Source organism: Helcobacillus sp. ACRRO, assembly GCF_022347125.1.
In the GTDB taxonomy this organism is placed as follows: domain Bacteria; phylum Actinomycetota; class Actinomycetes; order Actinomycetales; family Dermabacteraceae; genus Helcobacillus; species Helcobacillus massiliensis.
In genome coordinates this window covers 1-41,257 of the sequence record NZ_JAKRNG010000023.1, presented here as the reverse complement: position 1 = coordinate 41,257, position 41,257 = coordinate 1, and the positions used below count along the sequence as shown (strand labels likewise).

Here is a 41,257-nt window from a genome sequence, read left to right as displayed (position 1 = left end):
CCCACCCGCCGAGCCCCTCCTCCGCTCGGCTGAGCCGCGCCGGGCGCAATGGTCCTTCGGCATGACGCGCGCGCCCGACCCCGCCGCTAGCGTGGACACATGATCACCGCTCTGCGCTTTCAGCTCATCCGAGCCGGCCACGACCTCGTGTTCGTGTCCGGCGGCATGCTGATCTCCGCCGCCCTCACCATCGCCACGTTCGGCGTGCTCACCCTCCTCGGTGTGGTCGGCCCGCTGGTGATCGCGGCGATGGTGCTGCTGCTGCCGCCCACTCTGCTGCTGTGCGGGTGGGCGGCGCAGCTGACCCGCTCCCGCGTCAACTTCTGGGCGCAGGACGACGGGTGGCGGATCCCCGATGCGGGGTACGAGCCGATCACGTCGATGGAGACCCTCGGCCGGGCGTTCGCGGATGTGCGGCGCTGGCTGGACGTGCTGTTCGAAGCGGTGGTCGCGCCGATCATGCGCGGATGCTGGGCGGTGATGCTGGTCGGGTGGGCGGCTCTCGCACTGTTCTCCACGGTCAGCGCGGTGGCGGCGCTCGGGTCGCTGGGGGTCGCCGGCACAGAGCCCGCGACTCTGCAGGTGGTGCGGATGCTGATGGGCATGGACCCGTCGGTCCAGGAGGCCGGCGGCGGCTGGATGGTCGCTGACCTGGTCGTCTTCACCACGATGGCGGTCGCGTTCATCGTCACGGCCCCGCTGCTGCTGCGGGTGATGGCGCTGATCGAAGCGCGGGTGACGCTGGCGGCGCTGGGGGACCGTCGGGGTGCGGTGCCGCTGGAAGGGTGGGAGGAGGCCGACGGGACCCGCGATCGTCTCGGCTTCTCCCTGCACGGCTGGGTGGTGGTGCAGGCACTGCTGGGGGCCACCGCCCTCGTGCCGATCCTGCTGCTGATGTTCGCGGTGGTCTCCTCGTGGTCGAGCGCGGATTCCGGGGCCGGGACGGAGGTGTTCGGGCCGGTTGCGCTGACCTCGATCGCGCTGCTGGTGGCGGGGCCGGCGCTGATGTGCGCGTCGGTGGCGGCGGCCGGATGGTGGCCGCGCATCACCTCGGCGACGATCCTGTTCAGCGCGGTCCTCCTGCTGAGCATCCGCTTCATCTCGGGCGATGCCCTGGTGGCTCTGCCCACCACGCTGGCGGCGACCCTCGCGGTCAGCGTCTTCGTGTACCTGCAGCTGTTCGCCGGCCGGCAGGTCCTCGGCCTGACGGTCGCCTCGGCCCTGCTCGGCGCCATCATCGTCTCCGAAGCGGCGGGGGTCCTCCTGCACACCTCGCTCGGCTGGGCAGTGACGATCGTGCTGCCGATCCTCGCCGCGAGCACCCTCGCGACAGCGGGGGTCGCCGGGTACCTGCTGAACCAGTTCCTGGAGAACCGGCAGGCGCTGGCGGCGGAGCGGCGCGAGTCGCTGCGGGTGGTGCAGGAGCGCGACCGGTCGGAGCAGGCGCGCACCGACCTGGAGGAGCGCACCCGGATCGCGCGCGAGCTGCATGATGTGGTGGCGCATTCGATGTCGGTGATCAGCGTGCAGGCGTCAACAGCGCAGTACCGCCTCCCGGGGGAGATGGCACCGGAGGTGGTGGAGGAGTTCGACCAGATCGCGGCGACGTCCCGGCAGGCGCTGACGGAGATGCGGTCCCTGCTCGCGATCCTCCGAGCGAATCCGGATCCGGCCGCGGCAGGCGCCGCGGGCGCCGGTGCTGTGGGAACAGCCGCACCCGGTGCGGCCGATGATCCCCGCGGGGGATCCGAGACGGGCGGCGGGGGAGCAGGCGCGGTCGACGGGTCCGCTCTCACCGCGCCCCAGCCCGACCTCACGGACCTGCCCCAGGTGATCGACGGCACCCGTCGGGCCGGGGTCAGCGTCACCGAGCACTGGCACGGTGACTGGGAGCAGGCGCCGCTGGAGCTGCCGCCCACCCTGCAGCTCGCGGTGTGCCGCACCGTGCAGGAGGGACTGTCCAACGCGATGCGCCACGCGCCCGGCGCGGCGGTGGACGTCGACCTGGAGCGGAGCGCGGACGCGGTGACGGTGCGGATCCGGTCCGGGAAGGCGGTCGATGAGAACGCCGTCGCCGCCCCCGGTGCGGGTCTCGGAATCCGGGGAGTGCGCGAACGCGTCGGCGCTCTCGGCGGGGAGGTCACCGCGGAGCCCACGGAGGACGGCGGCTTCGTCCTCGCCGTGACCGTGCCGGCGAACGGTCCGACGGCTGGACGCATGCCGAGCCGGTGACCGGTGCCGCAGCGGGGGACTTCCGCCCTGCTGGACGGCCAGGTGCCCTGTGGGAGGATGGAAGCGTTCTGTTCGACAGCCCCATGAAGGAGATCAGGGATGGCCATCGCAACCCCAGAGAAGTACGCCGAGATGATCGACCGCGCGAAGAAGGGCAAGTTCGCCTACCCCGCGATCAACGTGTCCTCCTCGCAGACCGCGACCGCCGCCATCCGCGGCTTCGCAGAGGCGGAGTCCGACGGCATCCTCCAGGTGTCGTTCGGCGGCGCTGAGTACTTCTCCGGCTCCACCGTCAAGGACCGCGTCAAGGGCTCCCTCGCGTTCGCCGAGTACGTCCACGTGATCGCTGACAGCTACGACGTCACCGTTGCACTGCACACCGACCACTGCCCGAAGGACATCCTCCCCACCTGGGTGGACCCGCTGATCGACTGGGACCTCGAGAACCGGGTGAAGAAGGGCCTGAACCCCCTCTTCCAGTCGCACATGTGGGACGGCTCCGCTGTGCCGGTCGAGGAGAACCTCGAGATCGCCAAGCGCCTGCTGGAGAAGTCGCAGGAGGCGAAGAAGATCCTCGAGATCGAGGTCGGCGTTGTGGGCGGCGAGGAGGACGGCATCGCCGCGGACACCTCTGACAAGACCAAGCTGTTCTCCACCGTTGAGGACGGCATGGCGATCGTGGAGGCCCTCGGGCTCGGCGAGAACGGCCGCTACCTCACCGCCCTCACCTTCGGCAACGTGCACGGCGTGTACAAGCCGGGAGGCGTGAAGCTCACCCCGTCGATCCTCAAGGAGATCCAGGACGCTGTGGGCGAGAAGTACGGCAAGGACGCGCCGTTCGACCTCGTGATGCACGGCGGCTCCGGCTCCTCCCACGAGGACATCATGGAGGCCGTGGACAACGGCGTCATCAAGATGAACGTCGACACCGACACCCAGTACGCCTTCACCCGTCCCGTCGCCGAGCACATGCTCCGCAACTACGACGGTGTCCTCAAGGTGGACGGCCAGGTCGGCAACAAGAAGATGTACGACCCGCGCGCCTGGGGCAAGGCCGCTGAGGCCGGCATGGCCGCCCGCGTGGTCGAGGCGGCGGAGAACCTCCGCTCCGCCGGCACCAAGATGAAGTGATGCGGCCCGGGACCGCCACGGTCCCGCACTGCCGAATCGACGCGGGTCCAGCCCGCTGACGTGAACGACCGTCCCCGCAGACCCGGGGGCGGTCGTTCGCTGTGTACGCTGAAACCGCTGGCCGGCCTCGGCCCGCACGAGCCCCGGGCATTCGCCCGCACACCAGGAGGAGCGCATGACCGATCTCGCCGACCTGATCCCCGCCGGAGCGGTTCGTATCCGAGCCGAGGTCGCCGACTGGCGCAGCGCCGTCGTCGCGGCGGGTGCCCTGTTGGAGGAGGCAGGGGTTGCGGACTCCGCCTACACCGACGCGATGGTCGCGAGCGTGGAGGAGCACGGCCCGTACATCGTGATCGCCCCCGGGTTCGCGCTGCCGCATGCGCGCCCGTCGGACTCCGTGACCCGCACGGGGATGTCGGTGCTGCGGCTCGCCCACCCGGTCGAGTTCGGGCACGAGAGCAACGACCCGGTGGAGATGGTGGTGGCGCTCGCCGCTGCGGACTCCGACCAGCATCAGCAGGCGCTCGCGCAGCTCGCCGGCGTGCTCGCGGATGCGGAGCAGCGGCGGCGCCTGTTCGCGGCCCGCAGTGAGCAGTCGGTCCGACGGGTGCTGCGCACCCGCGATGCCGGGGCGGCGCCCGCCGGGCCGCCGCCCGCGACGGACCCGCCTTCTCGTGGTGATGATGAGGGGCCGACGGGTGCCGACCGCGCCGCCGGCACCGGCACTGAGACGCACCTGGCGCTGACCGTGTGCGGCAACGGACTGGGCACCAGTCTGTTCCTGAAGAACACGCTCGAGCAGGTGCTGGAGGACTGGGGCTGGACCCGCTACGTGAATGCGGAGGCGACGGACACGATCTCCGCGAAGGGCCGTGCGAAGGAGGCGGCGTTCATCCTCACCTCCGGCGAGATCGCGAAGACCCTCGGCGATGTGGGGGTGCCGATGGAAGTGATCGGCGACTTCACCTCGAAGCAGGAGATCGACCAGGCGCTGCGCCGCATCTACGACGTCTGATCAGTCCCGCGCGAACAGTTCCACGAACGCCCGCAGCAGACGGTTCGCCTCCGGGGTGCGCGCCTGCGCCACCCGGCCCAGCAGCTCGTCCATCTCCTCGGGCGCGAAGTATCCCTCGTGGCGGTAGATGCGGATGCGCTCCGCCAGGCCCTGCTGGTCCAGTTCCGGATGGAACTGGGTTGCGTACTGCCGGGTCCCCACGCGGAACATCTGAACCGGTGCGGCCTCACCGGTGGCGAGCACCACGGCATGCTCCGGCAGGGATGCCACTCCCTCCTTGTGCCCCACGAACGCGGGGAACCTGCCCGGCAGGTCAGCCTGCCGGATCAGCGGGTCGGCGGCGCCGTCGGCCGTGAGCGTGATCGGCGTGGGGCCCACCTCCTCCCCGTATTCGGTGCTCAGCACCGCGCCCTGGTGGACGCCGAGCGTGCCCACGCCGTAGCAGGCGCCGAAGAAGGGGATGTCGCGGTCGATGACCTGGTCCAGCAGCGTCGACAGCTCCGCCTCCGCCGCGACCTGCTCCGCAGACTTCGCATGGGGCGGATCTGAGGTGGTGTAGGGCGAGCCGCCCACGATGATGCCGGAGATGTCGTCGAGGTCGATGTCGGAGGGGAAGGGCCCTGCTTCGAGGCGGACACGGCGCAGCTGAGACGGCTGCAGGCCCGAGAACCGCAGGACCGCTTCGTACTCGGGGTCGGCGGCGGCGTCGGCTCGGGTGGCGATCACAATGAACGGCTTCATGGCGGGAATCGTAGCGGCCGACGGGGTCTCCCCGCCCGGTAGTCTGACGTCATGGACATCCTGGTCAGCATCGCCGCGTTCATCGTCAACGAGATCCTTGCGGTCCCCGCCTTCCTCATCGGCCTGATCACCGCAGTCGGCCTGCTCGCGCTGCGGCGCTCCACCGGCCAGGTGATCGGGGGCGCCGTCAAAGCCACCCTCGGGTTCCTCCTCATCGGCGCCGGCGCCGGCCTCGTCGTCGCTTCGCTCGCGCCGCTGGGCACCATGATCGAGGACGCGCTCGGCGCGCAGGGTGTGGTGCCCACGAATGAGGCGATCGTCGGCATCGCCCAGCAGGACTTCGGCGCGCAGGTGTCGTGGCTGATGATCGCCGGGTTCCTCGTCGCGATCCTGCTGGCGCGCATCACTCCGCTGCGGTACGTGTTCCTCACCGGGCACCACCTGCTGTTCATGGCCACCCTGCTGACGATCGTGCTGGCGTCCGCGGGGATGCCGTCCGTGCTGGTGGTGCTGATCGGCGCCGTTCTGCTCGGCATCATCATGGTCGCGACCCCCGCACTCGGGCACGTCTGGACCCGCAAGGTCACCGGGAACGATGCGATCGCGATCGGCCACTTCGGCACCGCCGGGTACATCGCCGCGGGCGCTGTGGGCCGCCTCGTGGACCCGAAGGGCCGCTCCCGCTCCACCGAGGACATCAGGGTGCCGGAGTCGCTGCGGTTCCTGCGCGACTCGATGGTCGCGACCGCGCTGTCGATGGTGATCATGTACGTGATCGTGGCGCTGGTGGCGCTGGCCCGGGTCGGCCAGGAGAAGGCGTTCGCGGCGTTCGCCGCCGGGCCGGGGGAGGCGGGCGCATCAAGCGTCGGCAACTTCATCATGCTGGCGGTGACGCAGGGCCTCCAGTTCGGCATCGCCGTGGCGGTGATCCTGTTCGGTGTGCGCACCATCCTCGGTGAGCTCGTGCCCGCGTTCCAGGGCATTGCGAAGAAGGTGGTGCCGGGCGCGATCCCCGCGCTGGACTGCCCGATCGTGTTCCCGTACGCGCAGAACGCCGTGCTGATCGGATTCCTGTCCTCGTTCACCGGCGGTCTGATCGGCCTGCTGCTGCTCGGCACCGTGTTCGGGCCGGCGTTCGGCCTCGCGCTGATCCTGCCGGGCCTGGTGCCGCACTTCTTCACCGGCGGCGCAGCGGGCGTGTTCGGCAACGCGACCGGTGGCCGGCGCGGAGCCATCGTCGGCGCGTTCGTCAACGGCCTGCTGGTGACGTTCCTGCCCGCCCTGCTGATGGGGGTGCTCGGCTCGTTCGGTTCCGCGAACACCACGTTCGGCGACACGGACTTCGCCGTGGTCGGCATCCTGCTCGGGTGGGGAGCGTCGGCGGGCACCGTGCTCGGCGCGGTCCTGCTGCTCGTGTTCGGCGCCCTCCTGCTCGGGGCGGCGATCCTGGTGCAGCGCCGCCTCGTGGACGGCCACTGGGATCCGGCGCCCGCCCGCCGCACCGTCACCGCGGGGACCCCGGGTGTTGACGGATCCGCTGGCGCCGCGGGCGCTGCAGGGGCCGACGGAGCCACCGCCCCCACCGGTTCCGCTGCCGCAGTCTCGGCCGTCAGCGGCCGCTACCCGAAGATCCAGCCGCCCGCCGGCGCCCCGACCCCTCCGGCCGCGCTCTGACCCTGCCGCCTGCTCACCGACTACTCCGGCTCCGCTCTGGCCCGGCCGTCTGCTCCCTGACCCGCCCCGCCGGGACGGGCATGGGCGTCTAGCGGCAGGGCAGCCGCTCTATCGCAACAGCCAGCCGATAGACGCCCGTGCCTGCTCTCAGGCGCCTGCGGCCGCGCCGACGCTGGTGACCGTGCCGGTGTCTGCGGCCGCGCCGGCGCTCGCGTGCGCGGCGGTGGGCTGGGGGACATTCGCGTGCGCAGTGGCGGGCCGGGCGGCAACGGGCTGCGCGACGCGCTTCTTCTGAGATCGGCATCCGTCGGCCATCCACGACGGCTGCTGCACCGGGAAGCTGTGCTGGGGCGACATGCGGCCGAGAGCGTGGAACACCCAGCCGGCGGCGCGCCACGCGGCCGGATCGAGGACGTTGCGGGCGTCGATGATGGACGCGCCCGGGTGCACGAGCCGCATCGTCACCGTCGGCGACAGTTCCCTGAAGCGCGCCCACTCGGTGCCGAGGATGACCAGTTCCGCATCGATCATCGCCTCCTCACAGTTCTCCACATACGTGAGCTCCGGGAAGCGCCTGCGGGCATTGGGGATCGCCTGCGGGTCCGTCACCGTCACCTTCGCGCCCTCCCGATGCAGCATGTGGGCCACGTCGAGAGCGGGGGAGTCGCGGGTGTCGTCACTGTTCGGCTTGAACGCGGCGCCGAGCACGGTGACGCGCTTACCGGCGAGATCCCCCTGCAGTTCGAGGCGGGCGAGGTTGAGGACGCGCTCACGCCGGCGGATGTTGATCGCGTCGATCTCGCGGAGGAAACCGACCGCCTCACCGACGTTCAGCTCCTCCGCGCGGGCCATGAACGCCCGGATGTCCTTCGGGAGGCAGCCGCCGCCGAAGCCGAGACCGGCGCGCAGGAACTTCGACCCGATGCGCTCATCCGCCCCGATCGCCTCCGCCACCTGGGTGACGTCACCGCCGGTGGCTTCGCACACCTCGGCGATCGCGTTGATGAAGGAGATCTTCGTGGCGAGGAACGCGTTGGCGCTGACCTTCACCAGTTCGGAGGTCTCCAGGCCGTAGACGAAGCGGGGCACACCGGTGTCGATGATGGCCCGGTACACCTCGTCGAGGATCGCGACTTCGGGTGCGGTCTCGTCGTCGGCGGCGACGCCGTACACGAGGCGGTCCGGGGTGAGGGTGTCCTGGACGGCGAAGCCTTCGCGGAGGAACTCGGGGTTCCACATGAGGTCAGCATGGTCGGCCACCTGGTCGCGCAGCTTGCGGGCAGTGCCGACGGGAACGGTCGACTTCCCGACGATCAGCGGGCGGGACCCGTCGCCCCCGCCGGAGGCACCGGCGGCAGCGAGGGCGCCGGTCAGGGAGGCCAGCGCCGACTGGATGTAGGACAGGTCCGCGTTGTTCGAATCCGGCTTCTGCGGTGTGCCGAGCGCGAGGAAGTGCACCCGGCAGTCGGTGAGGTCCGCCCAGTCGGTGGTGAAGCGCAGTGTGCCGCTGCTGATCCCGTCGGACAGCAGCTCATCGAATCCCGGTTCGAAGAAGGGGGAGCGGCCCTCGTTGAGAGCGGCGACTCGGTCGGCATCGATGTCGATGCCGACCACGTCATGCCCCAGCTTCGCCATCGACGCGGCATGAACCGCACCGAGGTAGCCGACTCCGATCACTGACATCTTCATGGACGGGCTCCTTCCAGGATTCGGTCATCGTGAGGGCCCCGCGGCGCAGCGTCCGGATGGGCCGGTCACGATGCCCACCTTGGTGCGGCCCGGCAACACGATGGGGAACACAGGATGATCGACCGGTGAGGGACAGATGAGCGTCCAGGCAACCTCGCCGAGCCTCGGCTGGTGGGCTCGCCTGAGGTCCCGGGCCGTCGCGGCTAGAGTGAGGCCATGAGGATCACCACCACACCGGAGTTCATCGACGCGATCGGCCGCATCGTCGAGACCGTCCCCGCCGAGGCCCCGACTCGGGATCAGCGCCGCGTCGCTGCGCTCTCCTACGCTGACGACTTCGCCGCCATCGCCGAGGCCTTCTCCCGCGGTGACGACACCTGGTTCGACGACTTCCGCGCCGCCGCCGAAACCCGCGCCCTCGCCGACCCTGATGCTCTGCGGATGATCGGCGACGCCCGAGACCGGGTGGGCGCCCAGCAGGTGGACTCCGCCTTCGCCCAGCTGTTCGCCGCCGGCACCGGCTCCAGCGCTCTCGACTCCATGGTCCCCGCGCTGCGGGCCTACGACTCCGACCTCACCGCCGAAGCCGTCATGGGCATCGGCGCCGCGGTCCTCTTCGGACTCGCGCCGTGGGAGTACGTGCCGTACCACGACGCATCCGCCAGCTCATTTCTGCGCCGACTCGGCACCGAGCCGTGGCCGATCGACGAGCCGTCCGACCGCTACGAGCAGGTCATCGGGGCGCTCGCGATCCTGCTGCGGGTATCGCGACAGGCCGACGGGCCCCTGCGCGACCTGGTGGATGCGCAGATCGCCGTGGATCAGCTGATGAGGTGATCACCGGAAGTTAAGGTAACTTAACTTTCATGTCTGCTCGGTCTCGCCTCATCGTCCTGCTCGGTCCCGCGTTCGTCGCCGCTGTCGCCTACGTGGACCCCGGCAACGTCGCTGCCAACCTCACCGCCGGCGCCGACTACGGCTACGGCCTGCTGTGGGTGCTGGTGCTCGCCAACCTCATGGCGGTGCTCGTCCAGTACCTCTCCGCAAAGGTCGGGATCACCTCCGGCCGTTCCCTGCCGCAGCTGGTGGGGGAGCGCCTCGGCCGGCGCAGCCGCCTCACGTACTGGGCGCAGGCGGAACTCGTCGCCGCCGCCACCGACCTCGCCGAAGTGGTGGGCGGCGCCATCGCGCTGCACATCCTCTTCGACCTCCCCCTCCTGGTGGGCGGCCTCATCACGGCCGTCGTCTCCCTCGGCATCCTCGCCCTGCAGACCCGCCACCGCTCCCGCACCTTCGAGATCGTCATCCTCGGACTGCTGCTCATCATCACCGGCGGGTTCCTCGCCGGGCTCGTCATCGCCCCGGTCAGCGCCACCGGCATCGCCGGCGGCCTGGTGCCTCGGTTCGCCGACACGAACGCGGTGCTGATCGCCGCCAGCATGCTCGGCGCCACCGTGATGCCGCACGTCATCTACCTGCACTCCAGCCTGGGGCGGGATCACGCCGAGCGCACCGGCGCCACCCGAACCAGCGCCGCCCGTACCGGCACCGGCCGCTCCGGCGCCACCACCCGGGCCCGCCTGCTGCACGCCACCCGCATCGACGTGGTCCTCTCCCTCCTCCTCGCCGGCTCGGTCAACATCGGCATGCTCGTGCTCGCCGCCGCGGCCCTCCCAGGGGCCGACGGGACCGACACGATCGACGGCGCCCACGCGCAGATCGCCGCTCAGGTCGGCCCCGTCGTCGGGGGACTGTTCGCGGTGGGCCTGCTCGCCTCCGCCCTCGCCTCCACAAGCGTGGGGGCGTTCGCGGGGTCGGAGATCATGGCGGGCCTGCTGCACCGTCGGATCCCCCTGCTGGCCCGCCGCGCCGTCACCGTTCTGCCGGCCCTCCTCATCCTCGCGATCGGCGCCGACCCCACCGAGGCGCTCGTCCTCAGCCAGGTGGTGCTGAGCCTCGGCATCCCGTTCGCGCTCGTGCCCCTGGTGCGGTTCGCCTCCGACCGCACCCTCATGGGCGAGCACCCCACGTCCCGCTGGCTCATCGTCGCCGCGTGGACGACGGCCGTCGCGATCATCGCACTCAACCTGCTGCTGGTCGCACTATGGTGGGGGCCGTGGACATCGACGATCTGACCCCGGTGGCGCAGGACTATGTGAAGGCGATCTGGGCCGCGGCCGAATGGGACTCCCAGCCCCCGTCGGCCGCCCAGCTCGCTGAACGGTTCGGCACCTCCCGCGCCGCCGTCACCGACACGGTCCGCCGTCTCACCGCGCAGGGCCTGCTGACGCACGAGCCGTACCGGCCGGTTGAGCTCACCGACCTCGGCCGGCGCCTCGCCCTGCAGATGGTGCGCCGCCACCGCCTCATCGAGACGTACCTCGTGGAGGCCGTGGGCTACGCGTGGGATGAAGTGCATGATGAGGCCGAACGGCTGGAGCACGCGGTCAGCGACCTGTTCCTGGGCCGCATCGACCGCCTGCTCGAGCATCCGCAGCAGGACCCGCATGGGGATCCGATCCCGTCGGCCGACGGCGTCCTGCCGCCGCTGAGCACCTCGCAGCCGGCGGTGCTCGCGGAGGCGGAGGCGGGGTCCTCGGTGACGGTGGTGCGGGTGTCCGACGCGGACCCTGCCGTCCTCGGCCGGGCGCGTGAGCACGGCCTGCTGCCGGGGGCGCGCGTCACTGTGGGTGCGGACGCTCTGGCCGATGAGGACCTCGCCGCCGCCGTTCTCGTGCGGCCGACGGATGCCGCTGCCGACTAGCCGATCCGTCGTCCCCGCGGTCAGACGTCCCGGGTCCAGAGGAACAGGCCGGCGCCGAAGAAGATCGCCGTCACCACGGTGGACACGATGACCGGGGCGGACGCCAGGGCGCTCCCGGTGAAGATGAAGAAGATGCCGGCCAGACCGGCGATCGCCGCGATGACGATGAGTGCGAACGCGATCTGGAGGCGCCGCTCCCCAGCGGGGTCGGCGCGCAGATCATTGCGGCTCTGCGGTGCGCGGCGCTGCGGTGCGCGGTTCACCGGCCGGTCACCCGCTTCAGGTTCGGCAGCATGTCCGCGAGGAACACGCCGGCCACGCACACCGCCGCCATGGACAGCAGGAAGAGCCGGCCGCCGGACAGGAAGCTGAGCACGCCGACGGCGAGCGCGCCTCCAGTCAGCGCCACCCAGAAGCCCTTCGGGCGCCGGAAGGTCGCGTTGTAGGCGTCATTGCTGAAGCGGACTGCGTTGATGAACGCCCACACCTCCACACCGAGGGTGAGGATGAGCAGGACGAACTGGATCCACGAAGCAATGACGAAGGCGAACACGCAGCCATCCTATGTCAGACGCCGCGGGTGATTGCGGTCCGGGTCGGTACGGTCGGTGATGAGCAGCTCCAGCGCCTCGGTCGTGGCCGGCGGCTCCACGGCCTGCAGCTCCATCGTGAGGGGGCGCGGCCCGATCGCGTTGCCGTCGGACGCGACGATCAGCGACGGCAGGAACCTGCGCGCCTCCGCCGCCTCCAGGCCCGTCGCCTCCAGCAGGTCGATCGCGAGCGACCGCAGCTGGATAACGAGGGTGATGCCCTGGAAGTGAGCGGCACGGCCCAGCGGATCCTCGCCGCGAGGACGCAGCAGGTCCTCCGGCGTGAGGTACGCGGTGAACTCCTTGAGCTTGCGGCGCGCCTCGGTGAACTCCGCGTCCTCACCCACCGAGAGGCGGATCGCCTGCACAGCGTCCACGCCTGCCACATAGGCAGCGGCGAGGGTGGGGAATTCGCGCCCGGGCGAGGCCGACATGAACTCGACCTGGCGGCGCGCGATCACTCGGACGTTGCGCATGGCGCGGTCGGAGCCCACCAGCAGATGATGCACCTTCTGAACATGCCGGGCGTGCCGGTGCGCGGTGGGGGAGTAGGTGGTGATCTCCTCCGCCGCATCATTGGCGAGCTGCCAGGCGTCCGTGTGGCGCTGGGAGCTGCGGCGCAGACTCCGCAGCGCGGCCCGCGCCACGTCCTGTGTGCCGGTGCGGGCACTGAGCGCGAGGGAGTTGAGGGCATCCTCCAGCTCGAGGAAGAAGCTGTTCGCGGCGCGGGACTGGGCGCGGCGCGGATCCCCGGTGAACAGGAACGACGCGATCGCGCCGAGGATGATCCCGGTGAGGGCGTCGACGATGCGACTGGTCGGCTCCATCACCGGCGTCACCGGCATCACCATCACCAGCAGGGACTGGATGCCCGCCTGGATGGAGAACACGATGCCGTCGTTGAGGAACCGGGAGATCGTGACCGCCACCGTGATCGTCACGAAGATCTGCCATACGCCGGAGCCGATCGTGAGCCGGGCGGTCTCCCCGAGCAGCACGCCGAGCAGAACCCCGAAGGAGAACCCCAGCACCTTGTTCACCTTCGTCTCCAGGGTGAATCCGATGATGATGAAGGCGGTGATGGACGCGAAGAAAGGGTACTGGTGGCCCCACAGGGTCAGGCAGATCAGGTACGCGACCGCGGCGGTGCCCGCCGCGAGGAGGATCTGGGGCAGGCTCAGCTTCACGCGTGTGAAGCCGCCCCCGGCCCAGCCGCCGACGGCCATGCGCACACGGTCCGAGACCGGCGGAGCCACGTCAGCGCCTCGTCAGGCTGGACGTCGTCGGCCGGGCGGCATGCTCGCGTTCGCGCACGATCGGCTCCTGAGCGGCGTCGACCGCGACTTCGTCCTCACCCACCGTGAACTGCACGGTCAGCGGCTGGTCGAGGGGGACGGCGCGGCGCACCAGGGCGAGGCCGACGGGCCCCGCATCGGCGTGGACCACCGATGTCGTCACGGTGCCGACGCTCTTCTTCCCGAACTTCACCTCGGCGCCCACCGGCACGAGCAGGTCCTGGGAGCCGTCGAAGTGCAGCAGGACGAGCCGGCGCGGCGGCTGCCCAAGGTTCAGCACCTTCGCGACCGTCTCCTGGCCCCGGTAGCAGCCCTTCGCGGTGTGCACGGCGGTGCGCAGCAGGTCCAGTTCGTGAGGGATGGAGCGGTCGTCGACGTCGCGGGCGAAACGGGGCCGGTGGTTGAGCACGCGGATCGCTTCAGCGGCGGCCAGCCCGGCCATCTGCTCGGCCTTCAGGCGGCCCTCCGCCACGGCGGTCCGCAGCGCGGACTCCTCGAACAGGCCGATGAACCACGGCTCCACCAGATCCGGGCCGGTGCTGTAGGCGACACCCCCGGGCGCCACCTCAGGCCATGACTCCTCGAACTCGGCGACGGGCTCGGCGCCGTCGATGAACCCGCGCAGGGAGCACGTGGCGCCGAGGGCGCGCAGATCGTCGCGGTCGGTGAGCTCGATCCGGTTCGCGAACGTCATCAGCTCCAGGTAGCCGCGCAGGCCTGCCCGAGCTCCGGTATCCAGGATCATGAGCACGGAATCAGGGGTGCCGATGACCTGCGCCCAGTGCTCCACGCGGCCCTGCGGGGACAGCACCGTCAGTTCGGCGCTGTCACCGTCGGCGAGGGCCGAGAGGTCCTGCGAGGTGATGGTGGTCAGCCAGGTGAGGCGGTCCGGACCGGAGACTTCGATGATCTCCAGGTGCGGCAGGTCCACCACGGCGCGGCCGTCCTCGAGGCGGCGCTGCTCGCGCAGCAGTTCGCCGTAGTGCCAGGCGGCAGCGGCGTCGGGCCCGTCGCCGGGAACGGCGCCCCGGGTGATGAGGGTGTTCAGCGCGCTCATGAGCGATCCAGCTCCACCGACAGGGTGGGGGACAGGTTCGTGGGGGAGTCCCCAGCTTCCTGCAGCCACATGATGCGGGGGCCGATCATGCCGAACATGCGGGTGAAGAAGCGCCCGTCGGCCTGCGCTCCCACATGGAGGCGCGGTCCGCGGACCTCACCGTTCCAGGTCTCTCCGCCGTCCACGGTGAAGCGGACACCGTGGGAGAGGTAGGACTCGGGGGAGCCGGCGGGGGCGGCAGCGGCGGCCTCTTCGTTCTGGCCGGGCAGCAGACCGGTGGTGGTCCAGGTGCCGCGCTCCTTCATGAGGAGTTCGCGTTCGGGGCCGTCGTCGTCGGTGCGCAGCAGCCAGGTCTGCATCGACCAGGCGAGCTCGGGGGTGCCGCTGTGGGACACGGTGACGCGCTGTTCGATGCGGCGGCCGTGCTCTTCGCCGTCGTCACCGGTGAGCTGAGCGGCGCCGGTGCCGCTCCATTCACCGACGAGCCACGCGAGGGGGCGGATGTCGGGGTGGAGGGTGTCGTCGAGCGGGATCGCCATGTCAGCCGCGGTTGAACAGGCGGGAGACCACGACGTACGCGAAGCCGGCTGTGCCCACGCCCACCAGGCCGGAGAGGATGAGGAAGATGACAGACAGTGCTTGTTCCATGCCCGCCATCCTACGTCGTTGCTGCGCGCACCGCGATCAGCGCCGTCACCGCAGCGGACGCGTCGGACACGGCGGTGGGAGCATCGGCTGGGCAGGTGGGAAGGGCGCTCAGCCGAGGCCGAGCCACTGTATGCCGGCGCGCATGAACAGCAGCACCGCCACCCCGGCCACCGCCACGGGGGCGGCGCCGACGGCTGCGTACCCGGCGTTGTCGTACGCGGCGATGACGCGCACCATCAGATAGTGGGTGGACACGGCAACGCCCGCCACCACGGCCCCCATCGCCCCGCACAGCAGGATCGTGAGGATCGGGGAGGTGAACACGGTCGCCATCAGGGAGCACATCACGGCACCGGCGATGATTGAGCCCGGCACCCGCGCCTTCCCGCTGCCCGGCAGCGCCAGCACGGCGAGGCTGGCGCACAGCCCCAGGGTGAGGGAGGCAAACAGGGCGTCGGCGCGCCAAGGCGACGCCTGCGCCAGGGAGAACGCCTGCAGCCAGGTCACGCACAGCAGGCTGAACAGGCAGCCCACCACCGTGCCGGACAGCGACAGGGTGAGGCGGTGACGGGAGGGCCGCAGCATTTCCCGCATGATGCACAGGAAGAACACGATCGCCATCACCACGGAGATCGGCACTTCGAGGCTCAGCTCCGTGTTCAGCAGCCAGCCCACCCCGAGGGCGGACAGGCCGGACGCTGCGATCAGAAAGGTCGCCGAACGGGGCGCCGGCAGCTCCAGCAGGCGCGGCCACCCCCAGGCGAGCAGGCCGATCGTCACGACGATCCCCGCGATCAGCAGTTCGCGCGCGAACAGCGTGGACAGCGTGGACAGGGAGAGGAGCAGCGCCAGGGCGCTCCCGAGGGGAGCCCGCACCTGCTGGACCATCGACGACCGCCGTTCTGCTCAGACAACTCGTTACAGTTGAGTGTAGTTCCGATGAGGAGGACCGATGACATCCGACGCCCTGGTCACCGAACTCGCGCCCGCCGAGGTGGACGCTGTGCGGGACCTTCTGCGGACAGCCGAGCAGGCCGACGGGGACGCCGCCCTCGACGAAGCGGCCCGCCTCGCCCTCACTCGTCCTGGCACCGCCCGCCACGGCCTCATCACCGGGGACGGCGGTGCTGCGCTCGGGTACGTCAGCCTGCTGGCCGACGGAACCGTGCAGGGCATGGTCCACCCCGATCACCGCCGGACGGGCCTCGGCTCCCGACTGCTCACCGCCGCCACCGCCCAGGCCGCGGCCGACGGCACCACCCCCGCCGTCTGGGTGCACGGCGGATCCGGCGATTCCCTCACCTTCCTGCGCAGCCGCGGATTCACCGCGGTGCGTGAGCTGCTGCAGATGCGCCGCGAGGCCGCACCGATCGAAGTCGTGGACCCGTCGGCCGCGGACATCGCCTTCGCCCCCTACGCCGGTGAGTGCGACCTCGACGACCTCGTCGCCGTCAACGCCCGCGCCTTCGCCGACCACCCCGAACAGGGGCGGCTCACCCGTGAGGACCTGCAGGTGCGCATGGCCGAGCCGTGGTTCAGAGCGGAGGACCTGCTGCTGGCCCGCAGCGCGAACGGGGACCTGCTCGGCTTCTCCTGGCTGAAGCGGGAGGACGGCGGGGTCGAGGTGTACGTGGTGGGTGTGGACCCGTCGGCCCAGGGGCAGAAGCTCGGCGCCGCCCTCACCACCCGCGGCATCGCCGCAGCCGACGGCGCCGCGGTGGACCTCTTCGCCGACGGCGACAACGCGCCTGCGGTGACCATGTATGAGAAGCTCGGCTTCGCCGTGACGGGCCGGCACCTCCAGCTGATCCCTCACAGCAGCCGTTCCTGACAGTCAGATCGGCAGTCCGCAGGGGGAACATGGGCGCCGACATCACCAGCAAGCGAAAGCGAATCCGTGCCCTCCAAGATCGTTCTGGCCGCCGGTGCGCTCGTCTGGCGCGAGCACAACGGGTCCATCGAAGTTCTGCTCATCCATCGCCCCAGCTACAACGATTGGTCGATCCCCAAGGGCAAGTTGGACAAGCGCGAATCCTTCCCCGCCGCGGCCGTCCGCGAAGTGGAGGAGGAGACCGGCTATGCGATCCGCCTCCACCGGCCGCTGCCGTCCACCCAGTACAAGGTGGGCCGGAACACGAAGTTCGTCGCCTACTGGGTCGGCACGGTGCGTGCGCGCCGTCGCCCGGGACCGGTGAACCGCGGTGAAGTGGACCAGGTTCAGTGGATGAGCCTCGACGAAGCGCTCGCCCGCGCCACCGGCGAGCACGATCAGGAGCTGATCCGCACGTTCGCGAAGTCCGTCAGGAAGAACCAGCACCGGACGGCCGCGGTCATCGTGCAGCGCCACGCCTCTGCCCTGCCCCGCTCGAAGTGGCCCAGTGGTGAGGAGGCGAGTCGGCCGCTCACCAAGAAGGGTCGCAAACAGGCATCCGCGCTGCCGAATCTGATCTCCGCCTTCGACCCCTCCAGCGTCATCAGCTCCCCGTGGCAGCGCTGTCTGGACACGGTCATCCCGTACGCGGAGAGCGCCGGGCAGGACGTGGTGGTCAAGACCCAGCTCACCGAGGACAACCATTCCCGCCGGCCCTCCCAGGTGGCGGCGCTGGTGGCGCGCTCCCTGGAGCAGAGCGAGGCGACCCTCATCTGCACCCACCGCCCCGTGCTGCCGACCGTGTTCACCACGCTGCGCAACTCTGCGAAGAAGAAGGTGGCCGCGTCGTTCCCCGACGGGGACCCGTATCTGCTCTCAGGGGAGATGCTGGTTGCTCATGTGACCAGTGAGGGCAAGGTCATAGCGACCGAGAAACATATGCCTGACCTGGGCTGATTCCTCCAGGTTCCCTGAGTTCACCCAGTGTTCACCAACCGGAGCGCTGGAGGACACCTCGTCTCCGTACGTTGGGTCCGTCCCATTCGGGACCCCTGACCCCGTGCCGGACACCGCGTCCGGAAAGGAACGAGAAGTGAACGTTTTCTCCCGTAAGACCATTGCTGCGCTGGGTGCAGTCAGCGTCCTTGCTCTGTCCGCATGCGGCTCCGACGGCGGCAAGCCGGTCGACGGCGGCAAGGCCGACACCGGCAAGTCCGACTCCAAGCCGGTCTCCGGCAAGCTCGTGGGCTCCGGCGCCTCCTCCCAGGGCGGCGCACAGGACGCGTGGCTCGCCGGCTTCACCGCGCAGAACCCCGAAGCACAGGTCACCTACGACGCCACCGGCTCCGGCAAGGGCCGCGAGGCATTCCTCTCCAAGGCCTCCGACTTCGCCGGCACCGACGACTTCCTCGACGAGGAGGAGATGACCAAGGCGAAGGACCGCTGTGAGGGCGGCACCGCGATGAACATCCCGGTGTACATCTCCCCGATCGCCGTGGTCTACAACCTCGAGGGCGTGGACGACCTGCAGCTCTCCCCGGAGACCCTCGCCGGCATCTTCGCGGGCACCATCACCAAGTGGGACGACCCGAAGATCAAGGCTGACAACCCGGACGCCGAGCTCCCCTCCAAGCCGATCGTTCCGGTGCACCGCTCCGACAAGTCCGGCACCACCGGCAACTTCACCGACTACCTCTCCAAGGCTGCTCCGAACGAGTGGACCCACGGTGCGATCGAAGAGTGGTACGAGTCGGGCGGCCAGTCCGGTGACAAGACCGCCGGCATGATGTCCACCGTCAAGGGCGGCGACGGCACCATCGGCTACGCCGACGCCTCGCAGGCCAAGGACGTGGGCGTCGCCAAGATCAAGGTCGGCGAGAAGTTCGTCGAGCTGTCCGCTGAGGGCGCCGGCAAGACCGTCGACGACTCCAAGCCGGTCAAGGACGGCGACCTCGCCCTCGAGCTGAACCGCACCACCACCGCTGACGGCGCCTACCCGCTGGTCCTCGTCTCCTACATGGCTGTCTGCGACACCTACGACAGCCAGGAGAAGGCAGACCTCGTGAAGGCCTACGCCTCCTTCGTCATCTCCGAGCAGGGCCAGAAGGACGCCGAGAGCTCCTCCGGCAGCGCCCCGCTCCCCGCCGAGATGAGCAAGAAGGCGCAGGAGAACGTCGACAAGATCAAGGCTAAGTGACCCTGTGACCACCACCTCCCCTCAGAAGACGAACAGGACTCCGGTCCGCCTCGGCGACAGGATCTTCACCTCGCTGAGCGTGGGCTCGGGCCTGCTCATCTTCGCCGCGCTCCTGGCCGTCTTCCTGTTCCTGCTCGCGCAGAGCTGGGATGCGATCCGGGCCTCCACTGAAGTCATGGGCCAGTCCGGTGAGTTCTCCCTCGCGGAGTTCGTCGGCCCGCTGGTCTTCGGCACGGTGCTGGCGGCCGGACTCGCCCTTGTGATGGCAGTGCCCGTTGCCGTGGGCATCGCACTGTTCATCTCCCACTTCGCGCCGCGCAAGCTGGCGACGCCCATCGGATACGTGGTCGACCTGCTCGCAGCGGTCCCCTCCGTTGTGTTCGGTCTGTGGGGAGGTGTGTGGCTGGTCCCGAAGCTCGAGCCGGCGTTCCGATTCCTGCACGAGTCGCTGTTCACCCGCTGGTTCCCGATGTTCCAGGGCAGTGACCAGGAGGTCACCAGCCCCATGCGCAACGTCCTCGCCGCGGCGGTGGTGCTCGCCGTGATGATCCTGCCGATCATCACCGCCGTGTCGCGGGAGGTCTTCCTCCAGGTCCCCCGACTCAACGAAGAGGCCGCCCTTGCACTGGGCGCCACCCGCTGGGAGATGATCCGCACGGTGGTGCTGCCGTTCGGCCGCTCCGGCGTCGTGTCCGCCTCCATGCTCGGCCTCGGCCGTGCGCTCGGCGAGACCATGGCGGTCCTCATGGTGATGGCCCCGGGCCTCACCTACACCCTGCACGTGCTCGCCGTCGGCCAGCACTCGACGATCGCGTCCTACATTGCGGCGCAGAACGCCGAGTCCACCGGCCTGGACATGTCCAAGCTGATCTTCGCCGGCCTTGTGCTCTTCGTCATCACCTTCATCATCAACTTCATCGCACGCGCGATCGTCTCCGCGAGCAGCAAGAAGTAGGAGTTCGGATATGTCGTCTTCTGCAGTCATCAAGGACCAGGACCTCGTCCGTGGTCGCGCTGCTCAGCAGTCCCCGCGCCCGAAGGGCCCCCGTTCCGCCGCCGCTCGTGAAGAGCGCCGCCTGCCCTGGTACCACGCACTGATCACCGCCGGCATCGCCCTGGCGCTGTCCGTGGTGATCCTCGCCGGCGTCCAGGCGCTGGTGGGCCTCCTCCCGGAGGATCAGCAGGTCAATCTGGTGGGCCGGGACTTCTCGCCCTTCTCCCTCGCCTCCGTGCTGGTGTTCGGCTACGTGCTGCACCTCGCGGTCGCCTATGTCTACTCCCGACTGCGCGAGGGACGCCGCTGGGCGATGGACCGCGTGGTCACCCTCGTGGTCACCGGCGCCTTCGTGATCGCCATGATTCCGCTGGTCTCCCTGCTGACCGAGGTCGTTGCACGCGGCCTGCCCCGTCTGCTCACCCCGGGCTTCCTGACCGGCACCATGCAGGGCTTCACCGGCGGCGCCGACGGCGGCGGCATCCTCCATGCGATCGTCGGCACCGTCCTCATCACCCTGGGTGCGTCGATCATCTCGATTCCGATCGGCCTGTTCACCGCCGTGTTCCTGGTGGAGTACTCGAAGACCGGTGTGAAGCGGATGCTCGGCCGCGGCGTCACCTTCCTGGTGGACGTCATGACGGGCATCCCCTCGATCGTGGCCGGCCTGTTCGCCCTCGCCCTGTTCATCACCATCACCAATGACCCGGGCATCCGCTCCGGCCTGATGGGCTCTGTGGCCCTGTCGCTGCTGATGATCCCGACCGTGGTGCGCTCCAGCGAGGAGATGATCCGCCTCGTGCCGCACGACCTGCGCGAAGCAGCCCTCGCCCTCGGCGTGCCCCGCTGGATCGTGACCGTCCGCGTGGTGCTGCGCACCGCGATCGCCGGCCTCACCACCTCGGTCACCCTCGCCGTGGCCCGTGTCATCGGTGAGACCGCGCCCCTGATGTTCACCATCGGCGGTCTGACCCTGCTGAACGCGAACCTGTTCGAGGGTCGTATGGCGGCTCTGCCGCTGGTCATCAACGGCCAGTACGCCGCCGGTGCAGCACCGTGCTCCGGTGACACCGTGATCAACTACTTCACCCGCGCCGAGTACGCCTGCAACACCGGCATCAACCTCGAACGCGCTTGGGCCACTGCGCTGACGCTGATCATCCTGGTGATGGTGCTGAACGTGGTCGCCCGCCTCGTGTCCTACTACTTCGCCCCCAAGACGGGCCGCTGAGCATCCGGCTCAGGAAAGGAACCACTGTGTCCCTCCCCATTGAGATCGAGGACCTGAACGTCTTCTACGGCGACTTCCGCGCCGTGGACGGGGTCTCGATGACCATCGCTCCCAACAGCGTGACCGCGCTGATCGGCCCGTCGGGCTGCGGCAAGTCCACCTTCCTGCGGACCCTGAACCGCATGCACGAGGTCATCCCGGGCGCCTACGCCGAAGGCACCGTTAAGATCGACGGCCAGAACATCTACGGCCCGGGCGTCGACCCGGTGAACGTGCGCCGCCGCGTCGGCATGGTGTTCCAGAAGCCGAACCCGTTCCCCACGATGTCGATCGCGGAGAACGTCCTGGCCGGCGTGAAGCTGAACAACAAGCGCGTCTCCCGCGCTGAGGCGGACCAGATCGTGGAGGAGTCGCTGCGCGGCGCCAACCTGTGGGAAGAGGTCAAGAACCGCCTGAACAAGCCGGGCGGCGGCCTCTCCGGTGGTCAGCAGCAGCGCCTCTGCATCGCCCGCACCATCGCGGTGAAGCCGGAGGTCGTCCTCATGGACGAGCCGGCGTCTGCGCTCGACCCGATCTCCACCCTCGCCATCGAGGACCTGATCGGTGAGCTGAAGAAGGACTACACGATCGTGATCGTCACGCACAACATGCAGCAGGCTGCGCGCGTGAGCGACAAGACCGGCTTCTTCAACATCGCCGGCACCGGCACGCCCGGCAAGCTCATCGAATACGACGACACCAACACGATCTTCAACTCCCCGGCCAACAAGCAGACCGAGGACTACGTCTCCGGCCGCTTCGGCTGATCGGCCACCGCAGACCGACGGGTCCCTCCAGCCGTCGGGACCGCAGGGCACCAGCGGTCCCCGCGTGATGGAGGCGACACCGTACAGGGAGAGCCCCGCCCGGCACAGCATGTGCTCGGCGGGGCTCTCCGCATTCGTCGGTCCCCTCGCCTCCCACAGGGCCCGCCCGTACACTCGAGGTATGAGCTTCGAATCCGTCGGCCCCACTGAAGTGCCTGAGAACGCCCATCTGATCGACGTGCGCGAGGACCAGGAGTGGGCCGCTGGGCATGCTCCCAACGCCCAGCACATCGCCGCCTCCGGTCTCCTGGAGAACCTCGACCAGCTGCCCGAGGACGGCGTCCTCTACATCATCTGCCGCTCCGGCGGCCGCAGCGCCCAAGTGACCCAGTGGCTGAACCAGAACGGATTCGACGCCATCAACGTCACCGGCGGCATGGACCAGTGGTTCATGGCTGACCTCCCTCTCGTCAGCGATGACGACTCGCGAGAGCCGTACGTGCTGTGAGCCGCTACCTGATCACCGGGGCGAGCCGCGGCATCGGCCTCGCGATCGCCCGTGTCCTCCACCCCCACCACGACCTCATCCTCACTGCTCGCTGCGCTGACGGCCTGGATGCCGCCGCCCAGGAGCTGCGCGCCGGTGACAGCCGCGGCGGCAAGGTCCGCAAGCGCGTCGCCGCCGGAGGATCCGTCGAGACCCTCCCGCTCGACCTCTCCGACCCTGACTCCATTCCAGGGGCCGTCGACGGCATCGACGGTCCCATCGACGGGGTCATCCACTCCGCTGGTGTGCTGGTGTCCGGGACCGTCGCGGATCTGACGGCGTCGGACTGGCAGCGCTCCCTCACCCTGAACGTGACCGCGCCGGCGGTGCTGACCGCGGCGCTGCTGCCGCGCCTGCGGGAGAGCCGCGGGTCGGTGGTGCTGATCAACTCCGGCAGCGGCTTCACGGCCGGTGCGGGCGGCGGTGCCTACAGCGCCTCGAAGTTCGCGCTGCGCGCCTTCGCCGATTCGCTGCGCGCGGAAGAGCGGGAGAACGGGGTGCGGGTCATCAGCGTGCACCCCGGCCGTGTCGATACGGATATGCAGCGGCAGCTGCGGTCCTTCGAAGAGGGGGAGTACGAGGCGGAGAAGTACATGCGGCCGGAGTCGGTCGCTGCGGTCGTCGCCTCGACCCTGGCGATGGGGCCGGACGCCACCATCGAATCGGTCAGCGTCCGCCCCGCCTGAGGCCGTCGGTCTGCGCGGGGGTGGGGCGCTGAGGCGGGGTCGGAGGTCCCGGGCGCGCGGGTTTAGGATGAGGGCTGTTATCTTTCTGTGACCTGAACCGCTCGGAGGCCTCTATGAGCTCAACCCCATCCCATCGACGGGCATCCGCCGCCTCCCGCGGCCCGGGCGCCGACCATGCCGACGGGTCTGCCCCTTCGGGCACCGCCCGCGCTGACGGTCCCCGCCGCGCGCGCCGGGCCGCTGAGGCCAGCGCCACGGAGGGCATCCCGTGGGCCGACGGGTTCCGCGCCACTGACTCGTGGCTGTTCGGCGCAGTCCTCGCGGTCCTCACCTTCTGGCTGTTCGCCCAGACCCTCGTCAACGTCAAGCCCGACATCGAGGCGGAGCTCGGCACCGCCACCACCATCACGAACCTCGCCGTCTCCATCACGGCCCTGTTCTCCGGCATCTTCGTAGTCCTCGCCGGCTCCCTCGCCGACCGGCTCGGCCGGGCCACCATCCTGAAGTTCGGCCTCCTGCTCAGCATCATCGGCTCCGGTCTGATCGCGGGCACTCCCGTCAACGCGGGCGGCCTCACCACGTCCATGCTGCTCGGCGGCCGCATCATCCAGGGCCTGTCCATCGCGGCGATCATGCCCGCCGTCCTCGCGCTCATCAGCACCTTCTACGAGGGCGCGGCGCGTCAGCGCGCCGTGTCGTTCTTCTCCATCGGCACCTTCGGCGGCTCGGCCCTCACCTCGATCGTGGGCGGCGTCGTCGCCTCCGCCATCGGGTGGCGGTTCATCTTCATCGCGTCGATCCTGGCGGCGGCGCTGTCGCTGTACCTGGTGCGGAAGACCCCGAACGTGAAGGCGGAGTTCGACGAGGCGAAGGGCTACCCGGCCTTCGACTGGGGCGGCTTCCTCACCTTCATGATCGCGCTGGTGGCGATCAACGTGTACATCTCGCAGGGCAAGCTGATCGGCTGGACGTCCTGGATCGGCATCCTGCTGCTCGTGGTGTTCGCCGTGTTCGCGGTCGCCTTCATCCTGTGGGAGAACAAGCGGCGCGGCCTCGCCCCGTTCATCGACCTGGGCCTGTTCAGCAACAAGCGGTTCTTCGGCCCCACCCTCGCGAACTTCCTCGTCAACATGGGTGTGGCGGTCCTGCTCGTCACCCAGACACTCGCGCAGAAGGGCGCGGGCATGAGCGCCCTGCAGGCTTCCCTGCTGACCCTCGGCTACATGATCGCGATCTTCCTCGTGATCCGCGTGGGGGAGAAGCTGCTGCGCCGCTTCGGCCCGAAGAAGCCGATGCTCTGGGGGCTCGGCATCGTCGCCATCGGCACGGCCCTCAACACACTCACGTTCGTGCCGCAGACTCCGTACCTGGTGTTCGCCTTCATCGGCTTCACCTGCTTCGGCATGGGACTGGGCTTCTTCGCCACGCCGGCGACGGATGCCGCGATCTCCTCGGTGCCGAAGTCGCAGACCGGTGCTGCGTCCGGCATCTTCAAGATGGGCTCCTCCCTCGGCGGCGCCATCGGCATCGCGATCGCGGCGGCGCTCATGGTCGCCGGGTCCGGTGTCGCGATCCAGACCGTGCAGGACTGGGGCTTCTTCACCGGGTGGACCGCTGAGGCGGGCCCGCTGCGCTTCGGCGCGTTCCTCGGCAACCTCTTCGTCGTCATCATGATGGTCGTGGCCCTGGTCGCCACCGTCATCACCGTTCCCGCCGGTCAAGAAACCAAGGAGTGAACCCCGCATGTCTCTGATCACGCCGTTCGAATCCGCCCTCACCGAGCGCACCGACCTGGAGGAGCTGTACAAGCACTTCCACCGCCACCCCGAACTGTCGATGCAGGAGGAGAGGACCGCGGAGCGCATCGAACAGGAGCTTCGGGCGCTCGGCCTGCAGCCGCAGCGCATCGGCGGGGGAGTGGTCGCCGTCATCGAGAACGGTGACGGACCCGTGGTGCTCACCCGCGCCGACTTCGACGCCCTGCCCGTCACGGAGGACACGGGGCTGGAGTACTCCTCGGAGGCCGACGGGGTCATGCATGCCTGCGGGCACGACTTCCACACCACCGCGCTGATCGGCGCGGCACGGGATCTCGTGGATGACCGCGACTCCTGGTCCGGCACGGTGATCGCCCTGTTCCAACCGGGTGAGGAGACCGCGGAGGGCGCCGCCGCCATGGTGGCGGACGGCCTCGCGGATGCTGTCCCCGCACCGGATGTGGCCCTGGCGCAGCACGTGATGCCGGCGAAGGCCGGGCACATCGGCACCGCCGTGGGTCCGATCCTGTCGCAGGGTGATTCGGTGAGGGTGACGATCCACGGGAAGGGGTCGCACGGGTCGATGCCGCATCTGGCGATCGATCCGGTGGTGATCGCGTCCTCGATCGTGGTGCGCCTGCAGTCGATCGTGGGTCGTGAGGTGCCGCCGAACGAGTTCTCCGTGGTGACCGTCGGTGCGATCAACTCGGGCACGAAGTCGAACATCATCCCGGATTCGGCCCAGCTGCTGCTGAACCTGCGGCACTACGAGCCGGCGGTCCGGGACCGCGTGGTCGCCTCCCTGGAGCGGATCGTCAGGGCCGAATGCGCGGCCGGCGGCTGCGAGAAGGACCCGGAGATCGAGTTCTACGACCAGTTCCCGCTCACCACGAACGACGAGGACCTCACTCGGGTCGTCACCGATGCGTTCATCGCCGAGTTCGGTGAGGAGAAGGTCGGCACACAGGTGCCGGTGACGGCGTCGGAGGACTTCTCCCGCATCCCCGATGCGCTCGGGGCGCCGTACACGTATTGGACGGTGGGTGGTTTCGAGGAACCCGACGGGGCTCCCGCGAACCATTCGCCGTTCTTCGCGCCGGTTCTGCAGCCCACCCTCGATGTGATGGTTCAGGCGCAGATCACTGCGGTGCGAGCGTTCGTCGGGAAGTAGTCATTCAGCGCCGCGGTGCGTCACATGAGACGGCGCATCGCGGCGAGGACCTCATCGAGCTTCTCCTCGATGACGGCGCTGTCCTCGGACGCGACCGCGTCATGCACACAGTGGTGCATATGGTCCTCCACGAGGGCGAGGGAGACGGACTCCAGCGCCTTCGTGGTGGCGGCGATCTGCGTGAGCACGTCGATGCAGTAGGTGTCCTCGTCCACCATGCGGTGCAGTCCCCGCACCTGGCCCTCGATCCTCTTGAGGCGGGCCAGGTACTTGGACTTCGCATCGTGGTAGCCGGGGCCCACCTCGTCAGCCATCGAGGTGCTCCAGGATCCGCGGCGCCAGCCCGATGTAGGCGGCGGGCGTCAGCTCCAGCAGACGCGCCTGCTCCTCCTCCGGCAGACCGAGTCCCATGATGAACTCCCGCATCGCCTCACCGTCCACACGGTGACCGCGGGTCAGCTCCTTCAGTCGCTCGTACGGCTGATCCATGCCCTCCACGCCCTGCACACCGAGGGTGCGCATCACCGACTGGACGGCTTCACCGAGCACCTCCCAGTTCTGGTCGAGATCGGTGAGCATCTGCTCGGTGTCCACATCCAGGCCCTTCAGGCCGCGCTCGATGTTGGAGATGGCGAGCAGGGAGTGGCCGAACGCCGGCGCAATGTTGCGCTGCGTGGTGGAGTCCGTCAGGTCGCGCTGCAGGCGGGAGGTGACGAGGGTCTGCGCCAGGACGTCGAACAGAGCGCCGGAGATCTCCAGGTTCGCCTCCGCATTCTCGAAGCGGATCGGGTTCACCTTGTGCGGCATCGTGGAGGAGCCGGTGCCGCCCTGGGCGGACAGGCGCTGACGGAAGTAGCCGAGCGAGATGTACGTCCAGATGTCGGTGGCGAGGTTGTGCAGGATGCGGCCGGCGCGGGCCACATCGGAGAACAGCTCCGCCTGCCAGTCATGCGACTCGATCTGGGTGGTGACGGGGTTCCAGGTGAGGCCGAGGTGCTCCACGAACGTGCGGGAGACCTCCTGCCAATCGGTGCCCGGCACGGACACGGCGTGCGCGGCGTAGGTGCCGGTGGCGCCGTTGATCTTGCCGAGGATCTCGTCGGCCTCGATGCGGCGGGCCTGGCGCTGGAGGCGGTAGGCGAACACCGCGATCTCCTTGCCGAGGGTGGTGGGAGTGGCGGGCTGGCCGTGGGTGCGGGACAGCATCGGCGCGTCCTGGCAGGAGCGGGCCAGCTCCTCGAGGTCAGCGATGATGCCCTTGAGGGCCGGCAGCCACACGTCCTGCACGGCGCCCTTGACCATGAGGGCGTAGGAGAGGTTGTTGATGTCCTCGGAGGTGCAGAAGATGTGCACGATCTCAGCGAGGTCCTCCAGGCTGGTGCCGGTCAGGCGCCGCTTGATGAAGTACTCCACGGCCTTGACGTCGTGCACGGTCTCGCGTTCGATCTCGGCGTGCTCGCGGATGCCGTCGGCCCCGAAGCCCTCCGGGATGGAGCGGAGCAGGGCGCGCTCCTCATCGGTGAGGGGGCGCAGGCCGGGAATGGCCTCGCTGTCCAGGAGGTGGATCATCCATTCGGTCTCCACGATGATGCGCGCACGGTTGAGGGCGGCTTCGGAGAGGTGGTCCACGAGCGGGGCGACCTGCGGGCGGTAGCGTCCGTCGAGCGGGGTCAGGGCAATGGGCGGCTGAATGTCCGAAAGATGCATGGGTCCATCATCTCATGGCGGCAGTGCCTAGAATCGGCCCCATGACTGAGGAGATGACACGCATACGCGCCTGCCTGGAGGGCATCCCCGCCTACGTCCCCGGGAAGCCCGCCCCCGCCGAATCGGCGAAGCTCTCGAGCAACGAATCGCCGTTCCCGCCGCTGCCGGCGATGCGGGACGCTGTCGTCGCCGAGGTCGACGGCCTCAACCGCTACCCCGACGCCGCTGCCGTCGCCCTGCGCACCTCCCTCGCCGAGAAGCACGGTGTGGACTGGACGCAGATCCACGTCTCCACCGGTGCCTCCTCCGTGCTCGGGGAGATCCTCCGCGCCGTCGCCGGCGCCGGTGACGAGGTCGTGTTCCCGTGGCGGTCCTTCGAGCTGTACCCGATCATCGTGCAGTCCCACGGCTGCGACCAGGTCCGCGTCCCGCTCACCGAGGACCACCGCATGGACCTCGACGCGATCGCGGACGCGATCACCGATCGCACCCGCCTGGTGTTCCTGTGCACGCCGAACAACCCGTCCGGTACCTGCGCCACCACCGAGGAGCTGCGGTCCTTCCTGCAGAGGATCCCGTCGGACATCGCGGTCTGCCTCGACGAGGCGTACGGCGAGTTCGCCGGCGACCTCCACCCCGATGCGGACGCCCTGTTCCGCGAGTTCGGCAACGTGGTGCGGCTGAAGACGTTCTCGAAGGTGCACGGCATCGCGGGGCTGCGCCTCGGCTACGCCATCGCCCACCCGAAGCTCGCCGCAGCCCTGGGCCTGGTGACGATGCCGTTCGCGGCGAACACCCTCGCGCAGGCCGCGGCCGTCGCCGCTCTCGAGCCCGCTGCTGCCGCTGAGCTGCAGGAACGGGTCGAGTTCGTCATCGCTGAGCGCCAGCGCATCGTGGAAGCGCTGGAGCTGGACCTCCCGGCCTGCGGCGGCAACTTCGTGTTCCTGCCGCTGGCGGAGCGGTCGGGTGAGTTCGCGGACTTCGCGCGGGAGCGCGGCCTCGTCGTCCGCGCCTACGGGACCGACGGGGCCCGCATCAGCATCGGCACCGCCGAGGAGAACGACCGGACGATCGCGGTGGTCGGCGAATGGTTCGCCTCAGCGCCCTCCGATAGTCTCATTCCGTGACTGTTTTTCGAACGAGCATCCCGCAGGCCCCGCAGGAGGAGCCCACGCTCCGCCTCCTGGAGGCCGACGGGACCCGGCATCCGCACGAGGAGCTGGATGCGGCCATCGCCGATGTGACCGCTGAGCAGATGCGCGGCTTCTACCGGGACATGGTGATGATCCGCGCCGCCGATCTCGAGGCGACGAACCTGCAGCGGCAGGGGCAGCTGGGCCTGTGGGCGAGCGCCCTGGGGCAGGAGGGCGCCCAGATCGGCGCCGGTCACGCCTGCCGCCCCCACGACTACCTGGTCCCCACGTACCGGGAGCACGGCATCGCGTGGGCGCGCGGCATCGAACCGTGGCGCCTGCTGGAGATGTTCCGCGGCGTCAGCCACCTCGGCTGGGATCCGAAGGCGCTGAAGACGCACCCGTACATGATCGTGCTCGGCTCGCAGGTGCCGCAGGGCGTCGGTTACGCCATGGGCATCAAACGCGACGGCCTCGTGGACACCGGCGACCCGGACAAGGACACGGCCGTGCTCACCCTGTTCGGCGACGGCGCGTCCTCCGAAGGCGAAGTGTCCGAGGGGTTCACGTGGGCGGCGTCGTTCCAGACCCCGACCGTGTTCTTCACCCAGAACAACCAGTGGGCGATCTCCGTGCCCACGTCCGTGCAGACCCGGGTGCCGCTCGCGCAGCGCTCCCGCGGGTGGGGGATCCCGTCGGCCCGCGTGGACGGCAACGACGTGCTCGGTGTCCTCGCCGCCACCCGCATCGCCATGGATGCGGCCCGCTCCGGCGGCGGCCCCCGCTTCATCGAAGCGGTCACGTACCGCATGGCGGCGCACACCACCAGTGATGACGCCACCCGTTACCGGCCCTCCGAGGAGGAGGAGTCGTGGCGGCAGAAGGACCCGATCAAGCGCCTCGGCGCCCACCTCGACTCCCTGGACGAGATCGATGACGACTTCGTGAAGTCCTGCGAGGCGGAGGGCCACGACCTCGCGATGGAGCTGCACCACCACATCCATGCGCTGCCGGACCCGGACCCGCGGGAGATGTTCGAGTACGTCTACGCCGAACCGCACCCCCTGATCGAGGAGGAGCGCGCCCAGTTCGAGGCGTTCCAGGCCCAGTTCGAGGAGGACGAGTGATGGTCGAGAAGCTCCCCATCGCCAAGGCGATCGGCCTCGGCCTGCGCGATGCCATGCGCGCCGACGACAAGGTCCTCATCATGGGCGAGGACGTGGGCCGCCTCGGCGGTGTCTTCCGCGTCACCGACGGCCTGTTCGACGAGTTCGGCGGCGATCGCGTGGTCGACACCCCGCTGAGCGAAGCGAGCATCATCGGCACCGCGATCGGGCTGGCGTTCCGCGGCTACCGCGCGAACTGCGAGATCCAGTTCGACGGCTTCGTGTTCCCCGCGTTCAACCAGATCACCACGCAGCTGGCGAAGATGCACAACCGCACCGAGGGCCGTGTGCGGGTCCCCGTGGTCATCCGCATCCCCTACGGCGGCGCGATCGGTGCGGTCGAGCACCATTCGGAGTCGCCGGAGGCGTACTTCACGCACACGGCGGGGCTGCGCGTCATCACCCCGTCCACCGCGAACGACGCCTACTGGATGACCCGCCAGGCCATCGAATGCGAGGACCCCGTCATCGTGTTCGAACCCAAGCGCCACTACTGGCTGCGCGGCGAGGTCGACCTCGACCACGCCCCGGAGGAGTCGGCGTTCCAGGCACGAATCGCCCGCCCCGGTGAGGACGCCACCGTGGTCGCGTGGGGGCCGACGGTCTCCACCGCCTTGGAAGCGGCCGCGCTCGCCGAGGAGGAGGGCCGCAGTGTGGAGGTGATCGACCTGCGGTCGCTGAACCCCATCGACATGCCCACCGTCATCGAGTCCGTGCAGCGGACGGGCCGGCTCGTGGTGGTCCATGAGGCGCCGGTGTTCGGCGGACTCGGCGGTGAGATCGCCGCGCGCGTCACCGAGCAGTGCTTCTACCACCTGGAGGCGCCCGTGCAGCGCGTGGGCGGCTGCTCCACGCCCTACCCGCCGGCACGGATGGAGCGCCACTACCTGCCGGACGCCGAACGCGTCCTCGACGCCGTCACCGCAAGCTTCGCGTACTGAGAGGGACCGCTATGAGCGACATCGTCACCGTTCAGCTGAACGACCCGGGCGAAGGCCTGACCGAGGCCGAGATCATCGAGATCCGCGTCCAGGTGGGCGACCGGGTCGAGATCAACGACCCCATCGTCACGGTGGAGACCGCGAAGAGCGCGGTGGAGCTGCCCTCGCACGTGGCGGGCACCGTCGCTGCGATCCACGTCGCCGTCGGCCAGGAGGTCCCCGTCGGCGATCCGCTGCTGGACATCGACACCAGCGGGGGAGGGGCCGACGGATCCGCCCCCGCCAGCGGTGCCGACGCCTCGGCCGCCGACGCTGACGCCGGCTCCGCAGCTGGCGCCGTCGCTGGTGAGGCCCCTGCGGGTGCGCAGGCCGCCGCCGAGACCGGCGGTGACGACGCGGCCGCCGCAGCGGAGGAGCCGAAGACCCTCGTCGGGTACGGCGCCGCCGCTCCCACCGCCCGCCGGCGCCGCCGCACCGCCCCCAGCGGTGATGACCAGAAGCAGGTGCCGATCGACCGCATCCTCGCCAAACCGCCCGTGCGGAAGATGGCGAAGGACCTCGGCGTGGCGCTGCACGACGTCCTCGCCACCGGTCCCGGCGGCACCGTCACCCGCGAGGACGTCCTCGCCGCCAGCCAGCGCGCCCTCGACGGCGACTTCTTCCCCGATGACGCCCCGCAGGCCCCCGAGGACCTGTCCGGGTCGATGAAGGCGCCCCGCAGTCAGCCGTTCCCCGGCGTCACCAGCGACGACTCCACCACCCGCGTCCCGATCCGGTCGGTCCGCAAGCGCACTGCTGAAGCCATGGTGTCCTCCGCGTTCACCGCGCCGCACGTCACTGTGTTCAACGAAGTGGACATGACCGAGACGATGGAGCTGATCGCTCAGCTGAAGGCGTCCCGCGAATGGTCCGACATCCACGTCTCCCCGCTCGCGGTCCTCGCCCGCGCCGTGCTCGTGGCGATCCGCCGCAACCCGGAGGTCAACGCCTCCTGGGACGAGGACGCGCAGGAGATCGTCTACAAGCACTTCGTGAACCTCGGCATCGCCGCCGCCACCCCGCGCGGCCTCATCGTGCCGAACATCAAGGATGCGCACCTGATGACCCTGAAGGAGCTGGCGCAGTCCATCACGGAGCTCGCGCAGACCGCCCGCGCCGGCAAGACCACGCTGTCCGCCACCCGCGGCGGCACCATCACCATCACGAACTTCGGTGTGTTCGGCATCGACTCCGGCACCCCGATCCTCAACCCCGGGGAGTCGGTGATCGTCGGCTTCGGTGCGATCAAGGAGAAGCCGTGGGTGGTGGACGGCCGGATCGAGCCCCGGAGGATCTGTCAGCTCGCCGTCAGCTTCGACCACCGCCTCATCGACGGTGCGCTCGGCTCCGAACTGCTGCGCGACATCTCCGCCGTCCTCGAACGCCCCCAGCTGGGCCTGGTCTGGGGCTGAGGCATGACCGAACAGTCGTCACGCCGCTCCGACCTGATGCACACGGCGGAGTTCCACGCCGTCACCAGCGCGGACCTCGCCGATGACCGCCCCGCCGAGGCGCCCGAACCCGGCGCTGGGCTGACCGCCCTGCTCGTCGGCGTCGGCGGTGCCCTCGGCGCCGCGATGCGCTGGTCCCTCGAACTGCTCTACCCGTTCTCCGTCACGCCGACGCTCGCGGAGATCCCCGTCGCGACCCTCAGCGCGAATGTCATCGGCTGCCTGGTCGCCGGCCTCATCGCCGGTGTCCTGGACGCGCGCCCCGACACCCCCGGGTGGGTGCGGCCGCTGACAGTCGTCGGGTTCTGCGGCGGCTTCACCTCCCTGTCCACGTTCATCATCGGCGTCGGCTCCATCATCGGCGGTCACGCCGCCCTGGTGGCACTGGAGTACGCGTTCCTCACCGTCGGCCTGGTCGTCCTCTCGGTCGTGTTCGGCTTCGTCGTGGGCCGCGCCGGAGCGAAGAGGAGGGTCGCATGATGCCCCTGGCGATGGTCATGCTCGGCGGCGGCCTCGGCGCGCTCGCCCGCTGGTCGCTCACTCTCATCGACCGCGACACCGACGATGAGCGCATCCTGCTCGACTTCCCGTGGGCGACGTTCAGCGCGAACGTCCTCGCCTCCTTCGTGCTCGGCGTGGTGGTGAGGATCCTCGGCTCCTCCACCGACCCGCTGAAGGAATCGCTCCTGCTGCTGCTCGCCACCGGCTTCTGCGGCGGCATGTCCACCATGAGCACGTTTGCGCTCGAGCTGCTGATGCTGGTGCGCCGCTCCTCCACCGTCACCGCTGTGGGGTACCTGACCCTGTCGATGGGCTGTGCGATGGCGGCGTTCTGGGTGGGCACTATGTTGGTCCCATGATCGTCCTCGCCGCCGCTCTGATCCTGGCGCTCGCCGTATCCGCGGCGGGCGCTCTGTTCGCCGAGGGCAGCGCCGCGGTCCTGTTCGACGCCGCCGGCCCCCTCACCCAGTACGGTCTGCCGCTGGTCGGCACCGTGGTGGACACCGCCATGCTGCTGGTGCTCGGCGGCTGCGTCCTCGCCGCGTGGATCCTGCCCGCTGCGGCACCCGTCGGCCCTCAGCGCACCCGCATCCTGCAGATCGTCGCCGGCGCCGCCGTCGTGTGGACCCTCGGGGACATCGCCCACCTGCTGCTGTCCTACTCCCTCGCCACCGGGCAGTCCCTCGGATCCGGCCGCTTCGGCTCCGACCTGCCGGTCTACCTCGCCTCCGACCTCGGCCGCTGGCTCATCGTCGGCATCCTCCTCGCTGCTGCCGCCAGCGTCACCGCCCTCACCGGCACCAGCCGCAGCACCGCCGTCATCACCGGCGCCCTCGCGGCCCTGGCCCTGTTCGGCAAGGCCATGACCGGCCACGCCTCCGGCGGCTCCGACCACGAGACCGCCACCAGCTCCCTGCTGTTCCACCTCGCCGCGGTCGCCGTCTGGGTGGGGCCACTGCTGCTCCTGCAGCTCATCCGCGTGGACGATGCCGCCCTGCGCGCCCGCATCATCCGGCGCTTCTCCGCCGTCGCCCTGATCGCCTGGACGGTCCTCGCCCTCTCCGGTGTGTGGGCGCTCTGGGTGCGGATCACCTCCGTCAACGACCTGGTGGCGGCCCCGTACGGGCAGCTCGCCACCGGCAAGATCCTGCTGCTGCTCGTGCTCGGGGCAGCCGGCTGGGGGCAGCGCCGCCTCATCGCCCAGCGGGCCGACGGGTTCATCGCCCTGGCCCGGCTCGAGGCCGTGCTGATGATGCTCGCGGTCGGCCTCGGCGCCGCCATGAGCTCCTCCCCGCCGCCCGCCCCCGAAGCGGAGGTCGTGCCCGGCCCGGCGGGCCTGCTCACCGGGTTCCCGCTGCCGCCGAACCCGCAGTGGGGGATCCTCACCGAGCTGCGGCCGGACGTGTTCGCGATCTTCACCGCCGGCATCCTCATCGCCGTATGGCTGTGGGCGGACCTTCCGCACCGCCGAACCCTCGTCACCGCAATGGTCCTGTTCGCGCTGATCCAGTCCAGCAGCATCGCCGTGTACGGCAAGGTCCTGTTCTCCGCGCACCTCATTCAGCACCTGGTGCTGCTGGCCGCCGTCGGCCTGCCCCTGTCGCGCCTGCTGCCGTCGGCGTGGATCGCACGGATCACCGGGCGGCGCCGCTGGGTCCTCACCGCGGCGCCGCTGGCGATCATGGTCCTCTGGTACCACTGGCCGGCCGCGCTGTGGGCAGCGCTGGACACCCACACCGCGCACCTGGCGATGGTCCTCTCCGCCGTCGTCGCCGGTGTCATCTGGGGCGCCGTGTCACGGGCATGGGCCCCGTCGGTCCTCATCCTCCCGGCGCTGTTCGCCGCATGGGGCTTCGCGCTCACCATCAGCGACCGCGTGCTCGCGCCCTCCTGGTTCGGCGCCACCGGCCGCACCTGGCTGGCCGACGCGCTCGCAGATCAGCGAAGCGCCGCACTGGCCCTCGTGACCGGTGCGGCGCTCATCGCGATCGTGCAGGTGCTTCAGCGGCGCACGCGGCCCCGCGCGAAGATCGACCGGGCCTGATCCAGGCCCTCCTCGAGGCCGGCGCGGGACGACGTCCGCACGCGCGCGAACTCCTCGGCTGCGGCCGGGTCGATCGCCTGGGCGCGCAGCTGCAGGGCAGCGATCTCCGCCTGCGACTGCAGCAGCGGGATCGTGCCCGTGGTGGCGCTGACCTGGCCGAGGACCGCAAGGTCTCCGCGGTCGCGGGGGAACGTGTCGAGGTACATGTCCGCGGTCAGCGCTGGGTCGATGACATCCACCCCGGCTTCGTGGCCGGTCGCGAACACGACCAGGTCGAACGACTCCAGCGGCAGGTGGCGGCCGTCGAGTGCGAGGGCGATGCGGTGGTCCCGCACCAGCGGCAGCAGCTCATCGGACACCACCGGTTCGGACTCCAGCAGCGGCGTGGACGGCAGCGGCAGACCCGCCGCCTCCTGGTCGCCCTGCAGAGCGGACACCGCCTTCGCCGCGATCTTCTCGTTGAGGCGGCCGAGGAACCCGGGCTTCGCCGAAGCGATCGCATCCGCCGGGACGGGGCCGATCGAGCGGGGCACCACCCAGCGGCGCTCCTCCCACAGCATCGTGATGCGGCGGTCCGGGTCTCCAGCGAGATCCACGGCGACATCGGCGGCGGACTGCGTGGAGCCCACCACGAGGACGCGACCCTCCGGGGTCTGCTCGGAGCCGGCGTAATCATCGGAGTGGATCCAGCGGACACCCGCGTCCTCCACATCCCAGCGCAGCTGGGTGGGCAGGATGCGGCGCGTCGACGCCCCGGTGGCGACGATGACCGCGCTGTACGGGCGGACCTCACCGGTGGAGAACTCCACCTCCCACAGCCCCTCCTTCAGCGAGCGAGCGGAGCGCACCTGCGTGTTCGGCTCGAACTCCTCGGACAGGTCCGCGTGCGCCACGAACGCCCGCAGGTACATGCCGTACTGCTCCGCGGTCGGGAACGTCGGGAAGGAGACGGGCATGCGCAGGCCGTCGAACTCCGTCATCGACTTCGAGGAGTGCATCCGCATGCCGGGCCATGCCGGGGCGTCGGGCGCCTCGGTGCACCACACGCCGCCCACCTGAGGGCGACCGTCGACCAGATCGAACGGGAGGCCGGCCCGCTTCAGATAGGACGCGGCGGCCAGGCCCGCGGGGCCGGCGCCGATCACGAGCGTCTTCTTGGGCATAGGGAAAACCTTCCGTGCAGAGGCTGAGCTGAAGCCATCCTAAACGGGCGCCCCTGTCATGTTCCTTCACGGACCTCGACCCGCTCGCGCCTGCGCTGCGAGGATCGCTCCATGACCCACAAGTTCAGCACCCTCGCCATCCACGCAGGCCAGACCCCTGATTCCGATCACGGCTCCCGCGCCCTGCCCATCCATCAGACCACCAGCTACGTGTTCCCCGACCAGAACACCGCCGCCGCTCGCTTCGCCCTCGCCGAACCGGGCCAGATCTACACCCGCATCACCAACCCCACCCAGGGCACCGTGGAGGACCGCATCGCCGCCCTCGAGGGCGGAGCGGCCGGCCTCCTCGTCGCCTCCGGGCAGGCCGCCATCACGTTCGCCGTGCTCAACGTCGCCCGCGCCGGCGACTCGATCGTCGCGTCCCCGTCGCTGTACGGCGGCACCGCGAATCTCTTCACCCACACTCTGCAGCGGCTCGGCATCACCACCCACTGGGTGCAGAACCCGTCGGACCCCGAGTCCTGGCGCGCCGCAGCGGACGAGACCACGAAGCTGTTCTTCGGTGAGACGATCCCCAACCCGAAGCACGACATCCTCGACATCCGCGCCGTCGCCGACACCGCCCACGACATCGGCGTCCCCCTCATCGTGGACAACACGGTCGCCACCCCCTACCTGCTGCGCCCCCTCGAGCACGGCGCGGACGTGGTCATCCACTCCGCCACGAAGTTCCTCGGCGGCCACGGCACCGCCATCGCCGGCGCCATCGTCGACGGCGGCACCTTCGACTTCACCGCCCACGGCGAGAAGTTCCCGAACTTCACCGAACCGGACGAGTCCTACAACGGGCTGCGCTTCGCAGACGTCCCCGCGCCGTTCGCGAGCCGCGCCCGCGCGCAGCTGCTGCGCGACATCGGCGCCGCCGTCTCCCCGTTCAACGCGTTCCTCATCGCCCAGGGCATCGAGACGCTGCCGCTGCGCCTGGACCGGCATGTGGAGAACGCCCGCGCCGTCGCCGAGCACCTGGAGGGCCATGCGGGCGTGAAGTCCGTGACCTGGGCGTCGCTGGACTCCTCCCCGTACAAGGAGCTCGCGGACCGGTACGTCCCCAAGGGCGCCGGTGCGGTCCTCGGGTTCGAACTGGAGGGCGGCCTCGAGCAGGCCGCCGCGTTCGTCAACGCCCTGGAGCTGTTCTCCAACCTGGCGAACATCGGCGATGTCCGCTCCCTTGTGGTGCATCCCGCCTCCACCACCCACTCCCAGCTGACCGCTGAGGAGCTGGAGGCGCTCGGCATCTCGTCCTCGTTCATCCGCCTGTCCGTGGGGCTGGAGGACATCGACGACATCATCGCGGACCTGGAGAGGGGGTTCGCGGCCGTGGGCGCCTAGAGTGGAGGGATGCTCCCCGATTTCACGCCCCGAGCCCTCGTCTTCGACTGCGACGGCCTGCTGCTGGACACGGAGTCCCTGTGGAACCGCACCCAGCAGGCCGTCCTCGCCGATTACGGCACCACTCTCACCGACGAGCAGGAGGCCGCCATCATGGGCACCACCCTGCACGACACGGCCACGATCATCGCCGGTGCAGCCGGCCGCTCCGTCGAGCAGGTGAAGAGCGATGTGTCCGAGCACTTCACCCGGTCCCTGCACGGCAGCATCGAGGTGATGCCCGGTGCCCGCGAGCTTCTCGCCTCCCTGCACGGCCGCATCCCGATGGCAGTCGCATCCAACTCGTCCCCGGACGAACTGCAGCTGAAGCTGGAGGAGGGCGGCCTGATCGGCTTCTTCGACTCCCTGCACTCCGCCGGCAGTGTGGAGCGGCCGAAGCCCGCCCCGGACATGTACCTCGCCGCGGCCCGCGACCTCGGGGTCGAACCGGAGCACTGCCTCGCGTTCGAGGACTCACCCGTCGGCGGCCGCGCCGCGAAGGCCGCCGGCATGCGCCTGGTCGGCATCCCCTCCACCGCGCTGCCCGTGGACGTCGCCGACGTGCAGGTGCAGTCGCTGTGCGACCCCAGGCTGATCGAGTACCTCGCCGATAGGCTGGGCGCTGTTCCTTTCACCGCCGAGGAGACCCCTGATCATGACTGACACCCTCGCCACGCCCGAGCGGCCCGACGCCCCGGAGCTGCGCGGCCGCTCCTGGCTGAACACCGGCGGCGCCGCCCTCACCCTCGATGACCTCCGCGGCAAGGTCGTGGTGCTGGACTTCTGGACGTTCTGCTGCGTGAACTGCCTGCACGTCCTGGACGAACTGCGTCCCCTGGAGGAGGAGTTCGGAGACGTCGCCGTGGTGGTCGGCGTGCACTCCCCGAAGTTCGAGTTCGAACGCGACCCGGACGCCCTGGCCGCCAACTGCGAGCGGTACGACGTCCACCACCCCGTCCTCGACGACCCGGAGCTGCGCACCTGGACCGCGTACGGCGCGAAGGCATGGCCCACCCTGATCGTGCTGGACACCCACGGCCGCATCGCCGCGTCCATGTCCGGTGAGGGCCACCGCGAGAACCTCCGCGGCATCATCGAGCGCCTCGCCGCCGAAGGCAAGAGCGACGGCTCCCTGCGCCGCGGCCCGGCCCCCACCGTCATCGAGGAGCGGGAGCTGCAGCCGCTGCGGTTCCCCTCGAAGGCGGTCCGCCTCAACGACGGCCGCTGGGCCGTCTCCGATGCCGGCCAGCACCGCGTGGTCATCACCGAAGCGGACGGCTCCACGGTCTCCGAGGTCATCGGCACCGGTCAGCGCGGCTGGGCCGACGGGGAGGCCGGCGAGGCCCAGTTCGCCGAACCGAACGGCATTGCCGTGCTGCCGCCCGAGGTCGCCGACGAGTGCGGCTACGACCTCGTCGTCGCGGACACCGCGAACCACCGTCTGCGCGGCATCGCCCTGGGCCATGCCCGCCTGCTGCGCTCCCGCACCGCGTCCGTGGTGCGCTCCCTCGCCGGCACGGGCCGCCAGTGGATGCAGGGGGAGCCGCTGGCGTCGTTCTCCGGCAGCCCGCTGGCGTTCAGCCTCTCCACCCCGTGGGACCTGCAGTACGATCCGGTGTCCCGCCAGGTGCTGATCACCATGGCCGGCATCCACCAGCTGTGGGCGTACACCCCGGCCGTGGTCGACGACAACGGCGAGTTCGGCGACACCGGCGCCATCGGCGTCATCGCCGGCACCACCCAGGAGGGCTCCGTGGACGGCCCCCTGCACGACTCCTGGTGGGCGCAGCCGTCCGGCATCACCGTGGACGGCTCCGGCTCCCTGTTCGTTGCGGATTCCGAGACCTCCGCCATCCGCATGGTCGACCATGAGCGCCAGGCCGTCACCACCCTCGCGGGTGCTGGCCTGTTCGACTTCGGATACGTGGACGGCCCGCTGGAGACGGCGCGCTTCCAGCACCCGCTGGGCATCACTGTCATGACCGATGGCCGCATCGCCGTGGCGGACACGTACAACGGCGCGATCCGGATCGTGGATCCGTCGCAGGACTCCGTGGTGACGATCGCGACGGGCCTGAACGAACCGTCGGATGTGCAGAACGCCGACCCGATCGACGGGGTCGCGCAGCTGATGGTGGTGGAGTCCGGTGCGCACCGCATCAACTGGATCTCCGCCGCCCCCGCCGCAGAGCAGCACATCGACACGGGCGCGCAGGAGACGCAGCGTCCCGTCACAGATGTCCCGGCCGACGGGCGCCTGCGCGTAGACGTGCTCTTCACCCCGCCGGAGGGCCACAAACTGGATGACTCCTACGGCCCGGCCACCAAGGTGTCGATCACGACGACACCGCCCGAGATGCTGCTCAGCGGCGGCGGTGACAGCACGGACCTGTCCCGCACGATCGAACTGGACCCGTCGATCCCGGAGGGTGTTCTGCATGTGAACGCCCGCGCCGCCAGCTGCGACGCGGACCCGGCGAACGAGTTCCCCGCCTGCCACATGCACCAGCAGGACTGGGGTGTGCCGATCGCGCTGGCCGACGGGGCCCCTGACCACCTCGACCTCTCACTGCTTGGATGATGCCCGACTTCTCGCTCGGAACTGATGTCCTCTGGTCCCTGATCGCGCTGGCCGTGGTGTCGGCGGCGCTGATCGTGGTGCCGCTGGTGCTGGAGCGCCGCGGCGCGGCCCGTCCCGATTCCACGCTGCGGCTGGCGCTCGCGGACCTGCTGAACGCAGCCGCTCGTCCCGCGCTCATCGGTGGCGTCATCATCGCGGTGCTGCTGCTGGTGGTGCCCGGCGGGATGGACGTGCGGTTCATCCGCGCGGGTGCTCTGCTCGTCGGCATCCTGGTGGGTGTGCTCACCACCTGGCGGATGATCACCCCGCTGGCGTCGGCGGTCCCGCCCGTGGACGCCGCCGATGCACCTGAACCCGGCTCCGGCGAGCCGGGCACCGCGGCCGCGGAGACGGCAGCGCCGGACACGTCAGCACTGGGTGCTGCCGGTCTGCTCACCGCGATCGCCGTGTTCCTGCTGCAGGCGAGCGCGGGCATCCCGCTGATCACCGCGGCGGGCGGCCTCGCCCTGTTCCTCGCCGCCCTGCAGGCGGTGCGGTCGGTGACGGGCGTCGGAGCGATCAGCGCCCACCTGCTGGTGGGGGTCCTGGAGCGCGAAGAAAAGGTCGCGCCCGGCGCCTCCGCGGAGCGGGCCGACGCCGCACTCGACCGCGCGTCCGGCACCCTCCTGCGGGCCGTCCTCGCGCTGCTGCTGCCGGGTGCTGTGATCACTGCCGGCGGCCCCCTCATCGGTGTGCACGCCGTCATCCTCGGCCTCATCGGTGTGATCGCGATCCAGGTGGCGGCTGTCCTGCCGCACCTGCTGGGCCGCCTGTTCCCGCAGTCGGCGGTTCTGCGCACCGCGATCGGTGCCGGGATCCCGCTGGCCGGCCTCATCGCCGGACTGGTGCTGTGGCTGCCGAGCCGGTACTCCCAGCTGCGGATGGCGCAGGCCGGGCACGGCTTCTACGACGATCCGCTGCTGCTGTCGATGTTCGTCTCCCCGAACCCCGACGGGTCCCCGCCCT

Annotated in this window: 39 protein-coding genes; 28 read left to right on the top strand and 11 right to left on the bottom strand. The window is 70.0% G+C overall.

Annotated elements, in window-relative coordinates:
* The first annotated feature begins 99 nt into the window (after nucleotides 1-99).
* The 3 genes from MHY20_RS08845 to MHY20_RS08835 all read left to right on the top strand — a co-directional run bounded on the left by MHY20_RS08845 (nucleotide 100) and on the right by MHY20_RS08835 (nucleotide 4,378).
* Nucleotides 100-2,232 carry a histidine kinase gene (locus tag MHY20_RS08845; RefSeq protein ID WP_239376250.1) on the top strand — a complete coding sequence of 711 codons (2,133 nt, stop codon included), beginning with the start codon at nucleotides 100-102 and terminating at the stop codon, nucleotides 2,230-2,232.
* A gap of 99 nt (nucleotides 2,233-2,331) precedes the next feature.
* Complete coding sequence (gene fbaA, locus MHY20_RS08840; protein ID WP_183376209.1) at nucleotides 2,332-3,363, top strand: class II fructose-bisphosphate aldolase; 1,032 nt, start codon at nucleotides 2,332-2,334, stop codon at nucleotides 3,361-3,363.
* Nucleotides 3,364-3,538: 175 nt separating this feature from the next.
* The gene (locus MHY20_RS08835; RefSeq protein WP_183376211.1) at nucleotides 3,539-4,378 is read left to right on the top strand and encodes a PTS sugar transporter subunit IIA; all 840 of its coding nucleotides are present in this window, start codon (nucleotides 3,539-3,541) and stop codon (nucleotides 4,376-4,378) included.
* Here the strand turns inward: MHY20_RS08835 and MHY20_RS08830 are convergent, their stop codons facing one another.
* Nucleotides 4,379-5,119 (bottom strand): glutamine amidotransferase, encoded by a 741-nt coding sequence (locus tag MHY20_RS08830; protein WP_239376248.1) that lies wholly within the window; start codon nucleotides 5,117-5,119, stop codon nucleotides 4,379-4,381.
* 51 nt (nucleotides 5,120-5,170) lie between these two features.
* On the opposite strand from MHY20_RS08830, the gene MHY20_RS08825 reads away from it, so the two are divergent.
* On the top strand, nucleotides 5,171-6,793 hold the full coding sequence (locus MHY20_RS08825; RefSeq protein ID WP_183376215.1) for a PTS ascorbate transporter subunit IIC: 1,623 nt from the start codon (nucleotides 5,171-5,173) through the stop codon (nucleotides 6,791-6,793).
* A gap of 147 nt (nucleotides 6,794-6,940) precedes the next feature.
* On the opposite strand, the gene MHY20_RS08820 is transcribed toward MHY20_RS08825, so the two are convergent.
* On the bottom strand, nucleotides 6,941-8,482 hold the full coding sequence (locus MHY20_RS08820) for a UDP-glucose/GDP-mannose dehydrogenase family protein (protein WP_239376246.1): 1,542 nt from the start codon (nucleotides 8,480-8,482) through the stop codon (nucleotides 6,941-6,943).
* Between the two features lie 216 nt (nucleotides 8,483-8,698).
* Between MHY20_RS08820 and MHY20_RS08815 the strand changes: the two genes are divergently transcribed.
* Genes MHY20_RS08815 through MHY20_RS08805 form a run of 3 tightly spaced genes read left to right on the top strand, consistent with a single transcriptional unit; the run spans nucleotide 8,699 to nucleotide 11,246 of the window.
* Nucleotides 8,699-9,319, top strand: a complete 621-nt coding sequence (locus MHY20_RS08815) for a hypothetical protein (RefSeq protein WP_183376217.1) — start codon at nucleotides 8,699-8,701, stop codon at nucleotides 9,317-9,319.
* Between the two features lie 29 nt (nucleotides 9,320-9,348).
* Entirely contained in the window at nucleotides 9,349-10,617 is a 1,269-nt protein-coding gene (locus MHY20_RS08810) for an Nramp family divalent metal transporter (RefSeq protein WP_239376244.1), read from the top strand.
* Nucleotides 10,599-11,246, top strand: coding sequence for a metal-dependent transcriptional regulator (locus MHY20_RS08805; protein WP_239376242.1), 648 nt, complete (start codon nucleotides 10,599-10,601; stop codon nucleotides 11,244-11,246). Before MHY20_RS08810 ends, MHY20_RS08805 begins: the two co-directional genes overlap by 19 nt.
* A gap of 20 nt (nucleotides 11,247-11,266) precedes the next feature.
* On the opposite strand, the gene MHY20_RS08800 is transcribed toward MHY20_RS08805, so the two are convergent.
* The 6 genes from MHY20_RS08800 to MHY20_RS08775 all read right to left on the bottom strand — a co-directional run bounded on the left by MHY20_RS08800 (nucleotide 11,267) and on the right by MHY20_RS08775 (nucleotide 15,724).
* Nucleotides 11,267-11,509, bottom strand: coding sequence for a hypothetical protein (locus MHY20_RS08800; protein WP_239376240.1), 243 nt, complete (start codon nucleotides 11,507-11,509; stop codon nucleotides 11,267-11,269).
* Nucleotides 11,506-11,799, bottom strand: a complete 294-nt coding sequence (locus MHY20_RS08795; RefSeq protein ID WP_183376225.1) for a DUF2516 family protein — start codon at nucleotides 11,797-11,799, stop codon at nucleotides 11,506-11,508. The genes MHY20_RS08800 and MHY20_RS08795 overlap by 4 nt, the downstream gene beginning before the upstream one ends.
* Before the next feature lie 9 nt (nucleotides 11,800-11,808).
* Complete coding sequence (locus MHY20_RS08790) at nucleotides 11,809-13,092, bottom strand: FUSC family protein (protein WP_239376238.1); 1,284 nt, start codon at nucleotides 13,090-13,092, stop codon at nucleotides 11,809-11,811.
* Between the two features lies 1 nt (nucleotide 13,093).
* Nucleotides 13,094-14,188, bottom strand: coding sequence for a folate-binding protein YgfZ (locus tag MHY20_RS08785; RefSeq protein ID WP_183376227.1), 1,095 nt, complete (start codon nucleotides 14,186-14,188; stop codon nucleotides 13,094-13,096).
* Nucleotides 14,185-14,727, bottom strand: a complete 543-nt coding sequence (locus MHY20_RS08780) for a heme-binding beta-barrel domain-containing protein (protein WP_239376236.1) — start codon at nucleotides 14,725-14,727, stop codon at nucleotides 14,185-14,187. The genes MHY20_RS08785 and MHY20_RS08780 overlap by 4 nt, the downstream gene beginning before the upstream one ends.
* A gap of 217 nt (nucleotides 14,728-14,944) precedes the next feature.
* Complete coding sequence (locus MHY20_RS08775; RefSeq protein WP_239376234.1) at nucleotides 14,945-15,724, bottom strand: hypothetical protein; 780 nt, start codon at nucleotides 15,722-15,724, stop codon at nucleotides 14,945-14,947.
* A 64-nt stretch (nucleotides 15,725-15,788) separates the two neighbouring features.
* Here MHY20_RS08775 and mshD point away from each other — a divergent pair, with 64 nt between their 5' ends.
* The 10 genes from mshD (at nucleotide 15,789) to MHY20_RS08725 (ending at nucleotide 26,095) form a co-directional block, all read left to right on the top strand.
* Nucleotides 15,789-16,667 carry a mycothiol synthase gene (gene mshD, locus MHY20_RS08770; RefSeq protein ID WP_239376232.1) on the top strand — a complete coding sequence of 293 codons (879 nt, stop codon included), beginning with the start codon at nucleotides 15,789-15,791 and terminating at the stop codon, nucleotides 16,665-16,667.
* A 66-nt stretch (nucleotides 16,668-16,733) separates the two neighbouring features.
* Nucleotides 16,734-17,663 (top strand): NUDIX domain-containing protein, encoded by a 930-nt coding sequence (locus MHY20_RS08765; RefSeq protein WP_239376230.1) that lies wholly within the window; start codon nucleotides 16,734-16,736, stop codon nucleotides 17,661-17,663.
* 136 nt (nucleotides 17,664-17,799) lie between these two features.
* Nucleotides 17,800-18,903 carry a phosphate ABC transporter substrate-binding protein PstS gene (gene pstS, locus MHY20_RS08760; protein ID WP_183376237.1) on the top strand — a complete coding sequence of 368 codons (1,104 nt, stop codon included), beginning with the start codon at nucleotides 17,800-17,802 and terminating at the stop codon, nucleotides 18,901-18,903.
* A gap of 4 nt (nucleotides 18,904-18,907) precedes the next feature.
* Nucleotides 18,908-19,858 (top strand): phosphate ABC transporter permease subunit PstC, encoded by a 951-nt coding sequence (gene pstC / locus MHY20_RS08755; RefSeq protein WP_183376239.1) that lies wholly within the window; start codon nucleotides 18,908-18,910, stop codon nucleotides 19,856-19,858.
* Nucleotides 19,859-19,868: 10 nt separating this feature from the next.
* A complete protein-coding gene (gene pstA / locus MHY20_RS08750) occupies nucleotides 19,869-21,128 on the top strand; it encodes a phosphate ABC transporter permease PstA (protein ID WP_239376228.1) in 1,260 nt (419 codons plus the stop codon).
* Nucleotides 21,129-21,154: 26 nt separating this feature from the next.
* On the top strand, nucleotides 21,155-21,934 hold the full coding sequence (pstB, locus tag MHY20_RS08745) for a phosphate ABC transporter ATP-binding protein PstB (protein ID WP_239376226.1): 780 nt from the start codon (nucleotides 21,155-21,157) through the stop codon (nucleotides 21,932-21,934).
* 181 nt (nucleotides 21,935-22,115) lie between these two features.
* Nucleotides 22,116-22,442 carry a rhodanese-like domain-containing protein gene (locus tag MHY20_RS08740; protein ID WP_239376224.1) on the top strand — a complete coding sequence of 109 codons (327 nt, stop codon included), beginning with the start codon at nucleotides 22,116-22,118 and terminating at the stop codon, nucleotides 22,440-22,442.
* Nucleotides 22,439-23,167: an SDR family oxidoreductase gene (locus MHY20_RS08735; RefSeq protein ID WP_239376222.1), complete on the top strand. Its 729-nt coding sequence runs from the start codon at nucleotides 22,439-22,441 to the stop codon at nucleotides 23,165-23,167. Before MHY20_RS08740 ends, MHY20_RS08735 begins: the two co-directional genes overlap by 4 nt.
* A 113-nt stretch (nucleotides 23,168-23,280) precedes the next feature.
* Nucleotides 23,281-24,903, top strand: coding sequence for an MFS transporter (locus tag MHY20_RS08730; RefSeq protein WP_239376220.1), 1,623 nt, complete (start codon nucleotides 23,281-23,283; stop codon nucleotides 24,901-24,903).
* 7 nt (nucleotides 24,904-24,910) lie between these two features.
* Complete coding sequence (locus MHY20_RS08725) at nucleotides 24,911-26,095, top strand: amidohydrolase (RefSeq protein WP_239376218.1); 1,185 nt, start codon at nucleotides 24,911-24,913, stop codon at nucleotides 26,093-26,095.
* 20 nt (nucleotides 26,096-26,115) lie between these two features.
* Here MHY20_RS08725 and MHY20_RS08720 read toward each other — a convergent pair whose 3' ends face one another.
* Nucleotides 26,116-26,409 carry a metal-sensitive transcriptional regulator gene (locus tag MHY20_RS08720; RefSeq protein WP_183376247.1) on the bottom strand — a complete coding sequence of 98 codons (294 nt, stop codon included), beginning with the start codon at nucleotides 26,407-26,409 and terminating at the stop codon, nucleotides 26,116-26,118.
* Nucleotides 26,402-27,802 (bottom strand): adenylosuccinate lyase, encoded by a 1,401-nt coding sequence (gene purB / locus MHY20_RS08715; RefSeq protein WP_239376216.1) that lies wholly within the window; start codon nucleotides 27,800-27,802, stop codon nucleotides 26,402-26,404. Before purB ends, MHY20_RS08720 begins: the two co-directional genes overlap by 8 nt.
* 41 nt (nucleotides 27,803-27,843) lie before the next feature.
* Between purB and hisC the strand changes: the two genes are divergently transcribed.
* The 7 genes from hisC to MHY20_RS08680 are packed head-to-tail and all read left to right on the top strand — an operon-like array spanning nucleotide 27,844 to nucleotide 35,077.
* Nucleotides 27,844-28,929: a histidinol-phosphate transaminase gene (gene hisC / locus MHY20_RS08710; protein ID WP_239376214.1), complete on the top strand. Its 1,086-nt coding sequence runs from the start codon at nucleotides 27,844-27,846 to the stop codon at nucleotides 28,927-28,929.
* Nucleotides 28,926-30,062, top strand: a complete 1,137-nt coding sequence (locus tag MHY20_RS08705; RefSeq protein ID WP_183376253.1) for a thiamine pyrophosphate-dependent dehydrogenase E1 component subunit alpha — start codon at nucleotides 28,926-28,928, stop codon at nucleotides 30,060-30,062. The genes hisC and MHY20_RS08705 overlap by 4 nt, the downstream gene beginning before the upstream one ends.
* Nucleotides 30,062-31,042 carry an alpha-ketoacid dehydrogenase subunit beta gene (locus MHY20_RS08700; protein WP_221187265.1) on the top strand — a complete coding sequence of 327 codons (981 nt, stop codon included), beginning with the start codon at nucleotides 30,062-30,064 and terminating at the stop codon, nucleotides 31,040-31,042. The genes MHY20_RS08705 and MHY20_RS08700 overlap by 1 nt, the downstream gene beginning before the upstream one ends.
* An 11-nt stretch (nucleotides 31,043-31,053) precedes the next feature.
* Nucleotides 31,054-32,493 (top strand): dihydrolipoamide acetyltransferase family protein, encoded by a 1,440-nt coding sequence (locus MHY20_RS08695; protein ID WP_239376212.1) that lies wholly within the window; start codon nucleotides 31,054-31,056, stop codon nucleotides 32,491-32,493.
* A 3-nt stretch (nucleotides 32,494-32,496) separates the two neighbouring features.
* Nucleotides 32,497-33,012, top strand: coding sequence for a CrcB family protein (locus tag MHY20_RS08690; protein ID WP_239376210.1), 516 nt, complete (start codon nucleotides 32,497-32,499; stop codon nucleotides 33,010-33,012).
* Nucleotides 33,009-33,392 carry a CrcB family protein gene (locus MHY20_RS08685; protein ID WP_239376208.1) on the top strand — a complete coding sequence of 128 codons (384 nt, stop codon included), beginning with the start codon at nucleotides 33,009-33,011 and terminating at the stop codon, nucleotides 33,390-33,392. The genes MHY20_RS08690 and MHY20_RS08685 overlap by 4 nt, the downstream gene beginning before the upstream one ends.
* Nucleotides 33,389-35,077 carry a CopD family protein gene (locus MHY20_RS08680; RefSeq protein WP_239376206.1) on the top strand — a complete coding sequence of 563 codons (1,689 nt, stop codon included), beginning with the start codon at nucleotides 33,389-33,391 and terminating at the stop codon, nucleotides 35,075-35,077. The genes MHY20_RS08685 and MHY20_RS08680 overlap by 4 nt, the downstream gene beginning before the upstream one ends.
* Here the strand turns inward: MHY20_RS08680 and MHY20_RS08675 are convergent.
* Complete coding sequence (locus MHY20_RS08675) at nucleotides 35,035-36,240, bottom strand: NAD(P)-binding domain-containing protein (RefSeq protein WP_183376265.1); 1,206 nt, start codon at nucleotides 36,238-36,240, stop codon at nucleotides 35,035-35,037. The genes MHY20_RS08680 and MHY20_RS08675 overlap by 43 nt on opposite strands.
* Nucleotides 36,241-36,351: 111 nt before the next feature.
* On the opposite strand from MHY20_RS08675, the gene MHY20_RS08670 reads away from it, so the two are divergent.
* From MHY20_RS08670 to MHY20_RS08655, 4 genes are all read left to right on the top strand, one after another.
* Nucleotides 36,352-37,632 carry a PLP-dependent transferase gene (locus MHY20_RS08670; RefSeq protein WP_239376204.1) on the top strand — a complete coding sequence of 427 codons (1,281 nt, stop codon included), beginning with the start codon at nucleotides 36,352-36,354 and terminating at the stop codon, nucleotides 37,630-37,632.
* Between the two features lie 9 nt (nucleotides 37,633-37,641).
* Nucleotides 37,642-38,334, top strand: a complete 693-nt coding sequence (locus MHY20_RS08665) for an HAD family phosphatase (protein WP_239376202.1) — start codon at nucleotides 37,642-37,644, stop codon at nucleotides 38,332-38,334.
* Nucleotides 38,327-40,252 carry a redoxin domain-containing protein gene (locus MHY20_RS08660; protein ID WP_239376201.1) on the top strand — a complete coding sequence of 642 codons (1,926 nt, stop codon included), beginning with the start codon at nucleotides 38,327-38,329 and terminating at the stop codon, nucleotides 40,250-40,252. The genes MHY20_RS08665 and MHY20_RS08660 overlap by 8 nt, the downstream gene beginning before the upstream one ends.
* The coding region (locus MHY20_RS08655; RefSeq protein WP_239376200.1) for a hypothetical protein at nucleotides 40,252-41,257 on the top strand (1,006 nt) is incomplete at its 3' end. The genes MHY20_RS08660 and MHY20_RS08655, both read left to right, overlap by 1 nt.

Excerpts from the sequence above, each read along its gene's own strand:
- MHY20_RS08845 (WP_239376250.1), top strand. The coding sequence starts at position 100 with ATGATCACCGCTCTGCGCTTTCAGCTCATCCGAGCCGGCCACGACCTC.
- fbaA (WP_183376209.1), top strand. The coding sequence starts at position 2,332 with ATGGCCATCGCAACCCCAGAGAAGTACGCCGAGATGATCGACCGCGCG.
- MHY20_RS08835 (WP_183376211.1), top strand. The coding sequence starts at position 3,539 with ATGACCGATCTCGCCGACCTGATCCCCGCCGGAGCGGTTCGTATCCGA.
- MHY20_RS08830 (WP_239376248.1), bottom strand. The coding sequence starts at position 5,119 with ATGAAGCCGTTCATTGTGATCGCCACCCGAGCCGACGCCGCCGCCGAC.
- MHY20_RS08825 (WP_183376215.1), top strand. The coding sequence starts at position 5,171 with ATGGACATCCTGGTCAGCATCGCCGCGTTCATCGTCAACGAGATCCTT.
- MHY20_RS08820 (WP_239376246.1), bottom strand. The coding sequence starts at position 8,482 with ATGAAGATGTCAGTGATCGGAGTCGGCTACCTCGGTGCGGTTCATGCC.
- MHY20_RS08815 (WP_183376217.1), top strand. The coding sequence starts at position 8,699 with ATGAGGATCACCACCACACCGGAGTTCATCGACGCGATCGGCCGCATC.
- MHY20_RS08810 (WP_239376244.1), top strand. The coding sequence starts at position 9,349 with ATGTCTGCTCGGTCTCGCCTCATCGTCCTGCTCGGTCCCGCGTTCGTC.
- MHY20_RS08785 (WP_183376227.1), bottom strand. The coding sequence starts at position 14,188 with ATGAGCGCGCTGAACACCCTCATCACCCGGGGCGCCGTTCCCGGCGAC.
- MHY20_RS08780 (WP_239376236.1), bottom strand. The coding sequence starts at position 14,727 with ATGGCGATCCCGCTCGACGACACCCTCCACCCCGACATCCGCCCCCTC.
- MHY20_RS08775 (WP_239376234.1), bottom strand. The coding sequence starts at position 15,724 with ATGGTCCAGCAGGTGCGGGCTCCCCTCGGGAGCGCCCTGGCGCTGCTC.
- mshD (WP_239376232.1), top strand. The coding sequence starts at position 15,789 with ATGACATCCGACGCCCTGGTCACCGAACTCGCGCCCGCCGAGGTGGAC.
- pstA (WP_239376228.1), top strand. The coding sequence starts at position 19,869 with ATGTCGTCTTCTGCAGTCATCAAGGACCAGGACCTCGTCCGTGGTCGC.
- MHY20_RS08740 (WP_239376224.1), top strand. The coding sequence starts at position 22,116 with ATGAGCTTCGAATCCGTCGGCCCCACTGAAGTGCCTGAGAACGCCCAT.
- MHY20_RS08730 (WP_239376220.1), top strand. The coding sequence starts at position 23,281 with ATGAGCTCAACCCCATCCCATCGACGGGCATCCGCCGCCTCCCGCGGC.
- MHY20_RS08725 (WP_239376218.1), top strand. The coding sequence starts at position 24,911 with ATGTCTCTGATCACGCCGTTCGAATCCGCCCTCACCGAGCGCACCGAC.
- MHY20_RS08720 (WP_183376247.1), bottom strand. The coding sequence starts at position 26,409 with ATGGCTGACGAGGTGGGCCCCGGCTACCACGATGCGAAGTCCAAGTAC.
- purB (WP_239376216.1), bottom strand. The coding sequence starts at position 27,802 with ATGCATCTTTCGGACATTCAGCCGCCCATTGCCCTGACCCCGCTCGAC.
- hisC (WP_239376214.1), top strand. The coding sequence starts at position 27,844 with ATGACTGAGGAGATGACACGCATACGCGCCTGCCTGGAGGGCATCCCC.
- MHY20_RS08700 (WP_221187265.1), top strand. The coding sequence starts at position 30,062 with ATGGTCGAGAAGCTCCCCATCGCCAAGGCGATCGGCCTCGGCCTGCGC.
- MHY20_RS08695 (WP_239376212.1), top strand. The coding sequence starts at position 31,054 with ATGAGCGACATCGTCACCGTTCAGCTGAACGACCCGGGCGAAGGCCTG.
- MHY20_RS08690 (WP_239376210.1), top strand. The coding sequence starts at position 32,497 with ATGACCGAACAGTCGTCACGCCGCTCCGACCTGATGCACACGGCGGAG.
- MHY20_RS08685 (WP_239376208.1), top strand. The coding sequence starts at position 33,009 with ATGATGCCCCTGGCGATGGTCATGCTCGGCGGCGGCCTCGGCGCGCTC.
- MHY20_RS08680 (WP_239376206.1), top strand. The coding sequence starts at position 33,389 with ATGATCGTCCTCGCCGCCGCTCTGATCCTGGCGCTCGCCGTATCCGCG.
- MHY20_RS08675 (WP_183376265.1), bottom strand. The coding sequence starts at position 36,240 with ATGCCCAAGAAGACGCTCGTGATCGGCGCCGGCCCCGCGGGCCTGGCC.
- MHY20_RS08670 (WP_239376204.1), top strand. The coding sequence starts at position 36,352 with ATGACCCACAAGTTCAGCACCCTCGCCATCCACGCAGGCCAGACCCCT.
- MHY20_RS08665 (WP_239376202.1), top strand. The coding sequence starts at position 37,642 with ATGCTCCCCGATTTCACGCCCCGAGCCCTCGTCTTCGACTGCGACGGC.
- MHY20_RS08660 (WP_239376201.1), top strand. The coding sequence starts at position 38,327 with ATGACTGACACCCTCGCCACGCCCGAGCGGCCCGACGCCCCGGAGCTG.